This is a genomic window from Croceicoccus bisphenolivorans (assembly GCF_001634625.1).
In the GTDB taxonomy this organism is placed as follows: Bacteria; Pseudomonadota; Alphaproteobacteria; order Sphingomonadales; family Sphingomonadaceae; genus Croceicoccus; species Croceicoccus bisphenolivorans.
Genome location: NZ_LRSE01000009.1, coordinates 1 through 57671 on the forward strand (window position 1 = coordinate 1; position 57671 = coordinate 57671).

Below are 57671 nucleotides of genomic sequence, written 5' to 3' on the forward strand. Positions count from 1 at the left end.
ACAAGGTCGACTTCCTGTCGCGCCCGAACCGCTCGGACAACCAGGATGCTCCGCCGATCGACGAAGACTGATCGGCACGGTACAACGACAAGGCCCCGCTGGCACGCGCCACCGGGGCCTTTCTTTTGCTTGTCCTGCTGGAAGGGCAGGGTAGGCGCGGCGGAAATTCATGTCCGCTTTACGGGATCAAGGCGTTGCACCCAAGCGTTCGAGTGCGGCATCGAGACCCATCGCTGAAGCCCGTTTGACGAGCCGTTTGAGCTTGCCGGCCTCGAGCGTTTCGGCGCCGCATTCGAGCAGAATCGCACCAAGTTCCTGCAAGGCCTTCTCCCTCAGATCGGCTTCCCTAGGTGTCGAGCTTGATGTGCATTTCTGCCTATAAAGCGACCACCGAAGCGGGTGGATTTTGACGATTGACGAAGGTGATTTCTGATTCCTGGAGAGAACGGATTATGGCCTGCGGGGGCGACAGGTTCGATGAAAAATTGTACCATGCGAAGCATGCGGAGGAAATCCTGTCAGGTTCGATTGACGCCACCTATGCGCCCCTCGAATTGCTCGCCGTCGTCTCGGAATGGCTGCCGTCAGGCGACCCACTGCAGGTCAAGTTTGCCATCAGTCGCACGCCCATCCTTCACCACGAATCGGACCGTATCATAAGTTGTTCAGTGGGCAATATCGGTACCTCATCAGGTCGAAAAACAGCGCACTATCAAGCCGCAGGCGCACCCACTGGAAGGTAACGATAAGTCCCTCCATCTGGATCACGATCCTATCACTGGACCTCGCCGTCGAAGCTGGGAACAGGGAGCACACCCCACGCGACTTGTCGCACCGGTTTGAAGCCGGAAAAGTTATTTAAAACAGGTATTTGGTGGCGTCATCGTCAGAATGGCAGCTTTCCCATTTCTTTTCATGATCGGGTCAGATGTCCTGCATTGTTCATGAGGCGGGGAAGCGGATGCGCGGAATTCTGCCATTCTTCGATGTTCTTGACATGTTCTCATTGTTCCTGTAGTTCGAAGGTGCCTTTCGCAGCGTGAACCGGGCTTCCTGACCCAAGGAACCCGGATCCATGACCCGCCCCGTACCCATCCAGGTCTATGTTTCGCCCGAGCTTGCGGACCGCGTTCGCAAGCTCGCCGAGCGCCATGACATGACTGTCAGCGCCTGGCTGCGCGCACTGCTCTCGCGCGCCTGCGACGAGCAGGAACTGGCATTGCAGCACGACACCTCGATCACCCGTATCCTGCGCATGATGGTCTTTGCCCGCGTCGGTATCGATGGCCTGCTCGCCGGTCATGCCGACCCCACGCTGCGCGACCGGATCTACAAGGTCTACCGCCGCCAATGCGCGGCAATTGGCCTCCCTTCCACCGCACCCGAGGGAGGCCGCGATGAGGCGTAATCTCGGTAACTTTACGCGTGGTAGCCAGCTCTTGGGACACTTCGGCTTCATGTTTGCCGCCGGGCTCAAATGGCCGCTCATCATCGCCGTCGTCGCGTTTGGCGCGTTAGCGTCCTGGATGGTCGCGCATGGTCTCGACGACCACCATATCTACCTTGTCTGGATGCGGATCTATGCCATGGGCTACATGTTCATGGAGTTCGACCCGGCCAAGACCGTGACGATGGAAACGGTGTTCGGCGGCACCTTCCAGCTCCCCATCTCGCGCGTCGAAACCTACCCACCGGTGGTGCGTGCGTGGGACACGCTGCTGGACCTCGTTGGTACCGCTTTTGCCTGGACCATGTTCGCGCTGGTCCCTGCCTTCGCGCTGTTCTACTGGATCGCCGAACGCTTCGGCAACCACTCGAAGGAACGTCTCCACGAGCGCGGCGCATCGCTGGTACCGCTGATAGACCTCGTCCGCGAAATTCGCCGTCAGAACTGCCGCCATTTGGAGCTTTACACCACGCGACCGGCAAAGCTTTCATGAGTGCAGTAAGTTCAGCCTTACTACCAAACCGCGCGGTGCGTTTGGACGGAGTTCGAGGCTTCCGCCGTGGTTCTCGGCGATGCTGCGCGCGATCGCCAAGCCGAGACCGGAGCCGCCGGTGTCCCGGTTGCGCGATGCTTCGAGACGCTGGAACGGTTGAACGACGCGCTCGCGCTCTTCAGTCGGGATGCCCGGCCCGTTGTCCCGCACCTCGACGACCACCAAGGCTTCCTCGGCGAGAACCCTGAGCTGTGCGGCGCCAGCATATGTCACCGCATTGTCGATCAGGTTGCGCAGCGCCCGGCGTACGAGGTCGGGCGCGATCTCGACGGTCACGCGTGGCGAGGGATCGAACGTGACCGGTCGATCCAGCTCGGCGTATTCGTCCACGAGCGCTTCAACCAGCGCCGTCAGGTCCATTGGGCGCCCCTCCGCACGGGCGGCGTGGGCGAGAACCAGGATGTCCTCGAGCATCGCCGTCATTTCCTCGATCTTGGCAATTGCCGCGTCGCGGTCCTCTTCGGGTTCCATACTTTCGATCCGGACGCGCAGGGAGGTGAGCGGCGTGCGTAAATCATGCCCGATCGCGCCGAGCAGGTAGTCTTTTTCCTCGAGCAATGAGACGATCCGTGCGTTCATCGCGTTGAACGCCTCCATCGCTTCGCGCACGTCGTCAGGCCCGCGTGGTTCGAGCTGCGATGTGGATGATTGCCCGCTGAACTCGTGCGCCGCATCGGTCAGTTCGCGCAGCGGGCGGTTGATGCTGCGCGTTCCCCAAGACGCAGCGCCTAGGACGAACAGGTAGAGCACCAGCGTGGCGGCGCCGAGTCGGTAGATCAGTGTGGGATCCTGCGGGCGCAAGTGGAGCCGTCCCTCGAGCCAGCTATTGTTGGTGATTCTGGCCGCCATCCGCAATGTCGGCCTGACCGTATTCGGGTCGCTTCCGCCAGCTGAAGCAAGGCGAGCCGCCTCGACCTCGGCATCGGCGAGCCCGGTGTCGGCTAGCGCCTCCCTCACCCGCTGTTCGAGGTCGGCATCACGTTCGCTCGCCGCGATAGCTGGCTCGGCGACCAACGAAAACACGGCGCCGTGACGGGACGCGTCCTTCAGCACGAGCTGGCGGAACTCGGAATCGGCGGTGGTGATGTCGCTCGCGGCCTCGGCAAAGCGAGTGATTGCCGGGGCCTCGTTGCGCGCCCGGCTAAGCTGCTGCCGATCGTTCCACACTAGCGCGAAGCTTGCCAGTTGCGCCAAAAGCAACGCGAAGCCGAGCAGCAGGACCATGCGGGTGGTCAGCGTCCGGGGCAGGAACCGCGTCAAAGCCGTTTCACCTCTGCAGCGAGCATGTAGCCGCCGCCCCAGATTGTCTTGATAAGCTCGGGGCTGGAAGGGTTGGTCTCAATTTTGCGCCGGAGTCGGCTGATATGGTTGTCGATGCTGCGCTCGAATGCAGCTAGATCGCGCCCCTGCGTATGGTCGAGCAGCTGGTCGCGCGTCAGCACGCGGCGGGGATGGGTCACGAAGGTGTGCAGAAGGTTGTATTCGCCGGTCGAGAGCGGCGTCGCGACTCCGTCGAGGTCAACCAGTTCGCGGTCACTGGTGCGCAAGACCCACGGGCCGAAGGCATAGGCGTCTGCTTCGGGCGCATGTACCGCCTGCCCGCCTTCATTGGTCCGCCGCAGAACGGCCTTGATGCGGGCGACCAGTTCACGCGGGGAGAAAGGCTTGGTCACGTAGTCATCGGCCCCCAGTTCGAGGCCGATGATGCGGTCGATCTCTTCGGCCTTGGCGGTGAGGAAGATGATCGGCATCTTGCTTGTCGCGCGCACGAAGCCAGCGAGCGAGATCCCGTCTTCGCCCGGCATCATGATGTCGAGCAGAACAAGGTCAATTGCATGGGCGGCGAGAAGCTCGCGCGCCGCTTCCGAGTCTTCCGCTCGGCTTACGCGAAAGCCGTTTTTGTCCAAGTAGCTGGCCAGTGGATCGCGGATGTCGCGATCGTCTTCTACCAACAGAATGTGAGGATGATCGGATCGGGTGTTTGTCAGCGTCCCTACTCCTCGAATCCTGAGGGTCTCGATGTCATAGACACCGAGACCCTTTACGGTAAGTCATGGTTTAGCGGATGGCGTTGGCGAGAACCGCCGCGACCACGCCGCTGGTGAGGCCGATCAGCACCGCATCATTGTCCGACTGGACCCAGCGATATCCGTTCGGCGCGTCCCGTAGGCCATAGGCCTTGGCGTTGATGACCCGATAGTTCTTGGCATGGCGGCTCTCGAACCGGTCGCCCTTCTTCCAAGTTTTATACGAGACCTTCTGGACGCCTTTTTTCGTGTCGTGGCGCTGCTCAATCCGCTGCGAAGCTATGCCCCGCTGATGATTTTCGTAGCGCTGCTCTACCCGGGTCGAGCTTCGGTTGTGATCCTGACCGTAGCTCGTGGCGGCCATCGCACCGGTGCTAAAGACCGTGGCGAGGGTGGCGATGGCAAGTGCGAACTTCTTCATGTCAACTGCTCCTTTTCTCAACGTTCCATCATGGACCGTTGAGCTCAATGTGCGCCGAGTCCTTCGCAAAAGTTTGCCTGATTCTCAGGGGAATTGTCCCAATTTGTGTCTGCGCCATCGGCAGCCGTCGGTGCAGCCTTACGAGCGCGCTTGCTTGCTTGCGATCAACCCCAGGAGTGCCGGGCGCGCCGGCCTCCCCCTTTTCAGAATTGCGTTCCGATGTTGAAGGAAAATGCCTTGGGATCGTCCCCTTCCTGCTTCAGCAGAATCTTGGAAAAGTCGATCCGCAACGGGCCAAACGGGGAGTTCCAGTTGACGCCCACGCCCACTGAGACGCGCGGCTTGGCCGTGTTGCCGACGTATTCCTCGACAAACGGGGATATGACAAGGCTGTTGCTCGATCCGTCAGGCGCGGTCGCGCTGTTAGTATAGACGGGCGTATCGAGAGCATTCCCTTCAACATCGACGGATTCCAGATAGAGCGGGCTGATCACGCTTTGCGTTTCCGGGGTCTTCAGCCCGAACACCGCCCCCACATCGACAAAGATCGATGGCTTGAGGCCGAGTTCTCTTGCGCCCGCAGACAGCGGAATCTCCAGTTCTCCGCGCGCCATATAATAGGCCCGACCGCCCAGTGCATCATCCGACCATCCGCTGCGATCCGTGCTGACAGTTTCATAGACCCCGTCTGAATCAAGGTCCCGGAGCGGCTTGCGGACAATTCGTGGGCCAATGCCCTGAGCATCGAAGCCCCGCATCTGGGGTTCCCCCAGGAAGAAGCGATCGGTCAACCGCACATCTTCCGTCGTACCGTCGCCTCCGGTATCAAGCGAATGAATGTAGCCCCCCTGCGCTTGCAGTGAGAAGATGAAGCCACTGCCGACATTATAATATTTAGATGCGTCGAGCCGTCCGCGCAGATAGCTGACCGATCCGCCAAGGCCCGCCATATCGAGGTTCGCGGTGGCACGGTTACCGCGCGTAGGACGTAACCTGTTGTCAAGATTGTCATAGACAAGTGAAAGTCCAAGGGTTGAAATCGTTCGCTTTCCGATCGCATCGCAAAGATAGCGCCCTGCAAACAGGGGTTCACATGTGTAATTACCATCCCCATCGAAATCGGAATAGTAATCACCACTGATCGAAACGTCCTCAAGATTCAAAGAATATCTAATTAGAGCAGTTGTATATTCAGATAATGGCGAGCCAAGCCGGAATGACACCCCATTCGTCGTCGTCTCGTATGTCGCACTGTTATTGTTGTAATAGTCATTGCTGTAATCGCGGCGATAGATATCTGCACCGAATGCGATATTGTGATCGAAGATGTAGGGCTCGGTGAAACTAATCTGAGCCGATCTGGAATAACCCGAAAGGCTGGCACTAAGACCAACCGTCTGCCCCCGGCCGCGAAAATTTCGCTGCTGGATCGATCCCTGTAAGATGAAGCTCTCGGTGCTGGAGAAACCTGCTGAGAGCTGGAGCTCGCCGGAAGGCTTTTCCTCGACATTGGCGATCAGCTTCACGCGATCGGGCGCGCTGCCCGGCTCCTGCTCGACCTCGAAGTTTTCCTGGAAATAACCCAGCGAGTTGATGCGCGCCGTCGATCGCTTGACCTGCAGCGAGTTGAAAGCATCGCCCTCGGTCAAACGAAACTCACGACGAATGACCTTGTCCTGCGTCAACGTATTGCCGTTAATATCAATGCGTTCGACATAAACGCGCGGAGCATTGGCGATACGGAATGTGAGACCCATCGTCAGGTCGTCTTTGTTCCGCATATAATCGGGCTCGACATTTGCGAAGGCGTAGCCGAACGCACCGATCGTTTCCGCAAGGCCCTCGATCGTGTCTTCGACCTGCTTGGCATTGTACCAATCGCCCTGGTGCATCGCCAGCTGGGAAGTCAGTCTCTCGGAATCGAAATCGCGTATTTCGCTGTCGACCTTCACGTCCCCGAACTTGTAGCGATCGCCTTCCTCGACGACGTAGGTGATAATGAAGTCTTTCTTGTCCGGCGTCAGTTCGGCGATGGCGGACACGACGCGGAAGTCGGCATAACCTTCGGTCAGGTAGAACTGGCGCAGCTTCTGCTGGTCGAAGGCCAGTTTGTCGGGATCGTAGCTCGTGCTGCCCTGGATGAAAGAAAGGAAGCCGGTCTGCTTGGTAAGCATCGCGCCACGCAGGTCGGCGTCGGCGAACTTCTCGTTGCCAATGATGTTGATCTGGCGAACCTTGGATTTCGGCCCTTCCTTGATCTCGAAGATGATGTCGACGCGGTTCTGGTCCAGCGTGACCGCCTTGGGCTCGACACTGGCGGCAAACCGGCCCTGCCGCTTGTACAGCTCGATGATCCGGTTGACGTCGGCACGCACTTTCGAGCGGGTGTAGATCTGGCGCGGGGCGAGCTTGATCTCGGGAAAGATCTTGTCGTCTTTCAGCCGCTTGTTCCCTTCGAGAATGATGCGGTTGATGATCGGGTTCTCGACCACCTGGATGACGACATTACCGTCCTGCTCGCGAATCTTGACGTCGGTAAACAGCTCGGTCGCGTAGAGGTCCTTCAGCGCGGCATCGGCAGCGGCAGCGGTGTAGACGTCGCCGACCCGCATCTTGATATAGGACAGGATCGTCTGCGGCTCGAGCCGCTGCGCGCCTGCAACAGAAATAGACTGGACGGTCACCTGCTGCGGAACCTCCCGCAACCGCACGGTATCCGTGCCATCATCCTGCGCATGGATCGGACCCGCAAACGGCAGTACGATAATGGCGCATATGGAAAGCGCCAGGGGAGAAGACAGGCAGTTTCGGGGGCGAGGCAACAACAAGATTTTCCAATCGCAAGTCGATGTTGGTTTGGCCGGCGGGGTTGGACAGCTAAGGTGCTCGTGGATCACGAGACTGCGCTCCGGGAGGCGACGGCCGTTCGCCTGCAATCAAATCGGGGCGCTGGGAACGGCGACCGTCGGCCCAGGCCCTGATTTCCTGATCGGTCAGGCGGCCATCGGAATTCCCGTCTGCCTTATCGAATTCTTTGCGTTGCAGAATCAGGAATTCTCGAAAGTCGATGCCTTCATCATAGTTCGTGTTTGCCTCGATCAGGGTGATCTTGCTCAGAGGAACCATGACGATCGACAGTAAGGGCCCCTTCTTGTTTGAGCTCGAAGGTACCCCTACCGCGTCGGGGAGATGCGTCACGTCGTAAGCTCTCGAGCCATCGTCGCGATACGCGAGCGCGCCCAGAGAATGTTGCCAAGCTGAGAATTCTGCGGGGTCGATCAATTGATTGCCGTTGGTATCGACCGATCGGAATCTCTCGCCAATTGCCTGGTCGCGTGCGCGATCAGTCAAGTCTTGAAGTTCGGCAATCGTTACCATCCCGTCGCTGTTCAAATCGGCAGCTTCGAACATCTCCCGCGCGGTCTTTTCGATATCGTCCAGATCGATTGTTACTGGCTTCATGCGCGGTGGACGTCCGCCATCCGGGCCGCCCCCGGGAGGTGGCCCTGCTCCCGTGGGCGGCCCTCCGCCTTGCGGCATCTGTTGTGCGGTAGCACTGGTACCGAAAACCAGAACGGCTACCGTCAAAGCGCCGAGGAAAGCGTGCTTCAGCAACCGATCAGAACGCGACATTGATCGATATCCGGGCCGACAAGTCGACATCGCCATCTGTTTGCTGGGCTCCGACCGCAATTTGCCATGCGCCATCCCATGCGCCTGAGCGAATTCGGGCTTCGGTCGTCCAGCCTCCCGACATATCCGACGGCTCAATCGTAAAAGATTCGCCGTCTTCAAAGTTGGCGGTGACCGAACCCAGACCACCGCTCAGGATGGACTGATAACCCGCCTCGAATTCGATCGTGAGTGGATGATGGCTGGCAGGTTCGTTCTCCAACCGATAGCCAAGGATCATCGAAGGGGTAACTGTTGTGCGATCACTGGAACGGCCTTCTACGTATAAGGCGAGTGCATCAGTATCTGCCGAGGTCTCATATCCCTTTTCGTCCAACTGGTAATACTCGAGGACAACTTTCGGACGAAGCGACAGGCTTGTCGACACATCGAAGCCATATGATGCTCCAGCAAGCGCGGTGTAGCCTTTCCCGGACCAGTCCGAAGCGCTGCCATAGGAGAATTCATCGCCATCTATAGCACCGTTGAAAGTGCCCGAGAAATCCATTTTTGCCCAGTAATACCCAGCTCTGGCAAAAGCGTTGAAATTGCCATTTTGCATCCGCCAGTGACCCGCGACTTCATACTTGCTGACGTCGGTCGACTGATAGTCGCCGGTGTCTACCGAGCCTGAAATCCAGGAGCCGGACAAGCCGAGATACATTCCTCCAAGCCTGCGTTCCCAACCGCCCGAAACGCCCCACCCGTCGTTCTTGTATCCTGCCGTTCCGTCACCGTTCTTGCTGCCCCGGAAGATCAGCGGTTCCACCCAGATTCCGATTGGCCATTCATCGTAATAACCGACCGTATCGGTGATGCGCCGGGCTGAGAGAGCCGATGATCGCGCAACAAAATCGAAAATGCCGCCGTTGTAATCGGGCAGCAGCTGATCGATCTGATGTTGCAGTTCTCCGATATCCTCCGCCTGAAGCAGGCTTCTTTCGAGATAGCTGTTCGTCGCCGCTGTCGCCAGCATTGCATCGAACGCTGCGGTTTGCGGTTTCGTCAGGCCGAGCTCTTCCGCCGTTCGCCGCTCCACGCTGACCGCGATCGTCGTCGCGTCGGTCGCGAGGGATGCGGAATAGAGCAGCGGCAACTCGCCGGCGTCCAGTGTGAGCTCGGATGCGCCGGTTAAAGTGTTGGCCGTCAGTACGGTATAAGTGCCTTCGGCGCCCAGGATATCGTCGATCTCGACGTCAAGACCTGACCCAGTAGCAAAAGTGGCCGTGTTCACGACAAAGTTGGAACTGGTTTGACTGTCGCCGTCCAGGATCACGCCAATCCTGCCGCCGGACGATACGTCCAACGTATCGAGGACCATGGATTCACCATCCGCGACTTGCAGCAAGCCCCCTGTGACCGTCGCCGACATCTGTGCAGAATTTGCGGTGGTGCCGCTGAAGATCGCATTGTCCGCAATAAACAGTGTGGCTTGACCGCCCGCGACATCGACAAGTCCGTCGAAGCGAGCACTATCCGACATAGACAAGGAAAAATCACCGGCTTCCGCGTAGAGGTCGCCCGCAAAGTCCGCGTTGCCTGACAGGATCATCTGATCGTCGCCGTCGCCAAGCCACACGTCGCCCCTGATCGTACCTGTCGATGCTTCAATCAGATCGTTGCCGGAGCCAGTGAGGATGTCGCCGGTAATCCGGGCATAGATGGTAGGCGAATCGGGGTCGTAATCTTCGTCTTCCAGCTCTTCTGCATAGGCTTCGGCATCAATCTCGTTGAGATACTGAAGGATGGTGACGCCTGTCGTATTGTTGCTCAGGTCCAGCGCGATCGTTTCGTCCTCGGCCGCACCCGAAACGATGATGGCCCCGGTATTGTCGATCTGGCTGAGCGTTCCGGACAGATCGCGGACGGCGATGGCGGACCCTTCGCCCGTCGACGAGATGACGGCAGAAATCTGCCCGCTAACATAGAGATCGGGTACATTGGCGCCATCGTTGATAAGAAGTGCCAGTGCCGACGCATCGGGAGTGGTGGCCCTGATCGTGCCGCCTACGCTGATACCGGACGACAAATCGACACTGCCGCCTTCGCCGCCGATGACAACAGCGGTCGCGTCGAACGTGCTGTATGAACCATAGGCGTTGATGGTACCGTCTACACCCAGCGAGTAGGTGCCGTCACGGGTCTGACCGCCTCCGATCACGATATCATCGGCGCCACCGATCAGAAGCGCCGGTGATTCGCCGTATGAGGTGATCGAACCGGTCGTCTCCTCGGAATCGTCAATCCCGTCCCCGTCCTCATCATCGTTGTCATCATCGGTGTTGATCGGTGGTGCGTCGATGAGAATACCGTTCGCGACGCTTCCCGTGACCTCTACAGCGGGGGCTACCGCTCGCAGTTGCGACCGCGACAGCGTGTAGGTTCCGCCATCATCATTGGTGTAACTGTTTCTCTTGGTAAGCGACCCATCGATTATCACGCGCCCAGAAACGTCACCGTCGATCAGCAACACTTGCGAGTTGGCGCCGACGGACGATACGGACCCTCCAACCGAGAAATCGGTCGCGACATCACCCGTGACGATGCCGACGCTTCCGTCGCCGACTACAGTGATCGATCCAGTATTGTCGAACTCGCCCGACCAGCCATCCTGGAACCGGATTCCTGCGGAATTCAATCCTTCGACATAGATCACCCCTTCATTGGTGATCGACCCACTACTCGAATTGACTGAAATCCCCGTTCGATCGCTTGCCTGGGCTATCGGCCCGTCCGGCTTGCCGTCGCCGTCATCGTCGTCCGGGACAAAATCTTCTTCTACCCGTAGTACTCCGTCGATCACGATGGACCCATTGGTACCGGCGGCGACATTAATGCCATTGCGGGCATCGGCATCGTCCGCATGTACTGCCCCATCTTCCTCGATCGTGATCGTGGAGTTGTCGTCCAGGGTAAGCGGATCGGAGCCGGTGACATCCAGCGTGGCGTCTGCGGCAATGGTCACGTCGCCGGCCGACGAGGTCGAAAGCGGAGCCGAGCGGTCGCCATTTACCGTCGTGTCCGCCCGCGAAACCGAAATGCAGCAGAGAGTGATCGCACTGGAACAGATGAGCAGTTCGCTCGCATATTTGAGGTTCATGGAAAAAATCTCGTCCCGTCAGTCCATTTGGTGCTAGAGCGGTGACGGACAACAACGCGGCGTCGGTTGTGGGGACTAATCACTCACCTCGGGAAGGTGCCGCATTGCTGCCCGCCGATCGCTCTGCGCGACCGCGATCCTTATGCGCCCGAAAACAAGCATCTTGGGTCAAGATACCGGAAGCACAGCGTAAAGATTTCGCAAGGTCGCTGGCGCGGGTGTTCGTTCGACGGTAGCTGCGAGTGATGAATATGCTTCGCCCCTCAATTCTCATCATCGATGACGATGCCGATCTCAGTGAGATGCTGCAGAAGTACCTCGAGGGCGAAGGATTTGCCGTTCAGGCGGAACAGGATGGCGTCGCGGGCCTGCAACGCGCCCAAGGGGGGTGTGATGCTGTCATCCTCGATGTGATGATGCCGGGAATGAGTGGGATCGAGGTGCTGCGCAATCTGCGCGAGGCAAGTTCGGTGCCAATCTTGATGCTGACCGCGAAGGGCGATCAGGTAGACCGGGTGATCGGCCTTGAGCTTGGGGCGGACGACTATGTCGCCAAACCCTTTTATCCGCGCGAAGTGGTTGCAAGACTGCGCGCCGTGCTGAGGCGTAATCGCCCGCCCACGTCGGAGCAGGCCTCATTGTCATCCGGGAAACTCGAACTTCACACCGGAGCTCGAAAGGTTACCTGGGATGGGCGATTGCTGGAACTGACTGCAACAGAATTTTCCATGCTGCATATTCTGCTGTTGTCCGGCGAGAGCGTAGCGACAAAAGACGACTTGTCGCTGAAAGTCTTGGGCCGAAAGCGCGAAGTCTATGATCGAAGCGTTGACGTACACATGAGCAACTTGCGGCTCAAGATGCAGCGAGCCAGCAATTCATCTGTCGCTATCGAGACCATTCGCGGAATTGGCTATCGACTTCTTGTGAATTCCGAGACGAAACAGTCGTGAAGAGCCGGCTTTTCTGGAAGATTCTGCTGGCCTTCGGTCTGACCTTTTTCGTCATGATTCAGGTTATAGGTTTGATTTTCCAGATGCGCAGAGACGCTGAAATGGGCCCCGAATTCGACTTCGCGCCCCCGTTTGTGGTTGCCGGTGCGATCATACTGGAGGACTCCGGGCGCGCCGCGTTTGAACGATACAAGGACGACTTGCCTGATCGTGTATCGCAAAGCATTCACCTGAGACACACTTCGTCTACTCCCGTTGAGAACCGCGTGGCGAATTTCGAAAAAACCGTCAGGACGCCCGACGGAGAAGCCTATACGATTGCCTGGGTGATGAGCGCACCTAAGCGGCCGGGTGGAGTTTTCAACGTGCCTCCCGATCTGCTCATCGTCGGTTTGTTCGGCGGCCTGGTCTTCAGTGCAGCACTCGCCTTTTATCTTGCGATCCCCATCGGTCGATTGCGGGTTGGGTTTGACCGCTTGGCTGCAGGTTATCTGGACACCCGGGTTTCGGCTCAGATGGGTCGGCGAAACGATGAGATTGCCGACTTGGGGCGCGATTTCGATCTCATGGCGAAGCGTCTCGAAGACTTGATGGGCGCCCGTGTCAGGCTTCTACACGATGTATCGCACGAATTCCGTTCTCCTCTGGCCAGGATGCAGCTAGCAACAAGTTTGGTCGACCAATCCAAGGATAATATCGAGGTCAGCCTTCAGCGTATCAATCTGGAAATTGACCGGTTGAATGAGTTGACCGAGGAATTGCTGACCCTCACCCGCGTCGAAACGGACGGTGTCGCGCCCGACCAGGACTATTTCGATCTTTGTGAAGTTGTCCGAAGCGTCATCGACGACGGCCGGTTCGAGTCGGTCGCCGCGCCTGACCGCATAAGTTTGCGAATCGACGGGTTACCGGGCGAGGGGCGCCGCCCTCTGGTTCAGGGGAATGCACGATTGATTCGTCGTGCAATTGAAAATGTGCTGCGCAACGCTCTGATTTATTCACCCGACAAAGCTGCGATACGCGTTGCCTTGTCCTATTCGGAGAAACGCCGATATTATACACTCGATATTGAAGATGATGGTCCCGGGATTGACCCGGAATTTCTCCCCATGATATTCGACCCATTTGTGAAATCCCGTAAAGGGAGCAGTGGGTTTGGTCTTGGACTTGCAATCGCACGACGTGCAATACAGGCGCATGGCGGAACAATTGAAGCCTGCAACGGCAAACCAACCGGATTTTGCGTGACCGTTCAACTCCCTGCTAGTGACCAAATGCCTTCTTGAGACAACCCGACTGTCCGGGATTGTAAGACACTAGGTTAACCGGCGCGGCGGCCCAACGCGCAACTCTACGATCTTTACGAACTCTTGACACTCGGATCGGGATCGACCTGCTAGGTCGTGGGTTTAACCGAAACCGGTCCCGCCTTTGCGTTGGGGCACTTCGAGCAACACCCGGAACCTCATGCGATTCATTCCGCTTATCCTTGCAGCAATGTTGTCTGGCTGTGCCACACTGGACCACGCCGATCATGCAGCCACCGACCTGAACGATCTTAGCCCGGACGTCTTTCACGAAGATCTGATGAGCGGGGTCGTCCGCGAAGACGTGTCACAATGGTGGCTTAAGCTCGACGACCCAGTGCTCACCAGTCTTGTCGAACGCGCCTTCGACGACAATCTCGATCTGGTCGCGGCAAGGGCGCGGCTGCGCCAGGCCCGCGAAGCGGAAATTCAGGCACGCGCGAGCCTCTTCCCCTCGATCAGCGCAGGCGGCACGGTCAGTGAGACAACTCCGGTTGACGGAGGCGGATCGCGTACCAGCCTTTCGCTTGAGGTCGACGCCAGTTACGAACTCGATCTTTTCGGCGGGGTAAGGAGTTCCATCGATGCTGCACGGTCGTCTGCCGAGGCTACGGCATACGAGCTGGAAAGCACACGGGTATCATTGGCCGCCGAAATCGCTCGGACTTATGTCGAGGCCAGGCTAGCACAGCGGCAATATGCCACCTCCGAAGACCTGCTCGGATTTGCCGAAGACAATTTGCAGATCGCGGACTGGCGGCGTGAAGCGGGGCTGGTTTCCTCGCTCGATGTCGAGCAGGCGCGCGGTGAACGGGCGCAGACGGCGGCGGCGCTTCCCGGCTATACCGCCAGTTACAAGTCGGCGGTGCACCGCCTGTCGGTACTGATCGGCGAGACGCCGGGCTATCTGCACAATGAGCTCGATACGCCCGCCCCGATACCTGATACGCCCGCCACGATCGCAGTGGGTGTGCCGCTGGATACGTTGCGCCAGCGCCCGGACGTGCTGGCGGCAGAGAGGTCGCTTGCGGCCGAAACGGATCGTATCGGCGTTGCCCGGGCCGAACTTTACCCACGCCTCAACCTGGGCGGATCGATCGGAGGCAACGGCGTATCGGTCGGTGACATCGTCGATGCCCTGACCGTCAACGTGTTCGCATCGATCAGCCAGTTGATCTTCGATGCCGGACGGACCCGGTCGCAAGTCCGGTCGCAAGAGGCGGTCGCCGACGTGGCGCTCGCCAATTACCGGCAGACCGTCCTGCTGGCGCTCGAGGACGTCGAGAATGCGCTCGTGTCGCTGCGCACCGCGCAAGAGCGTGAGGTTCTCTACTCAGAGGCGCTTGCGGCGGCACGCAACCAGGCGATCCTGACCCGCGTCAGCTATCGCTCCGGCTTGACCGATTTCACCAACCTCCTCAACGCCGAAAGATCGCTTGCCTCTGCCGAGGACGGTCTGGCGCAGAGCCATGCGAATGCTTCACTTGCCGCCATCCAGCTTTATCGCGCGATGGGCGGTGGGTGGAACGCGCAGGAAAATCTTGGAGCAGACCCGGAATGAGTGACACCGCCACCACCGAGACGACCCTGCCCGCCGATGGCGCAGACCGAACCGATCTCGACGATTTTCTCGGCACTTCGGCCAAAACCGAATGGTACCGCCGCAAACGAGTACTGATCGCTGCGGCCATCGGAGTTCTCGTCGTAATCCTGCTGCTGCTGTTCGGGGGCCGGGGCAACGACAGCGCCTACGTAACCGAGGAAGCCAAGCGGCAGGACCTGACATTGACGGTTTCGGCGACAGGGAACCTGCAAGCGACCAACGAGGTCGAAGTCAGCTCAGAACAATCCGGTCTGGTGACCGAAGTTTATGTTAAGAACAACGATCGCGTGAGCAAAAACCAGCCCCTCGCCCGGCTGGATACCTCACGGCTGAACGACAGCGTCCTGCAGGCGCGCGCCAGTCTCGCTTCCGCCCAAGCCCAGACCGAGCAATACCGTGCCACGCTCGCTCAGGCTAACGCCGATTTTGCCCGGCAGGAGGAAGTTTACCGCATTTCCAACGGGCAGGTTCCGTCCGATACCGAACTGGACGCCGCGCGTGCGGAAAAGCGGCGTGCTGCGGCCGCAGTAAAGGCCGGCGAGGCTCAAATCGCTCAGGCGCGAGCGCAGTTGGCCACCGCGAATACGGAATTGAGCAAGGCCACGATTTATTCACCGGTGACCGGGGTTGTCCTGTCGCGAAATGTGGAACCGGGTCAGACCGTGGCGGCGACCCTGTCGGCCCCCGTATTGTTCCGCATTGCCGAGAGCCTTTCGCAGATGGAACTCGAGGTCAGCATCGACGAGGCTGACGTCGGGCAGGTGGAGGACGGACAGTCCGCCACGTTCACCGTCGATGCCTATCCCGGCAGGCGGTTCGAGGCCGTGATCGATCGTGTTGACCTTGCCGCCAATGCCTCGGACGACGATACGAACACAAACAACGTGATTTCCTATACGGCGGTCCTGACCCTTTCCAACCCGGAATTGATCTTGCGGCCTGGCATGACCGCCACGGCCGATATCGTGACCGAAAAGAAAGAAAATGCCCTTGTCGTTCCTAACGCGGCCTTGCGGTTTACACCCACCGCTGCAGCTGAATCAGGGGGCGGCGTTGCCGGCATGATGGGGCCGCCAAATCTGGGCAACCAGAACTCTCGCGAGGTGGAGATTGGGCGAGGAACGGTGCGTACCATATACGTCCTTGGCGATGGCGGCCAGGCCGAGCCGCGGCGCGTGACGGTAGGATCGAGCGATGGCAGCGTGACCGAGATCGTAAGTGGCGAACTCAAGCCTGGTGAAAAGGTGATTACTGCGGTCGCGGCAGATGGCGCTGGCGACTCGTCGCCCGACGATGAGGAAGCACCGCAAGGCGAGACAGCCTGGCTGGAAGAACGCTACCATCCCAATCATGGTGGCGCGGCATATGGCTGAACCCCTGATCGCGCTGAAAGCCGTGACCAAGACGTTTGGCAGCGGACAGACTGCATTTCAGGCCTTGAAGGGCGTTGATCTGGAAATTGAAGAGGGCGACTTCGTGGCCATCATGGGGCCATCCGGCTCGGGCAAATCCACGACCATGAACATACTGGGTTGCCTCGATGTGCCGACTAGCGGCGAGTTCCTGTTCAAGAACCTGCATGTTGAGCAGCTTGATCGCGATCAGCGTGCCTTATTACGACGCCGTTACCTCGGGTTCGTTTTTCAGGGATTTAATCTGCTTGCGCGGACAAGCGCGCTCGAAAACGTAGAGCTCCCCTTGCTATATCGCGGCGAGGCCAAGAGCGCCCGGCACAAGGCCGCGCTCGACGCCCTCGACAAGGTGGGACTTGCCGACTGGTGGGATCATACGCCGGCGGAGCTTTCGGGTGGCCAACAGCAGAGGGTCGCGATCGCTCGCGCCATCGTGACTGGCCCTGCCGTGCTGCTTGCCGACGAGCCGACCGGCAATCTCGATAGCGAGCGGTCGGTCGAAATCATGGAACTGCTCACTGCGCTCAATCGGGACAGCGGCATTACCGTCCTGATGGTCACGCACGAACCCGAAATGGCCGATTATGCGCGCACCATCGTGCATTTTCGCGACGGACTGATCGATCGCATCAATGGCGAGGCCTCTTCCAGTGCCTTGGCAGGAGCCGGATAGACAATGCTCGGTACCACCATCCTTCTGGCGATCCGCGAGATCCGTCGACACATGCTGCGCAGTTTCCTGACGACGCTTGGCATCGTCATCGGCGTTGCGGCCGTGGTGACGATGGTGCAGCTCGGCAACGGAGCCACTGCGGCGGTGCAGCAGAACATATCGAGTCTGGGCGCGAATGTTCTCCAGGTCCGGCCCGGGCAGGGCTTCGGCCGTGGCGGTGGCGGTGCACAACCGGCCAATTTCCGCGAAGAGGATGTTGAAGCGATCGCCAGCCAGATCGCAGGCGTTCGCGCCGTGGCGCCGCAGACAAGTGCGTCCGTGACGGCAGTCCAGAACGCTTCGAACTGGCAGACGACCCTGACCGGAACCACGGCCGATTACTTTACGGTGCAACAATGGAGCCTGCAGAGCGGACGAGTCTGGACCTCCGCAGAAGAGACGGCCGGCAAGGCTGTGTGCGTCATCGGCGAAACGGTGGCGGACAACCTCTTCCCGGGCAGCGACCCGATTGGCGGTAGTCTGCGCCTGAACAACGTCACGTGCGATGTCATCGGGCTCCTCGTCTCCAAGGGGCAAGGCGGATTTCAGGATCAGGACGACACCGTCATCGCGCCGATCCGCATGGTGCAGCGCCGCTTCACGGGCAATCGCGAGGTCAGCAGCATCGCCGTTGCGATCGACGAGCGTTACGATGCCGACGCGGTGCAGGCCTCGATGAGCGAATTGTTACGCGAACGCCGACATATCGAACCAGGCGAAGATCAGGATTTCAACATCCTCGACACGGCGCAGATCAGCGAGGCGCTGACCAGCACGACGACGATTTTGACGATGGTCATGGCTGCGGTTGCAGGCGTCAGCCTGTTGGTGGGCGGCATCGGCATCATGAACATCATGCTCGTTTCGGTAACCGAACGAACGCGCGAGATCGGTATCCGCCTCGCGATTGGCGCGGTGGGCAAGGAAGTGCTGACCCAGTTCCTGGTAGAGGCGATCGTTCTCGCCTGTATCGGCGGCTTTCTCGGCCTCTTGCTGGCGCTGGTCCTGACCGCTGCTGGCGCGACGCTGGTGCAGGTACCCTTCATGTTCGACGTGCAGATCAACCTGCTCGCATTCGGCTTCTCTGCCGCTATCGGTGTCATATTCGGATATTTCCCGGCACGACGCGCAGCGGCTCTCAACCCGATCGATGCGTTACGTCACGAGTAGGTAAATCAGACATGTATGACACGGAATCGAATTGATTGGTCTCAAGCCGAGTATTTGGACTTGTCATACCCGATGCGTGTGGGGAGAAGTGTTGGGCAATCCGTCAGAATGGGATATTAACATATATTTATCAACATTCTATCATTAATGTTGATCGGACTCCGTCTCCGCCATTGCTTAATCAGACCCCGTTGATTGGGTTAGCTCTTGCTCGAGCAGGCGCGCCGAGCGCGCGCACCTGTACCGGAACGCCAAGGTCTAAGGACCGCCCGGCAAACCACGACAGGCCGGACAACCTCCACTCCGACAAAGCATTGTCGTTCCTGAACGCTGTGCATGATCGCAGTTATGGCCGAAATGAAACGGCTGAAGACCGTGTTCATGGCGAAAGAGGCGAACATGGAACGCGACCGCCACGGCCGGACGGACAGTTGATCCAGCCTAGCCGGATCGCCTGACGCAACGAAAGCCGATGTGGCTCGTCGAACTGTCGACGGCCTGCCCTTGCCGCGCTGCGGGGCGATAGCGCTGGCAATAGTTTTCCGCGCAGAGATGCGATCCGCCCTTGGTAACCCTGCGTGGAATCTTCAGTTCGGGCGTCGCCCGGTCATAGCTTGCGCCCTTGGCCGGGCCGCGCGGATTGGCAATCACGCAGCAGGCATCGGCCTTTGCCTTCTTGGCTGGCACCGGGTCTGCGTACCAGTCCCTCGTCCATTCCCAGACGTTGCCGATCATGTCGAACAAGCCATAGGCATTGGCCGGGAAGCTACCGACCGGACTGGTGCGTTCCCACCCATCTTCCAGCGTGTTGCCATGGGGGAACGTGCCCTGAAAGTAATTGGCCATCATTCTGCCGCCCGGCGCCAATTCGTCACCCCACTGGTATTCGTGGCCATCGTCTTGCCCGCCGCGCGCGGCAAATTCCCACTCCGCCTCGGTCGGCAGCGCCTTGCCGGCCCACTTGGCGTAGGCTAGCGCGTCGGCGAACGTCACGTGAACGACGGGATGATCCTCCAACCCCGTGATCGAGCTGTCCGGTCCATGCGGATGCCGCCAGTCCGCGCCGAAGCTGAAGCTCCACCATTGCGTCCAGTCGTCCAGCGGCACCGCATGCGCGGGTGGCGTGAAGACGAGCGATCCGGGCTTGGCCAGCGCGGGGTCCATGCCGGGATAATCCTTGGGATCAGGCGGAATCTCGGCAAAGGTTACATGCCCGGTCGCCGCCACGAATTCGGCGAACTGCCGATTGGTGACCGGCGTCGCATCGATCCAGAACGGATCCACCTTCACCCGGCGCAGCGGACGCTCTTCCGGATAGAACGCGGTCGACCCCATGGTGAATATGCCGCCCGGTAGCCTGATCATGCCTTATGCTTTCCTGTCCTGCCGCGACCCTCGCCTAACGCGCCATGGTATAGAACGCCAGTGTGCGGCGCATCATCCGGCGTCGACGGGAAGGAACGCTGCAAGTGAAGATCGGACAACCGTGCCGGGTAAAAGACCTGCGGTCACACCTGATCAGAGCACGCCGAGCACGACGCCGAGAACCGCGAGGAACAGCCCGCTTGCGATCAGGGTCCTGTGATGGCCGACATTGCCCTTGCGCAGGGCATCCACGCCCATCAGGGCGACGAAAATGCCGATCGTGGCGAACACGATACCAAGCAGAACGAAAGGCGTAACCAGCATCGAGCGATGGTTACGTCGGCGGGTCGGAGTGTGCAATTGCCCATCGCTGACAGGAATGTCCATTACGGACATTGTCACGAGTGTCGCGACAAACCGCGGCTTTCGTCAGGTATTTTCACCTAAGCCGCGTCGGATATCGTGCCGTGGCTTTCGTCCGGTGGTTTGAACCACTTGTGCCGGTCCTCGTTAAAGGGCCTGCCGTCGCACAGCTCGTTCGCGTTTACCGGGTAGGAGATGAGATAGCCCTGGATCTGGGTTATGCCCTCTGCGCGCAGCCAGTCGAGCTGGCTTTCACGCTCCACGCCTTCGGCCACGGTCGACATGCCCAGCGCGCCGGCCAGCTGCGTGATCGCGCGCACGATCGCCTGGCAGTCCTCCCGCATCTCGATTTCCTCGACAAAGCACTTGTCGATCTTGATCTTGTCGAAGGGGAAGCTGCGCAAGTAGTTGAGGGACGAATAACCGGTGCCGAAATCGTCGAGTGCGATGCGCATGCCCAGATTGCGGAATTCGTGCAGCATCGCCACGTTCCGCTCGCTGTCATGCATCAGCATGTTCTCTGTGATTTCCAGTTCGATCCGGCCCGGATCGATCTTCGTTGCACGGATTGCCTCGGTGATCGTGGGCAGCAGGCGAGGCGAGCGCATCTGCAGCGGCGAGAGGTTGATTGCCACGCGTTCCTTATCGGGCCATCCGGCGGCTTCGTGAATGGCGTTGCGGATGATCCATTCGCCCAGCGCCACGATCAGCCCGCTATCCTCGGCCAGCGGAATGAACTCTCCGGGCATGACTACGCCCCACACCGGGCTTTGCCACCGCACGAGTGTTTCGAAGCCCACGGTCTTGCGCTGCGCCACGTCGTAGAGCGGTTGGTAATGCAGCGTGAACTCGTCGTTCTGGATCGCGGTCTTCAGGTCGGCCTCAAGCTGGGCGCGTTCGCGGTCGCGCTCTTCCAGCCAGGGTTCGAATTCGGCAAAGGTGCCGCGGCCCAGCGCCTTTGCCGCATAGAGCGCAAGGTCCGCCTGCCGCAGCAGGTCATCCGGGCACGTCCGTACCCCTTCGCGGCATGGCTGGACATGGGCGATACCGACGCTGGTGCCGGTCGACAGCTTCTGGTCGTCAATGACAAAGGGCTGCTCCATCGCCGAAACGATGCGCTGGGCGACATGGGCGGCATCGGTCGCATCGGTCAGACGCGTGAGCAGAACGGCAAATTCGTCCCCGCCCAGCCGCGCGACGAGATCGTGCGATTTCACCGATTCGCCAATGCGCTTGGCCGCTTCGGTCAGCAGCCGGTCGCCGGTCGAATGGCCCCATGTGTCGTTGATCTGCTTGAAATGGTCGAGATCGAGGTAGAGCAGCGCCTGCCGCCCCTTCGTCTGCTTGCGCTCCAGCACCTCGCGCAGCGTCTCGCCAAACAGGAAGCGGTTGGCGATACCGGTCAGCATATCGTGATGCGCCATGAAATTCATGCGCTCCACCGCTTGCCGCGTGTCGGTCGTGTCGCGGGCCACGCCGTGCATAGTACCGTCGTCCCAGCAATTTGCCGATAGCGACCACCAACGGGTCTCTCCATCCACGTTCAGGCTGATGGAAAGATCGCGGAACGGCTGGCGCACCAGCAGGCGGTGGGCCAGCAGTTCGCGCGCCGGCCCCGTATCGAACAGGGAAACCAGTTCGCGCCCCTCAAGGTCTTGTGGATCGCAACCCGCCGCCTCTCCGAAACGGTCGCAGACCGAGACGAGGCAGGCCCCCTTGTCGACTTGCCAGAGCCAGTCGGCGCTCTGCGCTTCGTAGTCGTGCAGCAGCAGCTGGATCGTTTCGGCGCTTTCGGCCAGCTCGGCCTCACCCTCGAACTTGCGGCGATAGAGCCGGGCATCGTCGGAAATCCCGCGCATCAAGACGAGCGTAAGCGCGACGATCAGCGAGGCGGAAACGAGTTCGATCCCGCCGAGCAAGGCATAGCTGACGGCAAATCCGGTCAGCGATATGACCGCGACGAATATCACGCACACCTGCGGCATGGCGCGATAGTAGATCATCGATGCGGTGATGACGCCGGCGGCAAGCACGCTGAGCAGGTAGTGTTCGGCCCCCTGGGCAAAGATCGCGAACATGTAGATGCCGACGCCCCAGCCAAGACTGTCGGCAACGCCCAGACCGACCATGTAGCGCCGCTGCCTGCGGAAATATTCAAGATCGATCGTTTCCGGGGTGAAGCGGCGCACGACTTCCACGCGGGCAAGGCTGACGGCCAGCATGAAGCCCAGCCATGCGAATTGGGCCAGCACGCCGTTGCCGCCCAGCCGGATCACACAAGTGACGAATGCGCCAAACGCGGACGTCGCGGCAGCGAGCTGGCCTCGCTCCGCATAGTCCTGCAGGCGCCGCGTCAGCAGGTAATCGGCGCGGCCGAAGAGGGCAGCCTGTCTGCCTCCCATGTGCTCACCCAGATCCTTTACCCCAAGTTCATGGAAAGGCGAGCCTAAAGGAAGGGGGTGAATCACTGGTAAACCACCCGCAGGCAGCAGCACGTGTGTTGATTTTTCAAAGAAAAACCCCGCCGGATCGCTCCGGCGGGGTCAATCTCAGGTCTGGACCGGTTTGGAGCCGATCAATCCTCGTCTTCGGCGCTGCCGTCGTGATCGGCAGCACCTTCGTTCAGGTATTCGCCCGCATCGGCGTCGAGACCGTGGGTCTCACCCTCTACTGCGGCCAGCGGATCGTCACCGATCGCAGCTTCGGGGCCCTGCGCCAGTTCGGCGGCGTGCTCTTCCTCGGCCGTGTCGGCAGCGATCAGCGCTTCCTGCATCTTGCGATACTGGGCGCGCAGGGCTGCGTCGCGGCTGGAAGCGGCCACGCGGACGCGGTTCATGCCCGCGCCGGTACCGGCAGGGATGAGACGACCGACAATGACGTTCTCCTTCAGGCCGATCAGCGAATCGCGCTTGCCTTCGACCGCGGCCTGCGTGAGCACGCGCGTGGTTTCCTGGAACGATGCCGCCGAGATGAACGAACGGGTCTGCAGCGAAGCCTTGGTAATGCCGAGGAGGACGGGCTTGCCCTCTGCCGGTTCCTTACCCTTTTCAAGCTTCGCGTTGTACTCGAGCATTTCCTCGTAATCGACCTGTTCACCCGGAAGCAGCGTGGTGTCGCCGCCGTTGGTGATCTCGACCTTCTGCAGCATCTGGCGAACGATCACCTCGATGTGCTTGTCGTTGATCTTCACGCCCTGCAAACGATAGACTTCCTGGATCTCGTTGACGAGATATTCGGCCAGCGCCTCGACGCCGAGCACTTCCAGAATGTCGTGCGGATCGGGCGAGCCGGAGATCAGGTTGTCGCCCTTCTTCACGAAGTCGCCTTCCTGAACGTCGATCACCTTCGACTTCGGGATCAGGTACTCCACCGGATCACCCTCTTCCGGGATGATCGCGATCTTGCGCTTGGCCTTGTAGTCGCGAACGAATTCGACGCGGCCCGAAACCTTGGCGATAACCGCGTTGTCCTTCGGCTTGCGGGCCTCGAACAGCTCGGCAACACGCGGCAGACCGCCGGTGATGTCGCGGGTCTTGGCAGCTTCGCGCGAAGCACGGGCAACGATGTCACCGGCCTGCACTTCCTGACCGTCCTCGACCGACAGGGTCGTGCCGGGGGCCAGCATGTAGCGGGCAGCCTCGGTCTCGTCCCCTGCCTGACCCAGAAGAGTGATGCGCGGACGCAGGTCTTCCTTCTTGGCACGACCGGCCGAACGATACTCGATCACGACGCGCTGGGCGATGCCGGTGGCTTCGTCGACGCGCTCTTCCAGGGTCTTGGTATCGACCAGGTCCTGGTACTTCACGACGCCCGACTGCTCGGTGATAATCGGCAGGGTGAACGGATCCCATTCTGCCATGCGATCGCCCTGCTTCACCTGCGCACCGTCCTCGAACATGATGACGGTACCGTAGGGGACGCGGTGCATCTCGCGCTCGCGCCCTTCGGCGTCGATGACGAGGATTTCACCGCTGCGGGCCATCGACAGACGGCGACCGCGCTTGTCGACGATGGTCGGCATGTCGCGATAGACGATCTTGCCGTCCGAAACCGCCTCCAGGTGCGAGGTTTCATTGAGCTGCGCCGCACCACCGATGTGGAACGTACGCATCGTCAGCTGCGTGCCGGGTTCACCGATCGACTGGGCCGCGATGACGCCGACGGCTTCGCCGATGTTCACCGGAGTACCGCGGGCAAGGTCACGGCCATAGCACGTGCCGCAAACGCCCTGCTGCGCTTCGCAAACCAGCGGCGAACGGATCTTCGCAACCTGCGTCTCGGCGTCCTCGATCACCTTGATCGCGGGTTCGTCGAGCAGTTGTCCGGCCTTGGCCAGCACTTCGCCGGTCTTGGCGTGGACGATATCCTCGGCCAGCGTACGGCCAAGGATGCGTTCGCCAAGCGACGCGATGGTCGAACCGCCCTGCACGATGGCGCGCATTTCCAGCGCGTTGGTCGTGCCGCAATCCTCGACGACGATGACGCAGTCCTGCGACACGTCGACCAGACGGCGGGTCAGGTAACCCGAGTTCGCGGTCTTCAACGCGGTATCGGCAAGGCCCTTACGCGCGCCGTGGGTCGAGTTGAAGTATTCAAGAACGGTCAGGCCTTCCTTGAAGTTCGAGATGATCGGCGTTTCGATGATCTCGCCCGACGGCTTGGCCATCAGGCCGCGCATGCCGGCCAGCTGCTTCATCTGGGCCGGGCTACCACGCGCGCCGGAGTGGCTCATCATGTAGATCGAGTTGATCGGCTTCATGCGGCCGGTCTCTTCGTCCACGGGCTGGGACTTGATCCGGTCCATCATTTCGGCCGCGACCTGGTCGCCGCAACGGCTCCAGGCGTCGATCGCCTTGTTGTACTTTTCCTGCCAGGTGATGAGACCGTCCTGGTACTGCTGCTCGTAATCGGCAACCAGCGCCTTGGTCTCCGCGATCATCGCTTCCTTGGTTTCGGGGATGATCATGTCGTCCTTGCCGAACGAGATGCCGGCGCGGCAAGCGTGACGGAAGCCGAGGACCATGATCGCGTCGGCGAACAGGACCGTGTCCTTCTGGCCGGTGTGGCGATACACTTCGTCGATGACGTCACCGATGTCCTTCTTGGTGAGAAGGCGGTTCACGACGTCGAAGGGCACCTTGTGGCTCTTCGGCAGGCATTCGGCGATCAGCATGCGGCCCGGCGTCGTTTCCACGCGGGCGATGACTTCCTTGCCGTCCTCGTCCGTCTGCGGAACGCGGGCGGTGATCTTCGAGTGCAGCGTGACCGCACCGACCTGAAGCGCCTGGTGCACTTCGGCCATGTCGGAAAACGCCATGCCCTGACCCGGCTCGTTCTCCAGCTCCATCGAGAGGTAGTAGAGACCCAGCACCATGTCCTGCGAAGGCACGATGATCGGCTTGCCGTTCGCGGGCGACAGGATGTTGTTGGTCGACATCATCAGCACGCGCGCTTCCAGCTGGGCTTCCAGCGACAGCGGCACGTGGACGGCCATCTGGTCACCGTCGAAGTCGGCGTTGAAGGCCGAGCAGACGAGCGGGTGCAGCTGGATCGCCTTGCCCTCGATCAGCACCGGCTCGAAAGCCTGGATGCCGAGGCGGTGCAGCGTCGGTGCGCGGTTCAGGAGGACGGGGTGTTCGCGGATGACTTCATCCAGGATGTCCCAGACTTCCTTGCGCTCCTTCTCGACCCACTTCTTCGCCTGCTTCAGGGTCATCGACAGACCCTTGGCATCGAGGCGGGCGTAGATGAACGGCTTGAACAGTTCGAGCGCCATCTTCTTGGGCAGGCCGCACTGGTGCAGCTTGAGTTCGGGGCCGGTCACGATGACCGAACGGCCCGAATAGTCGACGCGCTTGCCGAGCAGGTTCTGGCGGAAGCGGCCCTGCTTGCCCTTCAGCATGTCGGACAGCGACTTCAGCGGACGCTTGTTCGCACCCGTGATGACGCGGCCGCGGCGGCCGTTGTCGAACAGGGCGTCGACGGCTTCCTGCAGCATGCGCTTTTCGTTGCGGACGATGATGTCCGGCGCGCGCAGCTCCATCAGACGCTTGAGGCGGTTGTTACGGTTGATGACGCGGCGATAGAGATCGTTGAGATCCGACGTCGCGAAACGGCCGCCATCCAGCGGAACCAGCGGGCGCAGTTCGGGCGGAATGACCGGAACGACGTCAAGGATCATCCATTCGGGGCGGTTGCCCGAATCGATGAAGCTTTCGACGACCTTCAGCCGCTTGATGATCTTGGCGGGCTTCAGCGTCGACTTGGTCGTCGCCAGCTCTTCCAGCAGCGCCTCGCGCTCGCCTTCAAGGTCCAGCTCCATGAGCATGATCTTGACCGCTTCGGCACCGATGCCGGCGCTGAATGCGTCTTCGCCGTACTCGTCCTGCGCGTCGAGCAGTTCGTCTTCGGTGAGAAGCTGGAACTTCTCCATCGGGGTCAGGCCCGGTTCGATGACGACGTAGCTTTCGAAGTAAAGCACGCGCTCCAGCTGCTTGAGCTGCATGTCGAGCAGGAGGCCGATGCGCGAGGGCAGCGACTTCAGGAACCAGATGTGCGCAACCGGCGCGGCCAGTTCGATGTGGCCCATGCGCTCACGGCGCACCTTCGTGACGGTGACTTCAACGCCGCACTTTTCGCACACGACGCCCTTGTACTTCATGCGCTTGTACTTGCCGCACAGGCACTCGTAGTCCTTCACGGGGCCGAAGATGCGCGCGCAGAACAGGCCGTCGCGTTCAGGCTTGAACGTGCGGTAGTTGATCGTTTCCGGCTTCTTGATCTCGCCGAACGACCACGAACGGATGCGCTCTGGCGAGGCAAGACCGATCTGGATCTGGTCGAACGTTTCCGGCTTGGCGACCGGGTTGGCGAATTTGGTCAGTTCGTTCATTTTTCAAATCCCTTAGGGGGGAAATCCATCAGCGAGTGAGTGGCGGGCAGGTCATCGACCCGCCCGCGTCAACTCATTCAGCCGCCTCGGCCATGTCGCCGTCTTCGCTATCGTCGGTAAGCGACGACAGTTCGACGTTGAGGCCCAGCGAGCGCATTTCCTTGACCAGCACGTTGAAGCTTTCGGGAATGCCGGCCTCGAACGTGTCGTCGCCCTTGACGATCGCTTCGTAGACCTTGGTACGGCCGACGACGTCGTCCGACTTCACGGTCAGCATTTCCTGCAGCGTATAGGCCGCGCCGTAGGCCTGAAGCGCCCAGACCTCCATTTCACCGAAGCGCTGGCCACCGAACTGCGCCTTGCCGCCCAGCGGCTGCTGGGTGACGAGCGAGTAGGGGCCGATCGAACGGGCGTGGATCTTGTCGTCGACAAGGTGGTGCAGCTTCAGCATGTAGATGATGCCCACGGTCACCTTGCGGTCGAACGCCTCGCCGGTGCGGCCATCATACAGCGTCGACTGGCCCGACGAAGCGTAGCCTGCCTTCAGCAGCATGTCGGTCACGTCGCCTTCGCGGGCGCCGTCGAACACCGGAGTGCCCATCGGAACGCCGCGACGCAGGTTCGTCGCCAGTTCGTAGACCTCTTCCGAAGTGCGGTTGTCGATCTCTTCGACGTAGTTGTCGCCGTAGACGTCCTTCAGCTTGTCGACGAGGGCTGCCGGCGGCGGCCCCGCCTTCGGATCGGGGTTGTTCGCCCGCCAATCGTCCAGCATGTCGCCGATCTGCATGCCAAGGCCGCGCGCAGCGAAGCCGAGGTGCGTTTCGAAGATCTGGCCGACGTTCATGCGCGAAGGCACGCCCAGCGGGTTCAGAACCAGATCGACCGGCGTGCCGTCTTCAAGGAACGGCATGTCTTCGGCGGGAAGGATGCGCGAGATGACGCCCTTGTTGCCGTGACGGCCGGCCATCTTGTCGCCCGGCTGCAGCTTGCGCTTCACCGCGACGAAGACCTTGACCATCTTCAGCACGCCCGGTGCCAGTTCGTCACCACGTTCGAGCTTTTCCTTGCGGTCCTCGAACTTGGCGTTGATGGCCTTCACGGCCTCGTCGTACTGTTCCTTGACAGCTTCGAGCTGGACCTGGCGGCCATCGTCGGCAACCGCGAACTTGAACCATTCGTGGCGTTCGACTTCGTCGAGCAGCGCCTCGGTGATCTCGTCACCCTTCTTGATGCCCTTGGGCGCAGCCGATGCGGTCTGGCCGATCAGCATGTCGCGCAGACGGTTGTAGGTGGCGCGGTTGAGGATGGCGCGTTCGTCCTCGCGGTCCTTGGCGAGGCGTTCGATTTCCTCGTTCTGGATGGCGCGGGTACGGTCGTCCACCTCGATACCGTGGCGGTTGAAGACGCGCACGTCGACGATCGTGCCCGACACGCCCGGCGGCAGGCGGAGCGAGGTGTCGCGCACGTCGCTGGCCTTTTCACCGAAGATGGCGCGCAGAAGCTTTTCTTCCGGCGTCATCGGGCTTTCGCCCTTCGGCGTGATCTTGCCGACGAGGATATCGCCCGGATGCACTTCGGCACCGATGTAGACGATGCCCGCTTCGTCGAGGTTGCGAAGGGCTTCCTCGCCGACGTTCGGGATGTCGCGGGTGATGTCCTCTGGCCCGAGCTTGGTGTCGCGGGCCATGACTTCGAACTCGTCGATGTGGATCGACGTGAACACGTCGTCCTTCACGATGCGTTCGCTGATCAGGATCGAGTCTTCGTAGTTGTAGCCGTTCCACGGCATGAACGCGACGAGGCTGTTGCGGCCCAGCGCCAGTTCCCCAAGGTCGGTCGACGGGCCGTCGGCGATGGTATCGCCGGCCTGAACGACTTCGCCCACCTTCACCAGCGGACGCTGGTTGATGCAGGTCGACTGGTTCGAACGCTCGAACTTCTGGAGGCGATAGATGTCGACGCCGGACTGGCCGGGTTCGACATCGCCGATGGCGCGGATCACGATACGGGTCGCGTCGACCTGATCGACGATACCGCCGCGGCGGGCCGAGATGGCGGCGCCGGAATCGCGGGCCACGGTCTCTTCCATGCCGGTGCCGACCCACGGCGCTTCGGCCTTGACCAGCGGCACGGCCTGACGCTGCATGTTCGAGCCCATGAGTGCGCGGTTGGCGTCATCGTTTTCCAGGAACGGAATGAGCGATGCGGCGACCGAGACGAGCTGCTTGGGCGAAACGTCCATCAGCGTGACCTGTTCGGACGGGCTCATCACGAACTCGCCGTTCTGGCGGGCCGAGACGAGATCCTCGACGAAGGTGCCTTCGCCGGTGAGGTCGGCCGAGGCCTGTGCGACGGTGTTCTTCTGCTCTTCCATGGCCGAGAGGTACTGGACCTCGCCGGTCACCTTGCCGTCGATCACCTTGCGGTACGGGGTTTCGATGAAGCCGTACTTGTTGACGCGAGCGAAGGTCGAGAGCGAGTTGATCAGACCGATGTTCGGGCCTTCGGGCGTTTCGATCGGGCAGATACGGCCATAGTGGGTCGGGTGAACGTCGCGGACTTCGAAGCCTGCGCGCTCACGGGTAAGACCGCCCGGGCCAAGCGCCGAAACGCGGCGCTTGTGGGTGACTTCCGACAGCGGGTTGGTCTGGTCCATGAACTGCGACAGCTGCGAGGAGCCGAAGAATTCGCGGACGGCGGCAACGGCGGGCTTCGCGTTGATGAGGTCGTTCGGCATCACCGTCGACACGTCGACGCTGCTCATGCGTTCCTTGACCGCGCGTTCCATGCGCAGCAGGCCGACGCGGTACTGGTTTTCCAGTAGCTCGCCCACCGAACGGACACGGCGGTTGGCGAGGTTGTCGATGTCGTCGACTTCGCCCTTGCCATCCTTCAGGTCGACCAATTCCTTGACGACAGCGAGGATGTCCTCGTTGCGCAGGGTCGTGATCGTGTCTTCGGCGTCGAGGCCAAGGCGCATGTTCAGCTTCACGCGGCCAACGGCCGAGAGGTCATAGCGTTCGCCGTCGAAGAACAGGCCTTCGAACAGGGCTTCTGCCGTTTCCTTCGTCGGCGGTTCGCCGGGGCGCATGACCTTGTAGATCGCCTCGAGGCCCATTTCACGGTTCTCGGCCTTGTCGGCCTCCATCGTGTTGCGGATCCACGGGCCCTTGTTCACATGGTCGATGTCGAGCAGTTCGAGCTTGTCGACGCCCGCATTGTCCAGCGCTTCGAGGTTGTCGGGGCTGACTTCCTCGCCAGCTTCGATCCAGATGCGGCCGGTCGATTCGTCGATCATGTCCTTGGCTGCATAGCGGCCGAAGATTTCCTCGGTCGGGATCAGCAGCTCGGCAAGACCGTCCTTGGCCGCCTTGTTGGCAGCGCGCGGGGAAATCTTGGTGCCGGCGGGGAACACGACTTCGCCCGAATTGGCGTCGACGATGTCGAACGCGGGCTTCTGGCCGCGCCAGCCCTCTGCGGTGAACGGGATCTTCCAGCCGCCTTCACCACGTTCCCATACAACGGTGTCGTAGAAGTGGTCGAGGATGCCTTCGCTGTCGAGGCCGAGGGCATAGAGCAGCGCAGTGACCGGCAGCTTGCGCTTGCGGTCGATACGCACGTTCACGATGTCCTTGGCGTCGAATTCGAAGTCCAGCCACGAACCGCGGTACGGAATGACGCGCGCGGCGAACAGGTACTTGCCCGAAGAGTGCGTCTTGCCGCGGTCATGGTCGAACAGGACACCCGGCGAACGGTGCATCTGCGACACGATGACACGTTCGGTGCCGTTGACGATGAAGGTGCCGTTCTCGGTCATGAGCGGCATGTCGCCCATGTAGACGTCCTGCTCCTTGATATCGAGGACCGAGCGGGCCTCGGTGTCAGGATCGATTTCGAACACGATCAGGCGCAGCGTGACCTTCATCGGGGCCGCGTACGTGATGCCGCGCTGGCGGCATTCGGTCGTGTCGTACTTGGGGTCTTCCAGCTCGTAGTGCACGAAGTCCAGCTCGCTGGTGCCGGCGAAGTCGCGGATCGGGAAAACCGAACGCAGCGTCTTTTCAAGGCCCGAGACGTACCCGATCGACGGGTCGGAGCGCAGGAACTGTTCGTAGCTTTCGCGCTGAACCTCGATCAGGTTCGGCATTTCCACGACTTCGTGGATGTCGCCGAAGATCTTGCGGATGCGCTTCTTGGCGGTCGGACGGACGCCCGCCTCGTTAAGCTGTGTCGCCATGAGGGTAGTGAGCCTCTTTTTGCTGCGAGCCCGATGGGCTTCGTGTTGTGCCGATTCGTTCGAGTCGATCTGCTCTCGACCCGCCGCCCCGGCAGGGGATTTCGTCGCACGCGTGCGATGATGCAGAAACGACAAAAGGCCGCAGGACAAGCGGGAATCCGCCCCTTTCGAGGTATTCCCGGCCCGCAGCCGTCGCGTCGCTTATGCAAGAACTCGGGCTTCCTTCCCGGGCCAGCCCCCGCGCCAGGGCCGCCTTGCTCGAAGCCTTCGAACGAGGCCGCATATAGGAGTGGCGGGGCAGCGTGTCAAAGGGCGCGGAAAGCGAATCGGCACGCCGCACCGCGGGCCGGAAACGCGCCGGCGCGCGGAACGGGCATGCGCCAGACCGGATTTTTCGTAAAACAATCAGCGGCATATCGTTTTTCGATATTTATTGATTGACGATAAACGCGACTTGAATTATTGAATATCGATATCAAGCATATTGGAGTTCGAAAAATGTCCACGCAATTGACCCGTTCCGCCGCCGCTTCCCTCGCCGTCCTGATCGCCCTTGCGCTCTGGGCTCCGACCGTGGCTCCCGTCGATTACACCCCGACCCAAGTTACCGGCGTCGCGACCATCGCCGCACCGGTTCTCGCCTGACGCATCCGACCAAGGGGACAACGCCATGACCACGTTTCGCAAGGATCCGCTGCTGAAAATCGCCAGTGTGCTGCTCTCTTTCATACAGACGGTGGTCGTCATCGCCGGCGTGGCGATCGTCGCGGCCTTGCCCACCATGCTCGTCATGAAGGGCTGGGTTATCGCGGAGATGGCCAGCGACAAAGTCCCGCCCGAGGCTTTCTGGGGCATCATGGGCCTGCTGGCCCTGATCCTTGTCTCGCTCGTCATGATCTGGTTCTTCGTCCGCCACTTGCGTCGTATCGTGATGACCGTGGCCGATGGCGACCCGTTCGTGCCGGTCAATGCCGATCGTCTGGCCGCAATGGCCTGGCTGTCGCTGGGCGCGTGGGTGGTGAACATCCCGACGCAGGCGCTGGGCAGCTGGCTCGAATCCGTGACCGAAGGCAGCAGCATCAACATCGGCGTCGGCGAAGACGGCACCAGCCTTGCAATGGTCCTCACGCTGTTCATCCTCGCCCGCGTCTTCCGCAAGGGGGCAGAGATGCGCGAAGATCTCGAAGGGACCGTGTGATGCCCGCCGAAGAAGGAACCGCCATCGTCGTGAAGCTCGACGACCTGCTCTATGCCCGCCGCATGACCCTGACCGAACTGGCCGACCGCGTCGGACTGACGCTGGCCAACCTGTCGATCCTGAAGACCGGCAAGGCCAAGGCGATCCGCTTCTCCACGCTGGAGGCGATCTGCCGCGAACTGGAATGCCAGCCCGGCGATCTGCTGGGGTATGAAGGGCAAGCGCCGGCCGGATGAAAGTCACGTAAAAGTTGACTCTGCGCCCAAACCGTATAGAGGCCCGCCGCGATGCCGGTGGGCCTTTACGGTTCCCGTCATCATCCGTCCGAGACAGTTGGTGACCGGAATATGCCGGTCTTAATTTCCAGCCTAGACGGGGAAACGAGATTTTTCGGACCTCACCCACGCGGTCAGGTTCCGTTTCGCGTCATTTTCAGACGCTCCTCCTTCCCTATCGAACGGACTCGCCCGCGTCGGAGCCAAGGCTTCGTCGTGGACACAATGAGCCGATCGCCTTGCCCCAAAGCGGGCGATCAAACGTGAAGGAGCAAACATGGATCGTTCGCAAAAAGCCGATTCGGTCGCATCGCTCAACGCAACCTTCAACGAGGTGGGCGTGGTGGTCGTCACCCGCAACCTCGGCCTCTCGGTCGCCCAGTCGACCGAGCTGCGCTCGAAGATGCGTGAAGCCGGCGCGACTTACAAGGTTGCGAAGAACCGTCTTGCCAAGCGGGCGATCGTGGATACCGACTATGCCGGTATCGACGATTTCCTGACCGGACCCACCGCGCTGGCGACTTCGGTCGACCCGGTTGCGGCGGCAAAGGTCGTCATCGATTTCGCCAAGACCACCGACAAGCTCGAGGTCGTTGGCGGTTCGATGGGTTCGCAGGTGCTCGATGCCGATGGTGTGAAGGCGCTCGCCTCCATGCCCTCGCTCGATGAACTGCGCGCCAAGCTGGTTGGCCTCGTCAACGCACCGGCGACGAAGATCGCCCAGCTGTCGACGGCACCCGCTGCCAAGCTTGCCCGTGTCTTCGGCGCATATGCCGCCAAGGACGCTGCATAAGACGTTTCAAGCGATTTACCGGTGGACTGGCCGTTCGGCCCCATCGGGTATGAACTTAGGAGTGAATTGAAATGGCTGATATCCAGAAGATCGTCGACGAACTGTCGACCCTTACCGTTCTCGAAGCCGCAGAGCTGGCCAAGGCTCTTGAAGAAGCATGGGGCGTTTCCGCCGCTGCTGCTGTTGCCGTTGCTGCACCTGCTGGTGGTGGCGACGCTGGCGCCGCTGCTGAAGAGAAGGACGAATTCGACGTCATTCTCACCGGCGACGGTGGCAAGAAGATCCAGGTCATCAAGGAAGTCCGCGCCATCACCGGCCTGGGCCTCGCAGAAGCCAAGGGTCTTGTCGAAGGCGCGCCGAAGGCCGTCAAGGAAGGCGTGAACAAGGCGGAAGCCGAAGAGATCAAGGCCAAGATCGAAGCAGCCGGCGGTACCGTTGAGCTGAAGTAAGCTTTTCGCTTACCTTCGATCTCGCAAGAGATCACGCGAAAGGGCGGCTCCTAGCGGGGCCGCCCTTTTTCATTGCCTGTCGCCGGTCTGGTCCGCTCAGTTCTCGCCCGCCGCCTGCCGCAGCAGCAGCGTCTCCGCCGCGCTGGCCCGCGAGTTCGAGATGACGTGGTCCACGCCGGCCACCGTCACCGCGATCGTGCCCTGTTCCGTGACTTCGACATGGCCTTTCGATTTCAGGTACCAGACGTGGAACTGGAACTCGTCTTCGGAGCAGCCGAGCATTTCCTGCACGTACCAGCCGATGACACCGGCATCGGCAGCGTTTTCCCGCCGTTTCTTGTAGAGGTAGAGCAGAATCTTCAGGTGCGTCTCGGCATCGCTGAGCGCGGTATTTTCATCTAGCGCGATGTCGCTTTCGACGGGAATCCGGTACGTGGTCTTGCCCAGGTTGCGCCCGTGCTGCCGGTCGTACTCCGCCCGCTTTTCCGGGTCGCGCAGCGCGCGGTATGCTTCCAGCACCTCGTTGAACTTGTCCGCGTTGGCGGTTTCGAGGTTGTCGGGATGGTACATCTTGGCGAAGTAATGGTACGCCAGTTCAAGGATGCGCGCGTCGCAATCCGGGTTCACTTTCAGAACCGCGTAGTAATCAACGTAACCCTGTCCGTTATCCATCGGCGCTGCGCCCCCAAACGCACTGGCACCAGAGAAACCGTTGCCACCAGCGCGAAGCGTAACACATCCGCCGCAAAGATATATTAACAGATGCGTTTAGGCTGCGCGCGGCGTCACACTTCCACTTCGCGCCATGCGCCCTGCCCCAGCCCCTCTACACTCCACTCACCGATCCGCCAGCGCACCAGCCGCAGCGTCGGCAGCCCGACCGCCGCCGTCATGCGCCGCACCTGACGGTTGCGCCCTTCGGTTATGGTGAGCGATATCCAGCCATCCGGCACTGTCTTACGGTATCGCACCGGCGGATCGCGCGGCCACAGGTCGGGCGGGTCGATCGCCTCGGCCTTGGCCGGACGGGTCATGCCGTCCTTCAGGCGAACACCGTTCCGCAATGCGGCTAGCGCATCTTCGGATACCGTGCCCTCGACCTGCACGAGATAGATCTTGGGCAGCTTGAATTTCGGATCGGCGATCCGCGCCTGCAGCCGTCCGTCGTCGGTCAGCAGCATCAACCCCTCGCTATCGCGGTCCAGTCGCCCTGCGGGATAAACACCGGGGCAATCGATGAAGTCGGACAGGGTGCGGCGCGGCGAGCCTTCGGTCCCCCGATCGGTAAACTGGCTCAGCACGTCGAACGGCTTGTTGAAAAGGATCAGGCGGGACATCGACGCGGCCCTAGCAGGACGCCGGCTAGGGCGCGAGGTTCACGCGCACCCCCATCATGTCGATCCCCGGATTCTGGCCCGAATTGAACAGGCGCGCATGGCTGATGTGCATCCAGCTCGCCTCCACCGAAACGCGATCCGAAACGCGCGCGCCCAGTGCGATCTCCGGCTCGAACAGCACCCGACTGCCCAGTTCGTAGTGTTCGCCATTGGGGGCCAGCCTTTCCGACGGGCCATCGTGGATGGCAAGTCCGACGGCAGGGCGCAGGTAAACCGGCCCCTTGCCGATCGTCCAAGAGAGGCCCGCCGCCGCAAAGGCGGTGTCGCCGTCACTGTTGATGGAGGCAAGGACATATGGGGCCGGAGCGCCGACAATGGACAGAGCCTCCACCGGTGCGAAACGATAGCCGAGCACGCCGTCGACACCGCTCTCTACGGTCTCGAACGTGAACGGTGTGTCGACCGCGTGGACATAGGCACCGGCAAAGACCTCTCCGGCATGGGCGGGAGCGGAAAAGGCGCAAGTCGCGGCGACGATTGCGGCAAAGGCAGGAAAACGCATGGCAATTCGCTTCCGATTCGAAAACGTGGATCCCTTCGAATGCGCCTTTGACTGTTGCCCGCTTGCTGCAAGCTGAAGCGAATGTTCGGTTGCACATGAAACAAGACTTGGTCTTGTCACACGCCGCGCCTAACCGGGCCGGCTTCATGTCCGACACGGCCCACCTCCTGACCCGCTCGACCCATACAGAGCAGACGCTGCGCACTGAATTCGCGGCACTGGCGCGGCTTGCCCTGCCGCTGGCGGCGGCGAACCTGTTGCAGATGGCGGTCTATGCCATCGACGTGATCTTCATCGCGCGGCTCGGCACACAGGAACTGGCGGCCAGCACGCTGGCGACATCGACCTACGGCCTCTCGCTATGGTGCACGCTGGGCCTGATCAGCGCGGTTGCGCCGATGGCGGCAACAGCGCTGGGACGCGGGCGGCACGCGGTGCGCGAAGTACGGCGATCCTTTCGCATGGCTCTGTGGATGGCGGTGTTCGGCGGCATCTTCGTGATGACGATCTGCATGCTGGCCGACGATTTCATGCGGCTGACGGGGCAGAGCGAGGAAATCGCCACTATGGCCGGGGAATACCTGTTCTGGGTGGCGCCCGCCGCGATTCCGGTGATCGCATCCAACGCCCTGCGCATCTTCGTTTCCACGATGGATCGGGCATTCATCGCCACGTGGGTCACGGTGCTGGCGCTGTTCGTCAACGCGGGTTTCAACTGGCTGCTGATCTTCGGCAACTGGGGCTTTCCGGCATGGGGCCTGAAGGGCGCGGCCATCGCCAGCGTGATTACCGCGGTCGTCGTTCTGCTGGCCTATGTCGCGATTATCCAGTGGGATCGCCGGATGCGGCGGCACTACCTGTTCGGGCGATTGTGGCGCCCCGACTGGCAGCGACTGGCCGAATTGTGGCGCGTGGGTTTGCCCATTGGCGCAATCACGCTGGCCGAAGGGGGGCTGTTTTCCAGCGCGGCCTACCTGATCGGTGCGATCGGCACGCTGGAACTGGCCGCGCATACCGTCGCGCTGGGGCTTGGCGCCCTGTGCTTCCAGGTGCCCTTCGGCATCGCGCAGGCCGCGACGATCCGTGTCGGCCTGCACAATGGTGCGGGTCAGCCGGGCGGCATCCATCGCACTGGGCTAGCCACGATCATGCTGACGATCGCCCTTGCGGTCCTGTTCGCGGCGCTGATGCTCGGCGTGCCGGAATTGCTGCTCAGCATATATGTCGACGTCGATGCGGCGCAGAACGCATCGCTGGTCGCGCTGGCGGTCACCTACCTTGTCGTCGCCGCCGCGTTCCAGTTGTTCGACGGGGCGCAGGCAGTGCTGGCCGGTCTGTTGCGCGGCTTGTCCGATACGCGGGTGCCGTTCGTCCATGCCGTGGTCGGATACTGGCTGTTCGGCTTTGGCACGGCATGGGTGCTGGGCTTTCACACGCCGCTCGGCGGTCTTGGCGTGTGGATCGGCCTTGCCGTCGGGCTTGTCGTCACCTCGATCCTGCTGGGCCATCGCTGGCATTCGCGAGAGCGTCTCGGCCTTGTCATGCCGCGCGGATAACAACGCGGCCAACGGTTCGCGCAGCACCGCGCACGGCCCGTCTCGAAAAAACTTGGATAACGGTGCTTGACGACCACGTTCGTCCCAACCATATCCGCGCCGCTGGCACTCTGCTTACGGGAGTGCCAACCGTAGAAACCTGTCAATTTTTGGAAGAGGTCATCATCATGGCATTCCGTCCGCTGCACGACCGCGTTCTGGTCCGTCGCATCGAAGCCGAGGAAAAGACCGCCGGCGGCATCATCATCCCCGACAGCGCCAAGGAAAAGCCGAGCGAGGGCGAAATCGTCGCCGTCGGTTCGGGCGCCAAGGCCGAAGACGGCAAGGTCACGCCGCTTGACGTGAAGGCCGGCGATCGCGTGCTTTTCGGCAAGTGGTCCGGCACCGAAGTCAAGGTCGAAGGCGAAGACCTGCTTATCATGAAGGAAAGCGACCTGCTCGGCGTTATCGCCTGAGCCTGTTCTTCCTGATCCACTGAAATCCCAAGAGGAGAGAATATTATGGCCGCCAAGGACGTGAAGTTTTCGCGCGACGCGCGCGAACGCATCCTGAAGGGTGTCGACACCCTTGCCAACGCCGTGAAGGTCACGCTGGGCCCCAAGGGCCGCAACGTCGTGATCGACAAGAGCTTCGGCGCACCCCGCATCACCAAGGACGGCGTCACCGTCGCCAAGGAAATCGAACTGAAGGACAAGTTCGAGAACATGGGCGCGCAGATGCTGCGCGAAGTCGCTTCGAAAGCGAACGACGCTGCCGGTGACGGCACCACCACCGCCACCGTGCTGGCCCAGGCCATCGTGCGCGAAGGCATGAAGTCGGTTGCTGCCGGCATGAACCCGATGGACCTGAAGCGCGGCATCGATCTTGCCGTCGGCAAGGTCACCGAAAACCTGCAGGCGCGTTCGAAGGACGTGTCGGGCACTTCGGAAATCGCACAGGTCGGTGTGATCTCGGCCAATGGCGACAAGGAAGTCGGCGAGAAGATCGCCGAAGCCATGGAAAAGGTCGGCAAGGAAGGCGTGATCACCGTCGAGGAAGCGAAGGGTCTCGAATTCGAGCTCGACGTTGTCGAAGGCATGCAGTTCGACCGCGGCTACCTGTCGCCCTACTTCGTGACCAACGCCGAAAAGATGACCGTGGAACTGGATGACCCGTACATCCTCATCCACGAAAAGAAGCTGTCGAACCTGCAGTCGATGCTCCCGATCCTGGAAGCAGTCGTCCAGTCGGGCCGTCCGCTCCTCATCATCGCGGAAGACATCGAAGGCGAAGCGCTCGCCACTCTCGTCGTCAACAAGCTGCGTGGCGGCCTGAAGATCGCGGCCGTGAAGGCTCCGGGCTTCGGCGATCGTCGCAAGGCCATGCTGCAGGACATCTCGATCCTGACCAACGGCGAGATGATCAGCGAAGACCTCGGCATCAAGCTGGAAAGCGTCACGCTGAACATGCTGGGCCAGGCCAAGAAGGTCACCATCGACAAGGACAACACCACCATCGTCGACGGTGCCGGTGATGCCGAAGCGATCAAGGCCCGTGTCGAGCAGATCCGTGCGCAGATCGAGACGACCACGAGCGACTACGACCGTGAAAAGCTGCAGGAACGCCTGGCGAAGCTCGCCGGCGGTGTTGCCGTGATCAAGGTCGGCGGCGCTTCGGAAGTCGAAGTGAAGGAACGCAAGGACCGCGTCGACGATGCGCTGCACGCGACCCGCGCAGCCGTCGAAGAAGGCATCGTCCCGGGCGGCGGCACGGCTCTCCTCTACGCCACCAAGGCTCTCGAAGGTCTGAAGGGCGAGAACGACGACCAGACCCGCGGTGTCGACATCATCCGCCAGGCCATCATGGCCCCGGTTCGCCAGATCGCGACCAACGCCGGCTTCGACGGTGCGGTCGTTTCGGGCAACCTGCTGCGCGAGAATGACGAGACCCAAGGCTTCAACGCCGCGACCGACACGTACGAGAACCTCGTCGCTGCCGGCGTGATCGACCCGACCAAGGTCGTTCGCACCGCCCTGCAGGACGCAGCCTCGGTTGCCGGTCTGCTGATCACCACGGAAGCGGCGATCAGCGACGTTGCGGAAGACAAGCCCGCGATGCCGATGCCCGATATGGGCGGCATGGGCGGTATGGGCGGTATGGGCGGCTTCTAAGCCACCTGCCATCCGGCCCGGAAAAAGGGCCAGCTCGAAAAAGGGGTCGCCGGACTTGGGTTCGGCGGCCCTTTTTCGTGCGCGTATGACAAAATCGCGACTTGGCGTGGTGAAAATACGATTAACCCCACATCAATCCATATCGTCGGGCACCTTTTGCCATCCCGCGCGTTCGCGTCACGAATACTTATGCTAAATTTCCGAAAGGGGATCCCGTCATGCGCCTTCCGCACAAGGCCCACCTCGCCATCGTCGATGGAGAAAGCTTCGTCCTGATGCGCAACGAGGGTTCGCCGGACGAACCCAATCTGAAGGAAGTCGCCAAGCCGGACCTTACCGCCAGCAACTACAGCGCGGGCGTACGCCATCAGGATCACGTGGGGCAAAAGCTGGGCCGTACCGATCTTGAAGAACTCGCCCATGCCGCCGCCGTTGCCGAATGGCTGAATGCCGCCGTGCTGGACGGCACGATCGAACGGATCGGCATTGCCGCCGATCCCAAGACCCTGGGCGAGCTGCGTCGCCATTATCACAAGAAGCTGGAAGCGGCGATCGTGGCCGAAGAGGCCAAGACCATGACCGGCGAGCCGATCGCGCGGATCGAAAAAGTGCTGTTGGCGCAAGGTTGAAGCAAGAGACGGGCTGAAGCGAGAAAGACGGAACACATCGAGTGAGCAAAGGGTCGCAACCTGCCAGGCTGGATCATTCGGCCATGACGCAACCATGCACGGATGCGGCAAACGATGTCGCCGTCGGCACGCCCGGTCGCAAGCCGGACAGGGCACGCTTCGCGCTGCGCGAACGCACCCGTGCCGAACACGAAGCGACCGAGGCGGCATTTGCCCCGTTCGATCTGACAGTCGCGGATGACTACCGCCAGTTCCTGATCGCACATGCCATGGCCCTGCCCCGTCTGGAACTTGGCGTGACCGGCCTTGGCTGGACTGGCTGGCAACCGCGCTACCACTTGCTGGCCGACGATCTGGCCGCACTTGGCGCCTTCCTGCCCGCACCGATGATTGCACCCGCAATCTCGCCGGTGTCGGCGTGGGGTGTTCAGTATGTGCTGGAAGGGTCAAAACTTGGCGGAACGGTACTTTCGGGGCGTTTGCCTGCCGGTGTTCCCGCCCGTTACCTCCGTCCGGCGCCGGACATGCCGGTCCGGTGGCAGGCATTCTGCGCCGCACTTGATGCGGCAGCCGCCAATGGCGGACCGGAATGGATGAACGAAGTTATTGATTCTGCGATAGAAACATTCCAAGCTTTCCGGCGAAGCGCCGATGCCTTGGCTGGGGACCTTAGTTGAACGACGTAGAAGCCGGGTCACTCCCTGTCGACCTGACCAACTGTGACCGGGAACCGATCCACATCCCTGGCTCGATCCAGCCCTTCGGCTTCCTGATCGCGGTCGGGGCCGACTGGATTATCCAGCGTGCGGCCAACACCGAACCGTTCGTGGGTATAGACCCGCTCGGCCTGCTGGGGCGTCCGTTGAACGAGCTGTTCCTGCCCCATGCCCTGCGGTCCCTGCGTTCGCGCGCGACGCACTTGCGCGGAGAAGACGCGGTGGAGCGTATCTTTTCCCTGCGGCTGGTGGAAGGTGGGCGCACGTTCGATGTCGCGCTGCATTTCTCCGGTCGCTCGATCATTATCGAATGCGAACCGGCCCGCGGCGACGAGATCGAGGTCTCCTCGCTCGTGCGTTCGATGGTCACACGCATACAGACCGCCGAAACGATGCAGACGATCCTGCGCGAAGGGGCGCGGCAGGTCAGGATGCTGACCGGGTTCGACCGGGTGATGGTCTATCGCTTCGCCCCATCCGGTGCCGGCGAAGTCGTGGCAGAGGCGCTGGAACCGGGGATCGACAGCTTCCTCGGCCTTAACTTCCCGGCCTCCGACATTCCGAAACAGGCCCGCACACTGTACCTGCGCAACATTTTCCGCATCATCAGCGACGTGGACGATACCCCCTGCCCCATCGAACCGGTGGGAGAGGGAGAGCCGCTCGACCTGTCCCTCGCGTTGTTCCGCGCGGTTTCGCCGATCCACATCGAATATCTGAAGAACATGGGCGTGCGCGCATCGCTCTCGATCTCGATCGTGATCGACGGGAAGTTGTGGGGCCTGTTCGCTTGCCATCATTACAACCCACGCCTGCCCAGCTTTGCCGAACGCAGCGCCGCTGAACTGTTCGGCCAGATGTTCTCGCTGCTGGTCGAAAGCCGGTTGCGCGCGGAAATGAACGCTTACGAAGATCGTGCCCGCAAGGTGGCCGACCGGTTGATGGCCGCCGCCGCGAAGGACAGCGACCGGCTGCACGATGCGCAGTGGATGGGCGATCTCGTGCTTGATGCGATCCCCGCCGACGGCGTCGGCGTGTTTGTCGACGATGCGGTGTCGCTTTCCGGCCTGACGCCGGATGACGAACAGTTCCGCAGTCTGCTCAAGACGCTGAACCGCAGGGAAGCAGGGCAGATCTTCACAACCAACCGGATCGCCGAGATCCATGCCGAAGGGGCGGACTACTCCGGCAAGGCTGCCGGGTTGCTGGCCGTGCCCATCTCGCGCCGGCCACGCGATTACGTGGTCCTGTTCCGGTCCGAACGGCTGCGCTCGGTCCGCTGGGCCGGGAACCAGGAAAAGGACATCGAATACGGCCCAAACGGCCCTCGCCTGACCCCGCGGCAGAGCTTTGCGGAATGGTCCGAGCTGGTCCGTGGCGAAGCCAAGCCGTTCGACGATGCCGAAATGCGCGTGGCCGAAGCCTTGCGCTCGACTTTGCTGGAAGTCGTGCTTCGCCTGACCGAAGCGGCAAGCGAAGAGCGGCGCCGCGCGGCCGAGCAGCAAAACCTGCTCATCGGCGAGCTCAATCACCGCGTCCGCAACATCCTTGCCCTGATCCGCGCGCTGATGGGTCAGACCAGCCGGGAAGCGGACGACGTCGGATCGTTCGTGGCGACACTAGATTCGCGCATCCAGTCGCTCGCCCGGGCGCACGACCAGCTGACCGCCGACCAGTGGGGCCCGGCGCGGCTGGAAGACCTGATCAATACCGAGGGCAAGGCCTATTTCGAGCCGGATCGCCAGTCGATCCGCATGACCGGCCCCGATGTCGCCATCACGCCGGACGCGTTTACCGTCATGGCGCTCGTCATCCACGAACTGGTGACCAACGCGGCGAAATACGGTGCACTGAGCGATAGCGGCACCGTCGATGTCGAGTGGCGGATCGAGCCGAACGGCGATCTGGCCATCGATTGGCGCGAAAGCGGCGGACCCGCCGTGATGCCGCCCAAGCGGCGCGGCTTCGGCACGACCGTTATCGAAAATTCGATTCCCCACGAACTCGGCGGCGAAGCGACAACTTCGTACAAGACCGCCGGTTTCGAAGGGCACTTCCGATTACCCGCCCGCTATGTCGCAAGCTCACGGGACCGGGGGGGAGACAGCAAGAAGGTCAAACCGGAGATGAAGGGCGGCGGCGAATTCGTATCTGGCAAGAAAGTGCTGCTATTGGAAGATTCGGCGCTGATCGCTCTCGATGCGGAAGATTCGCTGCGCGAGATGGGCGCATCGGACGTGGTTCTGGCCGCCGGCAACGCGGTCGCCGCAAGAGCGATCGATGCGGGCGACATCGAACTGGCCGTGCTGGATTTCAACCTGGGCCGCGAAAACTCGATGCCCACGGCCGAGCGGTTGATGCAGGAAGGCATCCCCTTCGTATTCGCTTCCGGTTACGGCGGTGAAGGCACGATACCCGACCGGTTCGCCGAAGTGCCGACGATCGTGAAGCCCTACGGCACGCTGCAGATGGAACAGGCCTTCGCCGAACTGGCGGGCAAGACCGGCAACTGAACAGGGCCGCAGGGCTCAGGCGGCAGGCATCTGCTGGCTGGCGCAGTGGAAGCTGCCACCGCCGGCAAGCACGGCATCGGCGCGGATGCCGATGACCTGTCGGTCGGGGAACAGCTGCGCAACCGCGGCCACGCCGTCATCGTCATGGATACTGCCGTATATCGGCACGACCACGAGATGCGTTGTCACCGCGAAATTCATGTAGCTCGCCGGTTCGATGAAATCGCCCGAGGTCATCAGTCCCGGCGAGGGCACGTCGGCGATCTCAAGGCCGAAATCGCGCGCACGCGTACGGGCATCGTCATAGATCGCCAGGTTGGGATCGTCTGCCCCGCTGGCCACCGGCACAGCGAGCCGCCCCGGCGAAACGAAGCGCGCAAGATTGTCGACATGCCCGTCGGTATGATCGTTCAGCAGGCCATCACCCAGCCACAACACCCGGTTGAAGCCGAGGTCTGCGCGCAGACGCTGCTCGATCTCCGCTCGTGTCATGTCCGGATTGCGGTTCGGGTTCAGCAGGCACTGTTCGGTTGTCACGACAAGGCCGGTGCCATCGCCGTCCAGCGCTCCGCCCTCCAATATCCACGGCGCGGATTCCACGGCCAGCCCTGCATCGTCGGCAAGGCGTGCACCGATGGTCTGGTCGCCGTCCATTATGTACTTGCCGCCCCAGCCATTGAAACCGAAGCGCCGTGCCACGCGGTTGCCGCTGCCATCGGAAACAACCAGCGGGCCCGTGTCGCGCAGCCAGATATCACCATAAGTCCGGCGTTCCAGCCTTACAGACGCGGTTACCAGCTGCCGCGCCCGCATTTCGTTTGCCGCGTCGCGCACGACAAGGCGGACTTCCTGCCCGCTTTCCGCAACGGCATTGGCGAAGGCCGCGATCTCTTCCTGCGCCTGCGCCAGCACGCCGGGCCATTCGTCCGCATCGTGCGGGAAACCGATCCAGATCCAGTCCTGTGGATGCCATTCGGGCGGCATCCGCCATGTCGTTTCGGTCATGAAATCCATCTGCCTTTGCGGTGCGCTTGCCGCGCCCCTGCCAGACCGCGCAGGCAGGGGCAAGCAACTCGCGGCACGGCACCGGAACTGCTATGGCGCCATCCATGAAATCGATCGCTGTCAGCGCCTTGTGCGCATTTGCCCTCTCATCGACACTGGCTGCCTGCGGCTCCGGCCCGGGCGACGGGTCGGTGGAGCCTTCGCCCCAGCCCTCCTCCAGCGCTGCACCTGCGACGCCAGCCACGAATCAGCCGGGCATCGATTCGGAGGACGAAACCCAGCCTGACGGTTTTCCCGCCGGTTTTCGCGCGCTCGGCACCGAACCGTTCTGGGCCGTTCACGTCGGCGACGGGCATTTGCGGTATATGACGCCGGAAGATCAGCAAGGCCAATCGCTGCCCTATACCAGCGAACAGACCCCGCAGGACGAGTTTGCGCTGACCGCGATGCTGGGGAACGAGGAACTGGTGCTTTCCGGCAAGGTCGGGGAATGCTCCGACGGCATGTCGGACCGCAGCTATCCGTACACCGTGTCTCTGCGCATCGGGGATCGAAACCTGCAGGGGTGCGGCCGCCCGACAGACCAGTAGGTTTGTGCAATGCAGCAAATACATTTTGCGCAGCAAAAGATGATCGCCTAACTGACATTTTTGAAGATACATAATCTATTGTTTTATATATATAAAATGTATCACTTGCGTAAAACGCAATCGTTATTTCTCTTTTCGCACTTGCGAAAAATCGCGATTCGCCGCACATAGGACGGGCCTTACAGGCATCCTCTCCCAAACTTACACGACCCGGTCGGTTTTCCGTCCGGGTCTTTTTTTGTCCAGGTTTCGGGGCCGGCGCTTTTCCACCATCATTGCCGTTCACATCGCCCATCGGATTGCATCCGGGGAACCAGTTCCCATCTCGTCCTTTGAACCCCCGGATGCTCACGCAGCGTGAGAGAACGGGATCGCAGGAAGGAAAACGGGCAGATGGCGGACGCAGACGCGGCGATCGTACGTGAAGTGAAGCTGCAGGTCGCTGCGGCCAAACAGGAAGAGTCCGGGCATGGCATTGCCCGTATTCCGCGTACGGCGATGGCGACGCTCGGCATAACCGAAGGCGACGTGATCGAGGTGGAAGGCAAGCGGGTAACCCCTGCCCGTGCCTTGCTGCCCTACCCCGAAGACGAAGGGCTGGACGTGATCCGGCTGGATGGTCTGGAACGCGGCAACGCCGAAGTCGGTTCGGGCGAACACGTGGTCGTGCGCAAGGCCGAATCGCGCCCCGCCATCCGTGTTGTCTTTGCGCCGGCCCAGCGCGAGATGCGCCTGCAAGGCCCGGCAGAAGCGCTGCGCCGCAACTTCTTCGGCCGTCCGCTGACCTCGGGCGATCTTGTCGCCACGCGCGGGCAGCAGCGGGTGCAGGACATGCCGCCCGAAATCGCGCGCATGTTCAACGCGCCCGCCTTCGCGCTGACGCAGATCCGCCTGCAGGTTTTGTCGACCAGCCCCAAGGGCATCGTCCACATCGACGAAAATACCGAAGTCGAGCTGAAGGCCGAGTTTGAGGAACCACGCGATGCGCGCGCATCCGTCAACTACGACGATGTCGGCGGCATGAGCGAGACGATCCAGCAATTGCGGGAAATGGTCGAACTGCCGCTGCGCTATCCCGAACTGTTCACCCGCCTTGGCGTCGATCCGCCGAAGGGCGTGCTGCTGCATGGCCCGCCGGGAACGGGCAAGACCCGCCTTGCGCAGGCCGTGGCCAACGAATCGGATGCGAACTTCTTCCTGATCAACGGGCCGGAAATCATGGGCTCTGCCTATGGCGAATCGGAAAAGCGGCTTCGCGAAGTGTTTGAAGAGGCGGAGAAGAACGCGCCCTCCATCGTCTTCATCGACGAGATCGATTCGATCGCGCCCAAGCGCCAGAACGTGCAGGGCGAGGCGGAGAAGCGCCTTGTCGCCCAGTTGCTCACGCTGATGGACGGGCTGCAGGCGCGGTCCAACCTCGTTGTCATCGCCGCCACCAACCGGCCCGACGCGATTGACGAGGCGCTACGCCGCCCCGGGCGGTTCGACCGCGAGATCATCGTCGGCGTGCCGGACGAGAGCGGCCGCAAGGAGATCCTTGCCATCCACACCCGCGGCATGCCGCTGGCCGACGATGTCGAGCTGAAGGAACTGGCGAAAACCACCCACGGTTTCGTCGGTGCGGACCTTGCCGCCCTTGCCCGCGAGGCCGCGATCGACGCGGTGCGCCGGATCATGCCGCGCATCGATCTGGACGCCCGCACGATCCCGCCCGAAGTGCTGGACGACCTGAAAGTCATCCGCGACGACTTCATGACCGCGCTGAAGCGCATCCAGCCCAGCGCCATGCGCGAAGTGATGGTGCAGGCGCCCACGGTTGGCTGGGCCGACATCGGCGGACTGGACGATGCGACGGAAATGCTGCGCGAAGGCGTGGAACTACCGCTGAAGAATCCCGATGCGTTCAAGCGGCTCGGCATCCGTCCGGCCAAGGGCTTCCTGCTCTATGGCCCGCCGGGCACCGGCAAGACGCTGCTGGCCAAGGCCGTCGCCAAGGAGGCGGAGGCGAACTTCATCTCGATGAAGTCGTCCGACCTGCTGTCCAAATGGTATGGCGAGAGCGAGCAGCAGATATCCAAGCTGTTCGCCCGCGCGCGTCAGGTTGCGCCCTGCGTCGTCTTTATCGACGAGATCGACAGCCTTGTCCCCGCGCGCGGGTCCAGCGGCAACGAACCGCAGGTTACCGCCCGCGTGGTGAACACCATCCTTGCCGAGATGGACGGGCTGGAGGAACTGCAGTCCGTCGTCGTGATCGGTGCGACCAACCGGCCCACGCTGGTCGATCCGGCGCTGCTGCGGCCCGGGCGGTTCGACGAACTGGTCTATGTCGGCGCGCCGAGCGAGCCGGGCAGGCAGCATATCCTGAAAATCCATACGCAGGACATGCCACTGGCGGGCGACGTCGATCTGGCCGCGATCGCCAGGCAGACCGAACGCTACACCGGCGCGGATCTGGAAGACGTGGTGCGGCGCGCGGGCCTGAACGCCATCCGGCGCGAGGGTGCGGGCGTTACCGCGGTCACGAAGGCCGATTTCGAAGACGCCTTGAAGGATTCGCGTCCAACCGTGACGGACCAGATGGAAACCGAATATGCCAAGATGCGCGGCGAATTGAAACGGCGCGCGGCAGAGGTGAACCCCATCGGCTTCATCGCGCCGGGCATGTTGACGCCCACCCGCGACAACAAGCACGAATAGAACGAAGGCCCGCTCGACCAGAGCGGGCCTTTTCGTTTCAGGCCTGTGCGGGCGACTGCGCGATGGCCAGCGGCCCTGACGGTTCGATCCGCTGGCGCACGATGGCGTCGGGGATTTCCTTGCGCAGCCAGTCCATCATCGCTTCACGGATCGCGACGCGCAGGTCCCACAAGTCCTGCGAATTGCGCGCGCTTAGCAACAGGCGCACTTCCATCGCCTGCGGCGTAACGTCGGTCACTTGCACATTCTGCACGCGCCCGTCGAACAGGGGGTGGTTGGCAATCCGGCGTTCGAATTCGGCACGGATCGGGGCGACATCCGTCACCGGATCGACATAGAGCATGACCGAACCCAGCAGTTGCGCGCCGCGCTTGGTCCAATTCTGGAATGTTTCCTCAAGGAACTTGGTTGTGGGGACAACCAGCCTGCGCTCGTCCCAGATCTTCACGACGACGTAGGTCGTCTTGATATCCTCGATCCTGCCCCATTCGCCATCGACGATCACAACGTCGTCGATCGCGATCGGCTCGGTTATCGCCATCTGCAATCCCGCGATCAACGATTTGAGCGCCGGTTGCGCCGCTGCGCCCACGGCAAGGCCGGCAAGGCCCGCCGATGCCATCAGCGTCACGCCGATATCGCGCACGCCGGGGATCGACAGCAGCATCAGGCCCACGGTGATGAAGATGATCAGCGCCGTGCCGATGCGGGAAAATATCGCAAGCCGCGTCCGCTTGCGACGCGCCTGCCGGTTGTCGGGCACGGTGATGTCCGCGCGCTCCGTCATGGCATGGATGAAGGCGTGCATGATCGCCATCGCCATCCAGCCGACCAGCGCCGGCATCACGAAGCCGGCGATCTTCTCCCAGATGTCGTCAAGCGCCGGAATCTCGCGCGCCGCCAGCACGAGGCCGAGCGCGATAAAGGCGTAGCGCGACGGCCGCGCCAGCTTTCGCACCACGACATCGTCGGTCGTGTTGCCACTGCCGCGCGCGACGCGGCGCAGGATCTTGAATATTACCCGATGGGCAGCCAGTGCCACGATAATGGCAATGGCGGCGGCCAGCACCGCAACGGCTACTTCGCGCATCGGACCGGGCTGGCTTGCGAACAGGTCGGTCAGTTTATCCATGTCGGCGTGGACTACGTTGCTGCACTGCAACATGCAAGGGCAGGCCGGGATGTCCGTCGTGCGAGGGGTGCGCTCCGACGATGGATCGGCGTTCAGACCGCGTGCGGAATCCGTATGGCGACAATCATCCCGTCACTGGCGAATGCCCGTTCGATCTTTCCGCCCAATTGGCGCGCACTGCTCTGCATCAGCATCGAGCCAAACCCTTCACGCCCCGTGGGCGGGTTCGGATTGTCGGAAAATTCGCGCCACTCTATGGCAAGTTCGCGGTCCTCGCCGTCGCCGTGATAGTCCCAGCGGATCACGATCCGGCCACCGTTTTCCGACCATGCGCCGTATTTCACCGCATTCGTCGCCAGTTCATGCAGAACCAGCCCCAGCGGCGTCGCCTCCCGCGCGTTGAGCGTCACTTCCGGCCCCGACACCTCGACCGGATTGTCCTCTGTCAGGTAAGGCGCCAGCACCTTGTCGACGAGGCGGCGCATGGAGGCATTGCCGTCCGCGTCCTTGCCCTGCGTCGCTTCGTGCGCGTCGAGCAGGGCGTGAATGCGGGCCGCGATCCCCTCCGTCACCGGCCTTGCATCGGGCAAGTCGCGCGCGCTCATCCGTACGATGGCGAGGATGACGGCGAACAGGTTCTTCACCCGATGGTTCAACTCGTGGGCAAGCAGGTCGGCACGGTCCCGCGCTTCGGCAAGTTCCGCGGCCTGCGCGGCCTGCGCCTCGGCATGGGTGGCACGCACCGTTTGCGACAGGCCGAGGGCAAGCGAACCCAGCGTAAGCAGCATGGTGACGGCCAGCAGGGGCAGGACCCGATCTTCCGACTTGGCGGCATCCGCCGACGCTTCGGCGAGGATGCCCTGTTCCAGCGCCTCCATCTCGCTCAGCGATTCGCGCAGGCGTTCCATCGCCATCCGTCCTTCGTTGGACAGGATGCGCTGCTGCGCCTCGCGGATCTCGCCCTGTTCGATCAGTTCTACACTGGCCGCCAGTTCGGCGAACTTGTCGTCGGCGCGCTGTTCGATATCGGCCAGCAACTGTTCCTGCCGTGCCAGGATGTCGCCTTCGCGGGTCTTGCGCTTCAACCTCTCCAGCGCGCGGGGATAGAGCGTCCGGCCGAATTCGTAGTTGGCAAGGTATCGCCGGTCGAGCGTTATGAAATAGCCGCGTTGGCCGGTTTCGGCGTTGATCGCGGCACGATCGATGTCACGCAGGGCCATCATGATCTGGTTGGTGCGGTTGGCCTGCTCGCGCTCCACACGTTCGCTGGCGATGGTCGACCAGACGAGGAACAAGCTGCCGATCAGGCCGATCGCAGTAAGCGCAAAGACGAACAGGGCCGATACACGGCGCCGGCGCCGCCTTTTCCGCGCGCCGCTGTGCGCAACCTGCAGCGGATTTTCCATTGCCGTCGCCACTTGCCTGCGAACCCCATTTGCCTGCGAGTCACACTTGCCTGTGCACCCGGGCCTTTGTTCAATCCCGTCGGGGACCCTAGCCGCTACAGCGGCTGTCTGTCTGTAACAAACGACACGAGGTCAATCGCCTTGATGCCGGAACGAGGGCAGCGGGCGATCAGTGCGCATCACCCCACGACTTGCCGGTGCCGATATCGATGCCCAGCGGCACGTCGAGCGTGACAGACGGCAGCGCAGCCTCGGCCATGACGCGTTCGATGATCGGGCGGGCGGCGGTAACGTCGCCCTCTGGCAGTTCGAAGACGAGTTCGTCGTGCACTTGCAGCAGCATCCGCACGTCCTTCAGCCCCGCATCGCGCAGCGCGGGCATCATGCGGGCCATGGCGCGCTTGATGATGTCGGCGCTGGTGCCCTGGATCGGCGCGTTGATCGCGGCGCGCTCGGCGCCCTGCCGCTCGGCCTGGTTCTTGGAGTTGATGTTGCGGAAGTGCGTCTTTCGCCCGAACAGCGTTTCGGAATACCCGCACTCACGCACTTTCTCGAGCGTGGCGACGATATAGCGCTGGATACCGGGAAACCGCTCGAAATAGCGGTCGATCATGCCCTGCGCCTCGTCCGCGTCGGTACCCAGCCGCCCGGCAAGGCCCCAGCGGGAAATGCCGTAGAGGATCGCGAAGTTGATCGTCTTGGCCTGCGCGCGGGTGTCGCGGGTAACCTCGCCATACATTTCGAGCGCGGTGCGGGCGTGAATGTCCTCGCCATTGGCGAACGCCTCCTTCAGCGGCGGAACGTCGGCCATGTGCGCGGCCAGCCGCAGTTCGATCTGGCTGTAGTCGGCGGCGAGCAGGACATTGCCTTCCTCGGCGACGAAAGCCTCGCGGATGCGGCGGCCCGTCTCGGTGCGGATAGGGATGTTCTGCAGGTTCGGATCGGTCGACGAAAGCCGCCCCGTCTGCGCGCCGACAAGGCTGTAGCTCGTGTGCACGCGGCCCGTGCGCGGGTTGATCGCTTCCTGCAACGCTTCGGTATAAGTCGAACGCAGCTTCGACAGCTGCCGCCAGTCGAGCACGCGCGCGGCCATGTCCACGCCTTGCGAGGCCAGCCCTTCGAGCACTGACTGGTCGGTCGAATACTGCCCGCTCTTGCCCTTCTTGCCGCCCTTGTAGCCCATCTTGTCGAACAGGATCTCGCCAAGCTGCTTGGGGCTGCCGACGGTAAACGGCTCTCCGGCCATTTCGTGAATCTGCTTTTCCAGCGCGTCGATCTGGCCGCCGAATTCGGACGAAAGCCCCGACAGGAACTCGCGGTCGACCTTGATGCCTTCACGCTCCATCCCCGCGACGACGGGGATCAGCGGGCGGTCGACCTGTTCGTAGATGCGCGTCGCGCCTTCGTCCGCCACGCGCTGGCGCAGGACCTTCCAGAGCCGCCATGTCACGTCCGCGTCCTCGGCGGCATAGCGCGTCGCCTTGTCGAGCGGGACGGCGCTGAACGAAATCTGCTTCTTGCCGGTGCCGCAGATGTCCTTGAACGTCAGGGTGGTGTGGCCAAGATGCGTTTCGGCAAGCGAGTCCATGCCGTGCGCCTGCCCGATCCCGCCCCCGCCGCGCCCTGCGTCAAGGTCGAAGGACAGGATCATCGTGTCCTCCACCGGTCCCATCGCGATATCGTGACGAGCCAGCACGTTGATGTCGTACTTGATATTCTGCCCGACCTTAAGAACCGCATCGCTTTCCAGCAACGGCTTCAGCTTCTCGATCGCAGTCTCAAGCGCGATCTGCTCCGGCTTTTCGGCGAACATGTCGTCGCTGCCGTGGCCGAGCGGGATGTAGCAGGCATCGTTCGGCCCAAGTGCGAGGCTCACGCCCGCCAGTTCGGCGCGCATCGCATCCAGTGAGCTCGTCTCGGTATCGATGGCGACCGCGTGGGCCGCAAAGGCGCGTTCGATCCACGCGTCGAGCCGTTCGACCGACTGCACGCATTCGTAAGTGTCGAGGTCGATCTTCGGCCATTCGGGCAGCGGCTGGCGGGTCGCGCCTTCGCTCTTGCCCGCGCCTGCGTTCTCTACCTTCGCCGGATTGAGATCGGTGGGCCGCGCGGGGCTGCCCGCACCGGTACCCAGCCGCTTCAGCAGCGAAGTGAAGCCATGCTTCGATAGGAACGCCGCCAGTGGATCGGGCGGAATGCCGTCGAGCGCGAAATCCTCCAACGCCATGGGAAGATCGCAATCCTCCTTCAGCTGAACCAGTTCGCGGGACAGGCGCGCCATGTCCGCATGCTCGATGAGGTTTTCCTTCATCTTGGACTGCTTCATGTCCGGCGCGGCGGACAGCACGGCCTCCAGCGTGCCGTATTCGTTGATCAGCTTCGATGCCGTCTTCGGCCCGATGCCGCGCACGCCCGGCACGTTGTCGACGCTGTCACCCATGAGCGCGAGGACGTCGCCAAGCTGTTCGGGCAGAACGCCGAACTTTTCCTGCACTTCGGGAATGTCGATGCGCGCGTTCTTCATCGTGTCGAGCATGTCGACACAGCCACCGCCCTCACCGCACGTGCCGACGAGCTGCATCAGGTCCTTGTCCGAAGAAACGATCGTCACGTTCCAGCCCTGCCGCGTCGCGGCGCGGGCATAGCTGGCGATGAGATCGTCGGCCTCCAGCAGATCTTCCTCGATGCAGGGCAGGCTGAAGGCGCGGGTGGCATCACGGATCAGCGGGAACTGCGGCACGAGGTCTTCGGGCGGCGGCGGGCGGTTCGCCTTGTACTCGGGAAACAGGTCGTGCCGGAAAGAGCGCGATGCCTTGTCGAGAATGACCGCCAGATGCGTCGGCCCGTCAGCTTCATCAAGATCCTGCGCCAGCTTCCACAGCATCGTAGTATAGCCATAGACCGCGCCGACCGGCGTGCCTTCCGGATCGGTCAGCGGCGGCAGTCGGTGGTAAGCGCGGAAGATATAGGCGGAGCCGTCGACAAGGTAGAGATGGGGCTTGCGCGGCGCGGTTTCGGCATCACTCATGCAGGGGGATTAGCAGCGCAGCGCCGCAAGGTCAGCCGCTGATTTCATGCTTCGCGAACCCTGTCAGCAAACTGCGCTTTCGCCCCATTTCAGCCGCAAAGCGCCCTATTCTCGACAAGATGGCCTGCCATACGGAACTTGGCGTTTTGCGTGAAACGCTTGCATCCTGATTTGGAAGCCTTTATTCCTGCGTGCCGAGGCCAGCCCCCGCGGTTGGGCTTGCGTGTCCGGCTTACCGGTCGCGTGATATTCGGAACAAGGATGCATATTCATGCGCAAGATCATTCTCGCCGCCGCTGCTGCCGGTGCTGCTCTCTCGCTCACCGCTTGCTCGGAAGGCACCGAAGAAGCTGCTGAAACCACCGTTGACTCGGCTGCTGCAGACACCGCCGAAAACATGGACGCTGCTGGCGAAGCCGTTGACGATGCGATGGCCGACGCTGCCAACACTGCTGACGACGCTGCTGCAGAAGTCGAAGCTGAAGTGCAGAACGAATCGGAAGCAGAAGCTGCTGCCGACTAATCGTCGCACGAACGATTTAGCGAAGGGCGCTGGAAGCAATCGCTTCCGGCGCCCTTTTCGTTACGGTCAGCCGGTAATCCGCGCGAACACGGCTGCCCCGCCCCGGCGTTGCACGGGATCGTTCGGCTCGGTCGGGGCCGGGGTTTGGCTGACGGATGAGGCCGGAAGCAGCTCGTCGATCAGCGCTCGTGCTTCTGTCAGCCGTTCGGCCACGAGGCTGTAGAACACCTGCTTGCCTTCCCGCCGCGTGCCGACCAGTTCGGCCTTGCGCAGAACGCCCAGTTGCTGGGACAGGCCCGGCTGGGCAATGCCGGTCAGCGCCTCGATCTCGCCCACGGCCCGTTCCGCACCCTGCAATACCGACAGAATCTGCAACCGCGTTCCATGCGCAATGGCGCGCAGCAGTTCGGCATCGGGCTCCCGATCGTCGCTTTCGCGCGCGTCGCTCACGATGCGGCCTTCGTGTAGAACCAGTCCGTCGCGGCCACCCCGCCAAGCGCAGCCGCTGCCGTCTCTTGCGGTGCCTGCAGCAGCGGCTCTCCCGGTTGCCAGTCCGCCGGGGCCAGCACATCGCCCGCATGCGTCTGCTGCAGCGCCTGCAAGACGCGCAGCAGTTCCGGGATGGAGCGACCAACGCTGGCGGGATAGCAGGTCGATGCCTGCAGCACCCCTTCGGGATCGATGAAGCAAGTCATCCGCATCGCCCCCGCATCCTGCGCGCTGCACCCGATCATGCCGTAGGCGCGCGCGATCTCCATCGTCGGGTCTTCCACCACGGGGAAGGACACTTCCACACCCGCCATGTCGCGGATCATGCGTATCCACGCGAGGTGCGAGTAGAGACTGTCGGCCGACACCCCGATCATCGCGCAATCCAGCGCCTCGAACTGCGGCGCGGCCTTGGCCAGCGCGACAAATTCGCTGGTGCAGACCGGCGTGAAGTCGGCCGGATGCGCAAAGAGCATCAGCCAGCGGCCGCGAAATTCGGCAAGATCCACAGGCCCTTGCGTACTGCGAGCCGAAAAGCGGGGTGCAGGCTCGCCAATGCGCAGTGGCGGGCGTTCGATCATGGTTTCAGGTGTCATGCGGATTACAATTACATGATTATGCCATTTGCGAAAATGACAATTGGCGCAACCGATGCCCGGTGGCGGTCAGGAGTTGCCTATTGCGAAACGCGCAGGCAGAGCACGTCCGATACGAGCAAGGATGACAACGATGCACGAAGGCGACCTCTACCAGCGTTTTGCGCGCAGTTTCGCGGATTTCGCAGGCCGTACCGCGATAGAGGCTGCGGACCGGAACTGGACTTACGCCGAACTGGAATCGGCCGCAGGGCGGCTGGCGACGAAGCTGGCCGCGATGGGCGTCCGCCCGGGTGAACGGGTGCTTGTGCAGACGGAAAAGTCGGTCGAGACTGTCGTGCTCTACCTTGCGGCGCTGCGGCTGGGCGCGATCTACCTGCCGCTGAACACCGATTATACAGAGGCGGAGCTGGCCTATTTCGTGGGCGATGCCACGCCCGTCATCGCCGTGTGCCGCGAGGGTTCGCAGGGCCTGTTCCGCCGCATCGGTGGCGATGCGCTGGCAATCACGACGCTCGACGATCTGTTCGCCGACCTTCCCGCAGAAGCTGCGCCGCCCGCGCCGCGCCAGCGGGACGACATTGCCGCGATCCTCTATACTTCCGGAACTACCGGCAAGCCCAAGGGCGCGATGCTGACCCACCGCAATCTGGTGTCCAACGGCGAAATGCTCGTCGATTTCTGGCGTTTCACAAGCAAGGACCGGCTTATCCATGCGCTGCCGATCTTCCATGTCCACGGGCTGTTCGTGGCGCTGCACTGCGCGCTGTTTTCCGGCGCCTGCGTGATTTTCCAGCCGAGGTTCGACGCAAAGGCCGCCATCGCCGCGATGCAGGACGCCAGCGTGATGATGGGCGTGCCGACATTCTACATCCGCCTGCTGGGCGAAGACACGTTCACTCGCCACGTAGCTGCGCGGATGCGGCTGTTCGTCTCCGGCTCGGCACCACTGTCCGCCGACATCCACCGCGCTTTCGAGGATCGGACGGGACACCGCGTGCTTGAACGATACGGCATGACGGAAACCGGCATGCTGACCAGCAACCCATATGACGGTGAGCGCAAGGCCGGTTTCGTCGGTCCGCCGCTGCCGGGCGTGTCGCTGCGCATCGCAGGGGAGGATGGCACCGTCCTGCCGCAGGGTGAGGTCGGGATCGTGGAAGTGCAGGGGCCGAATGTCTTTGCCGGTTACTGGCAGATGCCCGAAAAAACCGCGTCGGAATTCCGCGACGGCGGCTGGTTCATCACCGGCGACATGGGGCTGATCGATGCCAACGGTTACGTCCAGCTCGTCGGGCGGGAGAAGGACCTGATCATTACCGGCGGGCTCAATGTCTATCCGGCAGAGGTCGAAGCCCTGCTGGACGACCGCGAAGACATTGCCGAGGCAGCCGTGATCGGCGTGCCCCATCCCGATTTCGGCGAAGCGGTGGTGGCCGTGGTCCGCCCTGCCGGATCGCTGGATGCAGATGCCGTGCGAGAGGCGATGAAGCGCGATCTTGCCGGATTCAAGGTGCCCAAGCAGGTCATCGCGGTGGACGAACTGCCCCGCAACACCATGGGCAAGATCCAGAAGAAACTGCTGCGCGAACGCTACGCCGGGCTGTTCGCCCAGGCGTAGCGGTCAGCGCGCGCGGGTGTTGTCGTTGACCGCGCTTGCCGCAAGGCGCGGATTGGCGAACCCGGCATAAAGCGTGCGCGTAATCTCCGCGATGCGCGCGTCGCGCTGCGGGCGGCCGCCCTGTCCGGTAACGTAGATCGCCATCGCGATCACGCGCCCGTCCGGCATCTCGACAAAACCGACATCACTTGCCGTATTGTTCAGCGTGCCGGTCTTGTGGCCAAAATTCGTGCCGCTGGGCAGGCCCGCCTTGATGCGGCGGCTACCCGTCACGGTGCGGGTCATCGCGCCGATCACGACATCGGTGCTGTCGCCCGACAGCCACTCGCCCTTGTATAGACCCGCGATCAGGCGAACCATTTCGTCAGGCGGGGTCGAATCGCGCAAATCCGCACCGGTTGCCGGATCGAATTCGCCGTCGTCGCGTACCAGCGTCGCGATATCGCGGTCGATGCGGAAACGCTGGAAACCCTTGCCGCGCATCCATTTCGTGACTTCCGCCGGGCCGCCCACGGCCTTCAGCATCGCGTCGGTCGCGGTATTGTCGCTGCGCGTGATCATCAGTTCGATCAGGCTGCGCGCGGTCAGTTCCATGCCCGGCTTTACCGGTGCAACGCTGGTCGAGAACGGGCGCGAGGCGACCGGGATCATCAGCGGATATTTGGCATCCAGCCTGTAGATACCCTTGTCGACACCGGCGAGGAAAGTCGCGGCAATCGCGATCTTCGACGTGCTGGCCATCGGAAACGACTGATCGCCAAGGATCGAAACCGTCTGTCCGGTGGAAAGGTCGAGAGCGGCAACGCCGATGCGGCCCTTGTCGGGGCGGGCGACGGCGAACAACTGCTGGCGAAGACCGCTGCCGACAGCATCGTCGGCCTGCCGTCCGTCAAGCACGGAGCCGTTGGGCCCGTTGATGAATTGTTCGAACGACTGAGCCGGCGCTTCCTGCGCGCTGGCGACGGTCGCGCCGGCAAGCAGTGCCGGCAGCGAGAGCGCGGCAACGGCCGCGCGGCGAAGATTACGAATGTCCAGTCCCATCATGGCTCCACGCATAGCACGGATCAGATTGTTTCAAGATTAACCGAAAGGACCGTACCATCAAGGGGGTTGCGATACGGTGTGCAAAATCGGGGCGCGAAGCGGTTAACGCCCGCCGGTCAGGATTCGCG

The 57671-nt window shown here is 61.9% G+C and carries 47 protein-coding genes (1 of these 47 running past the window's edge); 24 read left to right on the plus strand and 23 right to left on the minus strand.

Features of this window, described 5'->3' with window-relative positions:
* Positions 1 to 186: 186 nt before the first annotated feature.
* Positions 187 to 414 carry a DUF6437 family protein gene (locus A7A77_RS18315; protein ID WP_066557686.1) on the minus strand — a complete coding sequence of 76 codons (228 nt, stop codon included), beginning with the start codon at positions 412 to 414 and terminating at the stop codon, positions 187 to 189.
* Between A7A77_RS18315 and A7A77_RS10885 the strand changes: the two genes are divergently transcribed.
* The 3 genes from A7A77_RS10885 (at position 414) to A7A77_RS10895 (ending at position 1940) form a co-directional block, all read left to right on the plus strand.
* A complete protein-coding gene (locus A7A77_RS10885) occupies positions 414 to 743 on the plus strand; it encodes a hypothetical protein (RefSeq protein WP_156500527.1) in 330 nt (109 codons plus the stop codon). The two genes, A7A77_RS18315 and A7A77_RS10885, sit on opposite strands and share 1 nt — an antisense overlap.
* 332 nt (positions 744 to 1075) lie before the next feature.
* Positions 1076 to 1408 carry a ribbon-helix-helix protein, CopG family gene (locus A7A77_RS10890; protein WP_066557691.1) on the plus strand — a complete coding sequence of 111 codons (333 nt, stop codon included), beginning with the start codon at positions 1076 to 1078 and terminating at the stop codon, positions 1406 to 1408.
* A complete protein-coding gene (locus tag A7A77_RS10895; RefSeq protein WP_156500528.1) occupies positions 1398 to 1940 on the plus strand; it encodes a hypothetical protein in 543 nt (180 codons plus the stop codon). The genes A7A77_RS10890 and A7A77_RS10895 overlap by 11 nt, the downstream gene beginning before the upstream one ends.
* Here the strand turns inward: A7A77_RS10895 and A7A77_RS10900 are convergent.
* From A7A77_RS10900 to A7A77_RS10925, 6 genes are all read right to left on the minus strand, one after another.
* Entirely contained in the window at positions 1935 to 3260 is a 1326-nt protein-coding gene (locus A7A77_RS10900; RefSeq protein ID WP_066557696.1) for a sensor histidine kinase, read from the minus strand. The two genes, A7A77_RS10895 and A7A77_RS10900, sit on opposite strands and share 6 nt — an antisense overlap.
* Entirely contained in the window at positions 3257 to 3952 is a 696-nt protein-coding gene (locus A7A77_RS10905) for a response regulator (RefSeq protein WP_281180014.1), read from the minus strand. The genes A7A77_RS10900 and A7A77_RS10905 overlap by 4 nt, the downstream gene beginning before the upstream one ends.
* Before the next feature lie 106 nt (positions 3953 to 4058).
* Positions 4059 to 4448, minus strand: a complete 390-nt coding sequence (locus A7A77_RS10910) for an RcnB family protein (protein ID WP_066557704.1) — start codon at positions 4446 to 4448, stop codon at positions 4059 to 4061.
* Between the two features lie 203 nt (positions 4449 to 4651).
* Positions 4652 to 7249: an outer membrane protein assembly factor BamA gene (bamA, locus tag A7A77_RS10915; protein WP_483772885.1), complete on the minus strand. Its 2598-nt coding sequence runs from the start codon at positions 7247 to 7249 to the stop codon at positions 4652 to 4654.
* A gap of 76 nt (positions 7250 to 7325) precedes the next feature.
* Entirely contained in the window at positions 7326 to 7910 is a 585-nt protein-coding gene (locus A7A77_RS10920) for a CREC-EF hand family protein (RefSeq protein ID WP_066557710.1), read from the minus strand.
* Between the two features lie 157 nt (positions 7911 to 8067).
* Positions 8068 to 11220 carry an autotransporter family protein gene (locus tag A7A77_RS10925; RefSeq protein ID WP_066557712.1) on the minus strand — a complete coding sequence of 1051 codons (3153 nt, stop codon included), beginning with the start codon at positions 11218 to 11220 and terminating at the stop codon, positions 8068 to 8070.
* 245 nt (positions 11221 to 11465) lie between these two features.
* Here A7A77_RS10925 and A7A77_RS10930 point away from each other — a divergent pair, with 245 nt between their 5' ends.
* From A7A77_RS10930 to A7A77_RS10955, 6 genes are all read left to right on the plus strand, one after another.
* Positions 11466 to 12173, plus strand: coding sequence for a response regulator transcription factor (locus A7A77_RS10930; protein ID WP_216635579.1), 708 nt, complete (start codon positions 11466 to 11468; stop codon positions 12171 to 12173).
* Positions 12170 to 13459, plus strand: coding sequence for a HAMP domain-containing sensor histidine kinase (locus A7A77_RS10935; RefSeq protein WP_066557715.1), 1290 nt, complete (start codon positions 12170 to 12172; stop codon positions 13457 to 13459). Before A7A77_RS10930 ends, A7A77_RS10935 begins: the two co-directional genes overlap by 4 nt.
* A 181-nt stretch (positions 13460 to 13640) precedes the next feature.
* Positions 13641 to 15041, plus strand: coding sequence for an efflux transporter outer membrane subunit (locus tag A7A77_RS10940; protein ID WP_066557717.1), 1401 nt, complete (start codon positions 13641 to 13643; stop codon positions 15039 to 15041).
* Entirely contained in the window at positions 15002 to 16456 is a 1455-nt protein-coding gene (locus tag A7A77_RS10945) for an efflux RND transporter periplasmic adaptor subunit (RefSeq protein WP_245638454.1), read from the plus strand. The genes A7A77_RS10940 and A7A77_RS10945 overlap by 40 nt, the downstream gene beginning before the upstream one ends.
* Positions 16449 to 17168, plus strand: a complete 720-nt coding sequence (locus tag A7A77_RS10950; protein WP_066558078.1) for an ABC transporter ATP-binding protein — start codon at positions 16449 to 16451, stop codon at positions 17166 to 17168. Before A7A77_RS10945 ends, A7A77_RS10950 begins: the two co-directional genes overlap by 8 nt.
* A gap of 3 nt (positions 17169 to 17171) precedes the next feature.
* Complete coding sequence (locus A7A77_RS10955; protein ID WP_066557726.1) at positions 17172 to 18377, plus strand: ABC transporter permease; 1206 nt, start codon at positions 17172 to 17174, stop codon at positions 18375 to 18377.
* Positions 18378 to 18818: 441 nt separating this feature from the next.
* Here A7A77_RS10955 and A7A77_RS10960 read toward each other — a convergent pair whose 3' ends face one another.
* The 5 genes from A7A77_RS10960 to rpoB form a co-directional block, all read right to left on the minus strand.
* Complete coding sequence (locus tag A7A77_RS10960; protein WP_066557728.1) at positions 18819 to 19742, minus strand: formylglycine-generating enzyme family protein; 924 nt, start codon at positions 19740 to 19742, stop codon at positions 18819 to 18821.
* Between the two features lie 153 nt (positions 19743 to 19895).
* Positions 19896 to 20066, minus strand: a complete 171-nt coding sequence (locus tag A7A77_RS17885) for a hypothetical protein (protein ID WP_156500529.1) — start codon at positions 20064 to 20066, stop codon at positions 19896 to 19898.
* A 119-nt stretch (positions 20067 to 20185) separates the two neighbouring features.
* Positions 20186 to 22507: a putative bifunctional diguanylate cyclase/phosphodiesterase gene (locus A7A77_RS10965; RefSeq protein ID WP_066557730.1), complete on the minus strand. Its 2322-nt coding sequence runs from the start codon at positions 22505 to 22507 to the stop codon at positions 20186 to 20188.
* 173 nt (positions 22508 to 22680) lie between these two features.
* A complete protein-coding gene (gene rpoC, locus A7A77_RS10970; protein ID WP_066557732.1) occupies positions 22681 to 26997 on the minus strand; it encodes a DNA-directed RNA polymerase subunit beta' in 4317 nt (1438 codons plus the stop codon).
* Between the two features lie 73 nt (positions 26998 to 27070).
* Complete coding sequence (gene rpoB, locus A7A77_RS10975; protein WP_066557734.1) at positions 27071 to 31234, minus strand: DNA-directed RNA polymerase subunit beta; 4164 nt, start codon at positions 31232 to 31234, stop codon at positions 27071 to 27073.
* Positions 31235 to 31732: 498 nt separating this feature from the next.
* On the opposite strand from rpoB, the gene A7A77_RS17890 reads away from it, so the two are divergent.
* From A7A77_RS17890 to rplL, 5 genes are all read left to right on the plus strand, one after another.
* Positions 31733 to 31879: a hypothetical protein gene (locus A7A77_RS17890; RefSeq protein WP_156500530.1), complete on the plus strand. Its 147-nt coding sequence runs from the start codon at positions 31733 to 31735 to the stop codon at positions 31877 to 31879.
* A 25-nt stretch (positions 31880 to 31904) separates the two neighbouring features.
* Positions 31905 to 32432: a DUF2975 domain-containing protein gene (locus tag A7A77_RS10980; RefSeq protein ID WP_066557736.1), complete on the plus strand. Its 528-nt coding sequence runs from the start codon at positions 31905 to 31907 to the stop codon at positions 32430 to 32432.
* Entirely contained in the window at positions 32432 to 32668 is a 237-nt protein-coding gene (locus A7A77_RS10985; RefSeq protein ID WP_066557739.1) for a helix-turn-helix domain-containing protein, read from the plus strand. The genes A7A77_RS10980 and A7A77_RS10985 overlap by 1 nt, the downstream gene beginning before the upstream one ends.
* 316 nt (positions 32669 to 32984) lie before the next feature.
* Positions 32985 to 33500, plus strand: coding sequence for a 50S ribosomal protein L10 (gene rplJ, locus A7A77_RS10990; protein ID WP_066557745.1), 516 nt, complete (start codon positions 32985 to 32987; stop codon positions 33498 to 33500).
* Positions 33501 to 33571: 71 nt separating this feature from the next.
* Positions 33572 to 33949: a 50S ribosomal protein L7/L12 gene (rplL, locus tag A7A77_RS10995; RefSeq protein WP_066557746.1), complete on the plus strand. Its 378-nt coding sequence runs from the start codon at positions 33572 to 33574 to the stop codon at positions 33947 to 33949.
* A gap of 96 nt (positions 33950 to 34045) precedes the next feature.
* Here the strand turns inward: rplL and A7A77_RS11000 are convergent, their stop codons facing one another.
* The 3 genes from A7A77_RS11000 to A7A77_RS11010 form a co-directional block, all read right to left on the minus strand.
* On the minus strand, positions 34046 to 34621 hold the full coding sequence (locus tag A7A77_RS11000) for a J domain-containing protein (protein ID WP_066557747.1): 576 nt from the start codon (positions 34619 to 34621) through the stop codon (positions 34046 to 34048).
* A gap of 113 nt (positions 34622 to 34734) precedes the next feature.
* The gene (locus A7A77_RS11005; protein ID WP_066557750.1) at positions 34735 to 35286 is read right to left on the minus strand and encodes a pseudouridine synthase; all 552 of its coding nucleotides are present in this window, start codon (positions 35284 to 35286) and stop codon (positions 34735 to 34737) included.
* A 25-nt stretch (positions 35287 to 35311) separates the two neighbouring features.
* On the minus strand, positions 35312 to 35848 hold the full coding sequence (locus A7A77_RS11010) for an acyloxyacyl hydrolase (protein WP_066557754.1): 537 nt from the start codon (positions 35846 to 35848) through the stop codon (positions 35312 to 35314).
* Positions 35849 to 35994: 146 nt separating this feature from the next.
* Between A7A77_RS11010 and A7A77_RS11015 the strand changes: the two genes are divergently transcribed.
* From A7A77_RS11015 to A7A77_RS11040, 6 genes are all read left to right on the plus strand, one after another.
* Complete coding sequence (locus A7A77_RS11015; RefSeq protein ID WP_066557756.1) at positions 35995 to 37404, plus strand: MATE family efflux transporter; 1410 nt, start codon at positions 35995 to 35997, stop codon at positions 37402 to 37404.
* Between the two features lie 167 nt (positions 37405 to 37571).
* Positions 37572 to 37859, plus strand: coding sequence for a co-chaperone GroES (gene groES / locus A7A77_RS11020; protein ID WP_066558081.1), 288 nt, complete (start codon positions 37572 to 37574; stop codon positions 37857 to 37859).
* A 45-nt stretch (positions 37860 to 37904) separates the two neighbouring features.
* Entirely contained in the window at positions 37905 to 39554 is a 1650-nt protein-coding gene (gene groL / locus A7A77_RS11025; protein WP_066557765.1) for a chaperonin GroEL, read from the plus strand.
* A gap of 218 nt (positions 39555 to 39772) precedes the next feature.
* Positions 39773 to 40183 (plus strand): baeRF12 domain-containing protein, encoded by a 411-nt coding sequence (locus A7A77_RS11030; RefSeq protein ID WP_066557768.1) that lies wholly within the window; start codon positions 39773 to 39775, stop codon positions 40181 to 40183.
* A gap of 83 nt (positions 40184 to 40266) precedes the next feature.
* Positions 40267 to 40860 (plus strand): biliverdin-producing heme oxygenase, encoded by a 594-nt coding sequence (locus tag A7A77_RS11035; RefSeq protein WP_082836073.1) that lies wholly within the window; start codon positions 40267 to 40269, stop codon positions 40858 to 40860.
* The gene (locus A7A77_RS11040; RefSeq protein ID WP_066557774.1) at positions 40857 to 43412 is read left to right on the plus strand and encodes an HWE histidine kinase domain-containing protein; all 2556 of its coding nucleotides are present in this window, start codon (positions 40857 to 40859) and stop codon (positions 43410 to 43412) included. Before A7A77_RS11035 ends, A7A77_RS11040 begins: the two co-directional genes overlap by 4 nt.
* A gap of 15 nt (positions 43413 to 43427) precedes the next feature.
* On the opposite strand, the gene A7A77_RS11045 is transcribed toward A7A77_RS11040, so the two are convergent.
* Complete coding sequence (locus A7A77_RS11045) at positions 43428 to 44426, minus strand: agmatine deiminase family protein (protein ID WP_425388565.1); 999 nt, start codon at positions 44424 to 44426, stop codon at positions 43428 to 43430.
* Between the two features lie 95 nt (positions 44427 to 44521).
* Here A7A77_RS11045 and A7A77_RS11050 point away from each other — a divergent pair, with 95 nt between their 5' ends.
* Together A7A77_RS11050 and A7A77_RS11055 are read left to right on the plus strand one after the other, a co-directional pair.
* Complete coding sequence (locus tag A7A77_RS11050; protein ID WP_066557777.1) at positions 44522 to 45007, plus strand: COG3650 family protein; 486 nt, start codon at positions 44522 to 44524, stop codon at positions 45005 to 45007.
* 393 nt (positions 45008 to 45400) lie between these two features.
* Positions 45401 to 47704: a CDC48 family AAA ATPase gene (locus tag A7A77_RS11055; RefSeq protein ID WP_066557779.1), complete on the plus strand. Its 2304-nt coding sequence runs from the start codon at positions 45401 to 45403 to the stop codon at positions 47702 to 47704.
* A gap of 37 nt (positions 47705 to 47741) precedes the next feature.
* On the opposite strand, the gene A7A77_RS11060 is transcribed toward A7A77_RS11055, so the two are convergent.
* From A7A77_RS11060 to polA, 3 genes are all read right to left on the minus strand, one after another.
* Positions 47742 to 48836: a mechanosensitive ion channel family protein gene (locus A7A77_RS11060; RefSeq protein WP_066557782.1), complete on the minus strand. Its 1095-nt coding sequence runs from the start codon at positions 48834 to 48836 to the stop codon at positions 47742 to 47744.
* A 92-nt stretch (positions 48837 to 48928) separates the two neighbouring features.
* Positions 48929 to 50242: a sensor histidine kinase gene (locus A7A77_RS11065; RefSeq protein WP_082836075.1), complete on the minus strand. Its 1314-nt coding sequence runs from the start codon at positions 50240 to 50242 to the stop codon at positions 48929 to 48931.
* A gap of 169 nt (positions 50243 to 50411) precedes the next feature.
* Positions 50412 to 53270 (minus strand): DNA polymerase I, encoded by a 2859-nt coding sequence (polA, locus tag A7A77_RS11070; RefSeq protein ID WP_066557785.1) that lies wholly within the window; start codon positions 53268 to 53270, stop codon positions 50412 to 50414.
* 271 nt (positions 53271 to 53541) lie between these two features.
* Here polA and A7A77_RS11075 point away from each other — a divergent pair, with 271 nt between their 5' ends.
* Positions 53542 to 53793: a hypothetical protein gene (locus tag A7A77_RS11075; RefSeq protein WP_066557790.1), complete on the plus strand. Its 252-nt coding sequence runs from the start codon at positions 53542 to 53544 to the stop codon at positions 53791 to 53793.
* Positions 53794 to 53859: 66 nt separating this feature from the next.
* Here the strand turns inward: A7A77_RS11075 and A7A77_RS11080 are convergent, their stop codons facing one another.
* A complete protein-coding gene (locus tag A7A77_RS11080; protein WP_066557792.1) occupies positions 53860 to 54243 on the minus strand; it encodes an ArsR/SmtB family transcription factor in 384 nt (127 codons plus the stop codon).
* Entirely contained in the window at positions 54240 to 54878 is a 639-nt protein-coding gene (locus tag A7A77_RS11085; RefSeq protein WP_066557795.1) for a peroxiredoxin, read from the minus strand. The genes A7A77_RS11080 and A7A77_RS11085 overlap by 4 nt, the downstream gene beginning before the upstream one ends.
* 133 nt (positions 54879 to 55011) lie before the next feature.
* Between A7A77_RS11085 and A7A77_RS11090 the strand changes: the two genes are divergently transcribed.
* A complete protein-coding gene (locus tag A7A77_RS11090) occupies positions 55012 to 56499 on the plus strand; it encodes an AMP-binding protein (RefSeq protein WP_066558092.1) in 1488 nt (495 codons plus the stop codon).
* A gap of 3 nt (positions 56500 to 56502) precedes the next feature.
* Here A7A77_RS11090 and A7A77_RS11095 read toward each other — a convergent pair whose 3' ends face one another.
* Complete coding sequence (locus tag A7A77_RS11095) at positions 56503 to 57543, minus strand: serine hydrolase (protein WP_066558096.1); 1041 nt, start codon at positions 57541 to 57543, stop codon at positions 56503 to 56505.
* 116 nt (positions 57544 to 57659) lie between these two features.
* Positions 57660 to 57671, minus strand: partial view of a hypothetical protein gene (locus A7A77_RS17895; RefSeq protein ID WP_156500531.1) — the final stretch only. The gene runs 156 nt beyond the window's last position; 12 of the gene's 168 nt are visible here — the last part of the coding sequence; its start codon lies beyond the right edge, outside the window; its stop codon occupies positions 57660 to 57662.

What these genes read in the sequence shown, in the direction of transcription:
- A7A77_RS11015 (WP_066557756.1), top strand. Translation starts at nt 35,995, where the DNA reads ATGTCCGACACGGCCCACCTCCTGACCCGCTCGACCCATACAGAGCAG.
- A7A77_RS10940 (WP_066557717.1), top strand. Translation starts at nt 13,641, where the DNA reads ATGCGATTCATTCCGCTTATCCTTGCAGCAATGTTGTCTGGCTGTGCC.
- rpoC (WP_066557732.1), bottom strand. Translation starts at nt 26,997, where the DNA reads ATGAACGAACTGACCAAATTCGCCAACCCGGTCGCCAAGCCGGAAACG.
- A7A77_RS11055 (WP_066557779.1), top strand. Translation starts at nt 45,401, where the DNA reads ATGGCGGACGCAGACGCGGCGATCGTACGTGAAGTGAAGCTGCAGGTC.
- A7A77_RS10960 (WP_066557728.1), bottom strand. Translation starts at nt 19,742, where the DNA reads ATGATCAGGCTACCGGGCGGCATATTCACCATGGGGTCGACCGCGTTC.
- A7A77_RS11075 (WP_066557790.1), top strand. Translation starts at nt 53,542, where the DNA reads ATGCGCAAGATCATTCTCGCCGCCGCTGCTGCCGGTGCTGCTCTCTCG.
- A7A77_RS10930 (WP_216635579.1), top strand. Translation starts at nt 11,466, where the DNA reads ATGAATATGCTTCGCCCCTCAATTCTCATCATCGATGACGATGCCGAT.
- A7A77_RS10920 (WP_066557710.1), bottom strand. Translation starts at nt 7,910, where the DNA reads ATGAAGCCAGTAACAATCGATCTGGACGATATCGAAAAGACCGCGCGG.
- rplJ (WP_066557745.1), top strand. Translation starts at nt 32,985, where the DNA reads ATGGATCGTTCGCAAAAAGCCGATTCGGTCGCATCGCTCAACGCAACC.
- A7A77_RS11065 (WP_082836075.1), bottom strand. Translation starts at nt 50,242, where the DNA reads ATGGAAAATCCGCTGCAGGTTGCGCACAGCGGCGCGCGGAAAAGGCGG.
- A7A77_RS10925 (WP_066557712.1), bottom strand. Translation starts at nt 11,220, where the DNA reads ATGAACCTCAAATATGCGAGCGAACTGCTCATCTGTTCCAGTGCGATC.
- A7A77_RS17885 (WP_156500529.1), bottom strand. Translation starts at nt 20,066, where the DNA reads ATGCTGGTTACGCCTTTCGTTCTGCTTGGTATCGTGTTCGCCACGATC.
- A7A77_RS11035 (WP_082836073.1), top strand. Translation starts at nt 40,267, where the DNA reads ATGACGCAACCATGCACGGATGCGGCAAACGATGTCGCCGTCGGCACG.
- A7A77_RS11000 (WP_066557747.1), bottom strand. Translation starts at nt 34,621, where the DNA reads ATGGATAACGGACAGGGTTACGTTGATTACTACGCGGTTCTGAAAGTG.
- groL (WP_066557765.1), top strand. Translation starts at nt 37,905, where the DNA reads ATGGCCGCCAAGGACGTGAAGTTTTCGCGCGACGCGCGCGAACGCATC.
- A7A77_RS10980 (WP_066557736.1), top strand. Translation starts at nt 31,905, where the DNA reads ATGACCACGTTTCGCAAGGATCCGCTGCTGAAAATCGCCAGTGTGCTG.
- A7A77_RS10910 (WP_066557704.1), bottom strand. Translation starts at nt 4,448, where the DNA reads ATGAAGAAGTTCGCACTTGCCATCGCCACCCTCGCCACGGTCTTTAGC.
- rpoB (WP_066557734.1), bottom strand. Translation starts at nt 31,234, where the DNA reads ATGGCGACACAGCTTAACGAGGCGGGCGTCCGTCCGACCGCCAAGAAG.
- A7A77_RS11085 (WP_066557795.1), bottom strand. Translation starts at nt 54,878, where the DNA reads ATGACACCTGAAACCATGATCGAACGCCCGCCACTGCGCATTGGCGAG.
- rplL (WP_066557746.1), top strand. Translation starts at nt 33,572, where the DNA reads ATGGCTGATATCCAGAAGATCGTCGACGAACTGTCGACCCTTACCGTT.
- A7A77_RS11095 (WP_066558096.1), bottom strand. Translation starts at nt 57,543, where the DNA reads ATGATGGGACTGGACATTCGTAATCTTCGCCGCGCGGCCGTTGCCGCG.
- A7A77_RS10895 (WP_156500528.1), top strand. Translation starts at nt 1,398, where the DNA reads ATGAGGCGTAATCTCGGTAACTTTACGCGTGGTAGCCAGCTCTTGGGA.
- A7A77_RS17890 (WP_156500530.1), top strand. Translation starts at nt 31,733, where the DNA reads ATGTCCACGCAATTGACCCGTTCCGCCGCCGCTTCCCTCGCCGTCCTG.
- polA (WP_066557785.1), bottom strand. Translation starts at nt 53,270, where the DNA reads ATGAGTGATGCCGAAACCGCGCCGCGCAAGCCCCATCTCTACCTTGTC.
- A7A77_RS10950 (WP_066558078.1), top strand. Translation starts at nt 16,449, where the DNA reads ATGGCTGAACCCCTGATCGCGCTGAAAGCCGTGACCAAGACGTTTGGC.
- A7A77_RS10985 (WP_066557739.1), top strand. Translation starts at nt 32,432, where the DNA reads ATGCCCGCCGAAGAAGGAACCGCCATCGTCGTGAAGCTCGACGACCTG.
- A7A77_RS11060 (WP_066557782.1), bottom strand. Translation starts at nt 48,836, where the DNA reads ATGGATAAACTGACCGACCTGTTCGCAAGCCAGCCCGGTCCGATGCGC.
- groES (WP_066558081.1), top strand. Translation starts at nt 37,572, where the DNA reads ATGGCATTCCGTCCGCTGCACGACCGCGTTCTGGTCCGTCGCATCGAA.
- A7A77_RS10955 (WP_066557726.1), top strand. Translation starts at nt 17,172, where the DNA reads ATGCTCGGTACCACCATCCTTCTGGCGATCCGCGAGATCCGTCGACAC.
- A7A77_RS11010 (WP_066557754.1), bottom strand. Translation starts at nt 35,848, where the DNA reads ATGCGTTTTCCTGCCTTTGCCGCAATCGTCGCCGCGACTTGCGCCTTT.
- A7A77_RS11030 (WP_066557768.1), top strand. Translation starts at nt 39,773, where the DNA reads ATGCGCCTTCCGCACAAGGCCCACCTCGCCATCGTCGATGGAGAAAGC.
- A7A77_RS11050 (WP_066557777.1), top strand. Translation starts at nt 44,522, where the DNA reads ATGAAATCGATCGCTGTCAGCGCCTTGTGCGCATTTGCCCTCTCATCG.
- A7A77_RS11045 (WP_425388565.1), bottom strand. Translation starts at nt 44,426, where the DNA reads ATGGATTTCATGACCGAAACGACATGGCGGATGCCGCCCGAATGGCAT.
- A7A77_RS10890 (WP_066557691.1), top strand. Translation starts at nt 1,076, where the DNA reads ATGACCCGCCCCGTACCCATCCAGGTCTATGTTTCGCCCGAGCTTGCG.
- A7A77_RS11090 (WP_066558092.1), top strand. Translation starts at nt 55,012, where the DNA reads ATGCACGAAGGCGACCTCTACCAGCGTTTTGCGCGCAGTTTCGCGGAT.
- A7A77_RS10965 (WP_066557730.1), bottom strand. Translation starts at nt 22,507, where the DNA reads ATGGGAGGCAGACAGGCTGCCCTCTTCGGCCGCGCCGATTACCTGCTG.
- A7A77_RS11005 (WP_066557750.1), bottom strand. Translation starts at nt 35,286, where the DNA reads ATGTCCCGCCTGATCCTTTTCAACAAGCCGTTCGACGTGCTGAGCCAG.